Here is a 57,043-nt window from a genome sequence, read left to right as displayed (position 1 = left end):
CGGCAAGATCCGTCACTGGGGCGTGAGCAACTTCGACACCGACGACATGGAGGAACTCTTCGCGCTCGACGACGGCAACGCGTGCGCGACCGACCAGATTCTCTACAACGTCGCGCGTCGCGGGCCGGAATTCGACCTGCTGCCGTGGCTGCGCGAACGCGGTCTCCCGGCGATGGCGTACAGCCCCGTCGATCACGCACGGCTGCCGAAGAAAAGCGTGCTGAACGACATCGCGGCGGCGCGCGGCGTGTCGATGTTCCAGATTGCGCTCGCGTGGGTGCTTCAGCAGCCCGGCGTCTGCTCGATTCCGAAGGCGTCGAACGTGGCGCATGTGAAGGAGAACCGCGCGGCGGCGGATCTCGCGCTCACCCCGGACGAACTCGCGCAGATCGACAGCCACTTCAGGCCGCCGAAACACAAACAGCATCTGGAAATGCTCTGACGCGGCGGGTTCCCCGGCGCGGCCGAATGTCATGTAACGCACCGACGCGACGCTCGGCCGGGTGTCTGATGGACGTGTCCCGGCAGACGAGCGCTCGCCGCTTGCATGCGGACGTCAACGCCGCACGCGCGTGCGGCGACACCATCGGCTCGTCGTGCGGGCCGCAGCCAGGAGCGATCGATGTTGAACCGCCTCATCCGAGCAAGCGCGCATCAGAGCGGCACCGCGCTGTGCGCGGATTTCGATCGCGATACCGGCCGGCTGCGCGTCTTCGAGAACGGTGCGCTGCGCTTCGAATGGTTTCCGCCGCATTCGTGGTTCATGATCGCGTCGGCGGCGGGCTTCAGCAAATGGGGCTGCCACCCGGGCGAACCGGAACTCGAAGCGGTGCTGCGCGACGTGCTCTCGCGGAAGCCCTGGGTCGAAGGCGCCGCGAACCGATCCGGCGCGATGCGCGCGTAATAGGCAGAAAAGCGTGCAAAAACGCGTGCAGAAACGCTCAGAAACGGCGAGTGTCGTGGCGCGAGCATGAAACCCGCGTGACACCGATGTGAAAGCGTGCCCCGTTGCGGGCGCGCTTTTTTTACGACCGGTGACCTTCGCCCGGTCCGCGACGCGGTCCGGAAGAGCGTTCGCCCTCGCCATGCGGAGTGTCGTGGGTGCGCCGGTTGGTCGGCGGCTTGCCGGTGTCGGGCTGGATCGTCGAGATGGCGTGCTTGTAGACGACCTGCACGCCGGTCGGCGCGCGCAGGATCACGACGTGCCGGTCGAACGATTCGATGTAGCCGACGAGCCGGATTCCGTTGACGAGAAAGACCGCCACACGCACTTTTTCCTCGCGTGCGGCAGTGAGCAGGTCATATTGAGGTTCGTCGGGTTTCTGAACCATTGCGTTCACCTGATATTTGGATGTGTTGTTGTCGATCTCGATGCCGGCGAACGTGTCCGGCTCGCTGCCAACGACAGCGTAGCCGACCTCGGTTCTTTCGCGCGGGCCGTTTCCATCAGGGTATCTCAATGCTGCCCGCGCGGCTCGCGCTCCTCGCTCGAATTTGACGTTCGATTCGAGGTCCGCCGCAACGTTCGCTTTTGTCTTCGGTTTCTTTGTGCAGCTCGCGTGCCGCCGTTGTCGCGCGCCATCCTGAGGAGCGCGATGTGATTCTGACGGCGTCGCGTCGGTTTCGCTCCAATAGTTTCACCGACACAAATCCATGTCCAGCACGGCCCGCACGCAGCGCATTCGTGTGAGGGATCGGCTGCGTCGCCGGCCCGCGCGACGACGTCCACTTTTTCCGGATGCTTCGATCTGCGAAACTGGCGCGGCTCGCCTCGCCCGTTCGACGCTGCACGCCGGGCACGCGGCAAAAAAAACGCTCGCGGGAGCGAGCGCTTTGATCGTCGATGGCGGGGCGATCAGGCCGTGGCCGGCCCGCCGACGCCGCGTCCGGTTCGCATGTACAGCGCGACCGACAGTGCGACGGCCAGCGCCGCCGCCACGGCGGCGAACAGGAACACCGAGCCATAGCCGAACTCGCCCGCGATGTAGCCCGCAAGCGGCCCGGTCAGTCCGAGCGACAAGTCGAGGAACACCGAATACGCCGAGAGCGCCGCGCCACGGCTCGTGGGCGGAACGAGCCCGACCGCCTCGACGCCCAGCGCCGGGAACACGAGCGCGAAGCCGAAGCCGGTGAGCGCGGCGCCCGCGAGCGCGAAGGTCGGATCGGCGGAGAGCCACAGCATCAGCAAGCCCGCGCATTCGAACGCGAACGAGACGATCGCGACGCGAAAGCCGCCGTAGGTCTTGATCGTGTTCGCGAACAGGAGGCGCGCGCCGACGAACATCGTGCCGAACACCGTGAGCGAGAGCGCCGCGTTCGGCCAGTTGTGCGCGGCGTAGAAGAGGGTGATGAACGTCGCGATCGAACCGAAGCCCGCCGAGCCGAGCGCGAGACCGAGTCCGTGCGGCAGCACGCGGAAGAAGACGCTGCGGTACGACATGCGCTCGCCGTGCACGACCGGAACGGGCGCCATGCGCGTCGCGAGCCAGTAGCCGAGCGCGCCGAGCGCGATCACGAGAAAGCCGAGCGACGCGAAGCCGATTGAATGGTCGAGGAACACGCCGAGCGGCGCGCCGATCGCAAGCGCGCCATAGGTGGCGATGCCGTTCCAGGAAATGACCTTCGCGTTGTTCGATACCCCGACGCGCCCGATGCCCCACGTGATCGACCCAGTGCCGACCCAGCTTTCACCGAAACCGAGCACGAGCCGCCCGAGGATCAGCAACACGAGGCTGACCGCGTGCCACTGCGCCGCCAGCGCCGAGCCCAGCAGCAACACGCCGCTCGCCGCGCACGCCATGAGGCCGTAGAGCACCGTCTTCTTCGGCCCGAGCGTATCGGCGGTGCGGCCGGCAAGCGGACGCGAGGCGAGCGTCGCGAAGTACTGGACGCTGATCGCCGCGCCCGCCATCACCGAGCCGAAGCCGAGGTCCGTGTGCACGAAACCGGGCAGCACCGCGAGCGGGATGCCGATGGTCAGGTAGCACAGGAAGGTGAAGACGACGACGGACACGATGCGTCCGGTAATGGCGAGGTCGCTGGGACGCGTGGTGGAAGAATGGGTGGACATTGGGGTAACTGCGGGTTGAATTCGGCCGGGAGTCGTGATTCTCCCATATGTTGCAGTGCAGCGTCCGCCAAGTTTTGTAACCAGACGGATCAAATCCCGCCTTTGCGCGCTATCGGCGCGCGCCGCAAACCCTTGATCCAAAAGGCTTCCCGATAATATTGGGACAGGAATATGTCGTTCATCCTGGGCCGGCTATGGGTTGTCGTTTTTGTCGATGATAGTTTTCCGACCATCGCACAGGCTGCGCGAGCCCCGCGCAACCAGCATCGAGCCCAGAGACCCACAATGAGCCAGCCGATTCGCTTCTACCACCGCAACGCGATCCGCGAAGTGAGCGACGCATCGACGACCCGCACGGTCCTTCAATACTTGCGCGAGGACGCGCGCTGCACCGGCACCAAGGAAGGCTGCGCGGAAGGCGACTGCGGCGCGTGCACCGTCGTGATCGGCGAGGCGGATTCCAACGGCGGCGTCGCGTTCAAGGCGGTGAACGCGTGCATTCAGTTTCTGCCGACGCTCGACGGCAAAGCGCTCTTCACCGTCGAAGACCTGCGTCAGCCGGATGGCTCGCTACATCCGGTGCAGCAGTCGCTCGTCGATTGCCACGGGTCGCAGTGCGGTTTCTGCACGCCGGGCTTCGTGATGTCGATGTGGGCGCTCTACGAAAAGCACGGTCATGCGACGAGTCCGTGCGCCGCGAAGTCGGCGCCGTCGCGCGAGGAAATCAACAACGCGCTGACCGGCAACCTGTGCCGCTGCACGGGATACAAGCCGATCGTCGACGCCGCCGAAAAGATGTTCGACGCACCCGCGCCGCTCGCACCGGTCGACGTGACGGCGCTCGCGCAGAAGCTCGCCGGCATCCGGCGCGACGACACCTTCCACTACGAGCACGCCGGCCGCCGCTTCGACGCGCCGCGCACGATCGAGGCGCTCGCGCAACTCAAGGCCGAGCGGCCGGAAGCGCGCATCCTGGCGGGCAGCACGGACGTCGGCCTGTGGGTGACGAAGCAACTGCGCGATCTCGGCGACATCGTCTACGTCGGGCAGATCGAGACGTTGCAGCGCTGCGAGACGAACGACCCGTGGATCGAGATCGGCGCGGGCGTGACCGTCGAGCGCGCGTATGCGGAACTCGCGAAGCAGTATCCCGAACTCGCCGAGATGTGGCAGCGCTTCGCCTCCCTGCCGATCCGCAATGCCGGGACGATCGGCGGCAACGTCGCGAACGGCTCGCCGATCGGCGATTCGATGCCCGGCCTGATCGCGCTCGGCGCGCGCGTCGTGCTTTTCGGCGCGAACGGCGAGCGCGAGATGCCGCTCGAAGACCTCTACCTCGCGTATCAGAAGAAGGACATGGCGGAGCACGAATTCGTCGCCGGCCTGAAGGTGCCGACGCGCAGCGGCGCGCGCGCGAAGCTGCAGTTCCGCACCTACAAGCTCTCCAAGCGCTTCGACTCCGACATTTCCGCCGTGTGCGCCGCGTTCTCGTTCATCGCCGATGGCGACACGATCCGCGAGCCGCGCATCGCGTTCGGTGGCATGGCCGCGACGCCCAAGCGCGCGAGCCACGCCGAAAGCGTCCTCGCCGGCGCGCAATGGCACGAAGCCACCGCCCAGGCCGCGATGGTCGCGCTGGGCCGCGATTACGCGCCGCTCACCGACATGCGCGCGAGCAGCCACTACCGGTTCGATACGGCGAAGAGCCTGATCTACCGGTTCTGGCTCGAGACGCGTCCGCATGATCCGCTGCCGAAGCACGCGCTCGATGTGCGCGCCATTCAACTGGTCGAAGTGCAGTAAGAGGAAACCGACAACATGAACCAGCAAGCCGAAGCCTTCCTCACCGACGCCCAGTCGCTCGCCGACGACATCGACGCGTTCAAGCAAGTCCACGTTTCGCGCCCGCACGAATCGGCGCATCTGCATGTCAGCGGGCGCGCGAGCTACACCGACGACATTCCGCTCGTCGCCGGCACGCTGCACGCCGCGCTCGGCATGAGCCCGAAGGCGCACGCGAAAATCGTGTCGATGAACTTCGACGCCGTGCGCGCGACGCCGGGCGTCGTCGCCGTCTTCACCGCCGAGGACATTCCGGGCGTCAACGACTGTGGCCCGATCATCCACGACGATCCGGTGCTCGCCGACGGCATCGTGCAGTTCGTCGGCCAGCCGATGTTCATCGTGGTCGCGACGTCGCACGATGCGGCGCGGCTCGCCGCCCGCCGTGCGCAGATCGAATTCGAGGATTTGCCCGCCGTGCTGACCGCGCAGGAAGCGCGCAAGGCCGAATCGTATGTGCTGAAGCCGCTCAAGCTCGCGCGCGGCGACGCACCCGGGCGCATGGCGCGCGCGGCGCACCACGAGCGCGGCGAGATGCTGCTCGGCGGCCAGGAACAGTTCTATCTGGAAGGACAGATCGCCTACGCCGTGCCGAAGGACGACGACGGCATGCATGTCTTCTGCTCGACGCAGCATCCGAGCGAGATGCAACATCTCGTCGCGCACGTGCTGAAGGTGCCGTCGCACAACGTGCTGGTCGAATGCCGCCGGATGGGCGGCGGCTTCGGCGGCAAGGAATCGCAGTCGGGCATCTTCGCGTGCTGCGCCGCGCTCGCCGCATGGAAGCTGCTGTGCCCGGTCAAGCTGCGCCCGGACCGCGACGACGACATGATGATCACCGGCAAGCGCCACGACTTCCATTACCACTTCGAAGTCGGTTATCGCGACGACGGCGTGATCGACGGCGTGTCGGTCGACATGACTTCGCGCTGCGGCTTTTCCGCAGACCTCTCGGGCCCGGTGATGACGCGCGCCGTCTGTCACTTCGACAACGCGTACTGGCTGCCCGACGTCCATATCGAAGGCTATTGCGGCAAGACCAATACGCAGTCGAATACCGCGTTTCGCGGCTTCGGCGGACCGCAGGGCGCGTTCGCGATCGAGTACATCATCGACAACGTCGCGCGTTCGCTCGGCATGGATTCGCTCGACGTGCGCCTGAACAACCTCTACGGCAAGACCGACAACAACCGCACGCCCTACGGCCAGACGGTCGAGGACAACGTGCTGCCGGAATTGCTCGGCGAACTGGCCGAGACGAGCGACTACCGGCGTCGTCGTGAAGCCGTGCGCGAATTCAACGCGAAGAACGAGATCCTGAAGAAGGGGCTTGCGCTCACGCCGGTCAAGTTCGGCATCGCGTTCAACGTGACGCACTTCAACCAGGCGGGCGCGCTCGTCCATATCTACACCGACGGTTCGATTCTCGTGAACCACGGCGGCACCGAGATGGGGCAGGGGCTCAACACCAAGGTCGCGCAGGTCGTCGCGCACGAACTCGGCATCGACTTCGGGCGCGTGCGCGTGACGGCCACCGACACGAGCAAGGTCGCGAATACGTCGGCCACCGCGGCATCGACCGGAACCGATCTGAACGGCAAGGCCGCGCAGGACGCCGCGCGCCAGTTGCGCGAGCGGCTCGCGAAGTTCGCCGCCGAGAAGTTCGGCGGGAGCGAGGTGGCGGCATCGAGCGTGCGCTTTGCGAACGACCGCGTGATCGTCGGCGACGATGCGATTCCGTTCGAGGAGGTCATCGCGAAGGCGTATCTCGCGCGCGTTCAGCTGTGGTCCGACGGCTTCTACGCGACGCCCAAGCTCCATTGGGATCAGGCGGCGCTGCAAGGCCGGCCGTTCTCCTATTACTCGTATGGCGCGGCGGTGTCGGAAGTCGTGATCGACACGCTCACGGGCGAGATGCGCGTGCTGCGCGCGGACGCGTTGCACGACGTCGGCGATTCGCTGAATCCGGCGCTCGACAAGGGTCAGGTGGAAGGCGCATTCGTGCAGGGCATGGGCTGGCTCACGACCGAGGAGTTGTGGTGGAACGCGGGCGGCAAGCTGATGACGCACGCGCCGTCGACGTACAAGATTCCGACCGTCAACGACACGCCTGCCGATTTCCGCGTGAATCTCTTCAAGAACCGCAACGTGGAGGACAGCATCCACAAGTCGAAGGCGGTCGGCGAGCCGCCGCTGCTGTTGCCGTTCTCGGTGTTCTTCGCGATCCGCGACGCGGTGGCGGCCGTCGGCGGCAACAAGGTGAATCCGGCGATGAACGCGCCGGCCACGGCCGAGGAGATCCTGAAGGCGGTGAATGCGGTGAGGAGCGCGCGGTCATGATGCACGTCGTGTTGTTTGGCGCGGGCCACGTGGGACACGCGCTCGTGAAGGTGCTCGGGACGCTGCCGTGCGTCGTGCAGTGGGTCGACGCGCGCGACGAGCTCTTTCCCGACGAAGTGCCCGCCAACGTGCAGATCGAACCGACCGACCTGGCCGAAGCGATCGTCGATGAAGCGCCGGCGGGCGCGTACTTTCTCGTGATGACGCACGATCATTCGCTCGACTTCGCGTTGACTCAACGCATCATGCGGCGCGAGGACTTTGCGTACTTCGGGCTGATCGGGTCGAAGACGAAGCGGGTGAAGTTCGAGCGGCGGCTGGTGGAGCGGGGGGTGTCCGGGCATCGGCTCGCGGAAATCACTTGTCCGATCGGGGTCGAGGGAATCGTCGACAAGGCGCCGGCTTCGATCGCGCTGGCGGTCGCGGCGCAGTTGCTGCGGGTGAGTTGCGCGAAGCGGCAGGCGGTCGGGACGATGAGCGTCAGCGCGTAGGCCCTTGAGCCGTCGCGCACTCGTCACGATATTCGTGTTGGAAAATTATATCCAATTGGATATAATCGGGCGAATGAAGCCGATTCGATTTCTTGGAGACGCGCTCAAGTGTTTGCGCGACTTTCCCCAAGGACGCGAGGCACGACGCCGGATTCCAGCTAGACAAAGTGCAGCGCGGGCAGCAACCCGACGACTTCAAGCCCATGCCGTCCATCGGCCGGGGCGTAGAAGAATTGCGCCTATGGGACGACTCGGGCACGTACCGCGTCGTCTACACGGCGCGCCTCGCTGACGCGGTTTATGTATTGCATGCCTTTCAGAAGAAAACTCAGGCCACGTCAAAACGCGACATCGATCTGGCAGCAGCCAGGTTCAACGAATTGATGAGGGGTTTGAAATGACGAAGGCTACAACCGGACCGCATACCTACGCCAGCGTCTGGGATGCGCTCGCCGATACGCCCGAACAGGCCGCCAATCTCCAGGCTCGCGCGGAACTCATGCAGCAGGTCGCGGCCGTCGTGAGCGATGGAGGCTGGACGCAGGAGGAGGCCGCGCGTCGTTGCGGCGTGACTCAGCCGCGTATCAACGACTTGTTGCGCGGACGCGTGTCGCGCTTCTCTCTCGACGCACTCGTCAACATTGCGACGGCACTCGGCCGGCGCGTTCACATCGAGTTGCTGGCGGCCTGAACACCGGCCGCTCCCGCCCGCTTCCCCGTCAACCCATCCGAAACCTGCGCCATCAACGCGCGCAGCCACACGACATCGGTCGGTTGCTCCGGCTGCGGCAGCGAAAGCTGATAGCACTTGATCCGCGGAAACGGCACCGGCGACTCCAGCACCGCCAGCGGCAGCATCGCCGCGTAGTGCAACGCGAACCGCCGCGGCGCGGTAAAAATCAGGTCCGACTGCAACAGCACCTGCGGCACGAGCCCGAAGTACGGAATCGTCGCGACGATGCGTCGCCGGATGCCCGCGCGCTCCAGCCCGATATCGATCGGATGGCGCTTCGCGCCGCTATACGGCGTCGGCGCCAAGTGGGCCGCGAGTGCGTAACGCTCGGCCGTCAGCGGCTCGCGCGCGAGCGGATGGTCGGCGCGCATCAGGCAGACGAATACATCGGTGAAAAGATCCTGGCGCTCGAAACGCGGCTCCGGCTTCGTCCAGTTCGCGACGACGAGATCGATCTCGCCCGCGTCCAGCGCGCGCTCGTGATCGCGCATCGGACTGAGCGATTCGATCTCCAGCCGCGCGTGCGGCGCCGCCTCCCGGAACGCGCCGACCAGCGTCGGCATGAAGAAATCGTTGAGATAGTCGGGCGCGGAGATGCGGAACGTGCGCCGCGAACTGGCGGCGTCGAAGTCGCCATGCGGCGTCGCAATGAACTCGACTTCGCGCAGCGCGCGCTGCGCCGGCGCGAGCAGCGACTCGCCATATTCGGTCGGCACCATGCCCTGCTTGCCGCGCACGAGGATCGGATCGTTCAGGATTTCGCGCAGACGCCTGAGCGCGGTGCTGATCGCCGGCTGCGTCTGGTTCAGCCGCTGCGCCGTCTGCGTCACGCTGCGTTCGAGCAGCAGCGTGCGCAGCACGCGGATGAGCCAGATGTCGAGTGAATCGGCGATGTCGTTCATGGGCGCGGATTGAATACGATACGGACGGCGGCGGGCCGCCAACGGAGAGTCGGGAAACGCCCAAGTTAAGCCGTTCCGGCGCGCGACGCCATAGCAGGCCCGCTATGCGCGGCATAGCGGCGTGGCTTTGCGGCACGTCGGGCGTCGAACGGGCGCTCGCTACCCGAAATCGGTGTCCGTCGGCGCCATCGGCAGGCTGCTGATGCGGCGAACCTCCATCCCGTCGAGCCAGTTCGGCGACCGCGCGACGTAGAGCATCATCGGCAGCGTGTCCTCGCCCCAGAACAACTGGTCGTTGACGACGAAGGTCGGCACGCCGAACACGCCGAGCGACACCGCCAGATCGTTGTTCGCCCGCAGTTTCGCCTTGATGTCCTCCTGCTCGATCAGCGTCTCGCCGTCCGGCATACCGACTTGCTGGCACAGATCGCGAAAGCCTTCGGGCGTCGACGGATCGCGGCCGTCGCGCCAGATGAAGCGAAAGATGTCGCGCACGCACGCGATGTCGCTGCCCGCCGCGACGGCAAGGCGCAGCGGTTTGCTCGGATCGAACGGATGCTTGGGCGGCATCCGGAACGGAATGCCCAGTTGCTCGGCGCGAAAGAGCGCGTGCCGGTAGGTGAAGACGCGTTTCGACGGAATCGTCGCCGCGTGAGGCTGGCCCCACCGGTCGAGCAGTTTGTACAGTTCGACCGGCGTGACCTCGAAGGGCATCGCCGGCCATTTGTCGTGCTGTTCGAGCAGCAGATACGAAAACGGCGAGATAAAATCGAAGAAAAAGTACGGCTGGCCGTGACGGGGGGTGTTCGAGGCGCTCATGATTGTTCTCCCTGACCTGATGCTTGCTGCGCGCTGTGACTCGATCCAATTGTGTATTCGGCTGCGTCGGATCCTGACTCCGCCCGACTTGCACTCATCTTAAGTGCTGCGTCACGCGATGTCTGCCCGCGACGCGACATCGCGCGCATCCGGCGTGCCGCGTGCGCGAGCCGCCTCCTGTCCCGCGGACGAGCGTTCGCCGCGAGCCGCCTGCGCGTCGCGCGCGAGCGCCTGATCCTGCGTCAGCCGATGCCGCACGAAGCCGATATGCTCGCGCAGCACGTAGAACTGGTCGGCGAACGCGAGCGGCATCTTCATGCGATTGACGGCGTTCTCGATCGCGTCGACCCGGTCGATCAGCGCCTCGCGCTCCTCGTGTCCGGGGTCGCCCATCGCCTCGCGCTCGATCGCAATCAGCGCGCCATACCAGCGGTAGATGCGCGATTTCACGCGCCACCGGTAGAGTCCCGGCACGAGCCGCAGGCCCGGAATCAGCACGACGATGATCGGCACCAGCAGCACGATCACGCGATCCGCGAGACTCGCGACCCAGAACGGCAGCGTGCGGTACAGGAAACTCTTGCCCGACTTGTAGTAGCGCTCGGCGTCGTCGCTGATCCGGTATTCGTGGACGAGCGGCGCCGGGAACTCGTTCGCGCGCTGCATCAGGTTCGCGCGGCCGTGGACCTCGCGCGCGGCTTCGATCAGCAAATCGGAGAGCGCCGGATGCAGCCCGTCGCGGGCGACGAGCTCGGCGGTCGGCGCGACCATGTGGATTGGCTTGGGCGGCAGATTTTTCGCGAAATCGAACGCGCCCATCGGCAGCTCGATCACGTTCAGGTACGGAAAGCGCCGCGAGTAGGCATCGGCCTGCGAAAAGTCGAAGAAGCGCACGCCGGGCATGCGAAAGAGGCGGCCCATCGTCGGCGGCTGCGCGGAGTCGCCCGTGAGGAAGACGGCGTCGACATCGCCTTTGACGAGCGCCGCCGCCGCCTCGTTGCCCGCGAGCGGCAGCAGTTCGGTGTCGTCGCCCGGCTCGATGCCGTTCGCCTTCAGGAGCGTGAGCGCGAGCGCCCGCGTGCCGCTGCCTTCGGCGCTGATCGCGAGGCGCTTGCCCTTCAGTTCCGACAGACGCGAGATGGCCGGGCCGTGATAGAACACGGCAAGCGGCACGTAAGCGACGCTGCCAAGCGACATCAGGTTGTCATGCGCCGCGCCCGGCGTGCTGACGCCGCCTTGCACGAAGCCGACGTCGACCTTTTGCTTCGGGTCGTCGAGACGGCGCAGGTTGTCGAGCGAGCCTTGCGTTTCCAGCACGTTGAGCGTGACGCCATTGCGAGCGAGGATCGTCTTGTATTTCTGCGCGCTGTTCCAGAACGAGCTGCCTTTCGTGCCGGCGGCGATCGTCAGCGTGCTCGGCGGCGCGGGCTGGATCAGGCGCACGGCCAGATAGATCGCGGCCGCGCTCACGAGGAGGATCGGCACGAACGTCAGCGCGAGGTCGCGCCACGAAATGGCAACGAAGCGCGCGACGATGCGTGGCGGCGTGAGACGCGCATTGCGTGTCGCGCGGCGGTCCTTGTCGGGGCCGGTCCCGGGTCCTGGGTTGGGCTCTGGAGGCTGGTTCATCGCTTGGTCGGTGGTCGGGAGGCGGAAAGCGGGTGCAGGTTCGTCTTCCCGTCGTCGGTGATTCGGCGGCAAGTGCTTCGTTCGGATTGCAATCTCGCCGAAGATGGGGCGACGTGACACCTCGCTGCGCAAGAAAACAGCGCGTGGTAAACGTCGTCGCGCGGCACCGGCTGCCCTTTCCCGACGATGGTACATGAGATCGAATCCGCACCGGACCGCCGCGACGGGCGGGAGCGGGCGGCGACCAGGCGGGTCGGCATGAAGCCGGCATGAAGCTGGCATGAAGCGCGCATGTCACGGCGCGGGTTGCGCGGCGGCGTCGCTGTCGCTTAAAAGCTTTGCGCTTCTGTGCGTGCTGGATTAAATTGACGTTCGCCGCCGTGCACCTGCACACGCGTGCGCTTGACCCGCAATGTGGGTCGATGCATACGCCGCGCGTCAGAATGGAAGGCGGCGAGCTGATCAGCAGTCCGGCAGCCGCCGCGCAGCACCCCAAATATGAGCCGCCGGGCCACGCCCGCAACCGGCCGAGCATTCGATTGATTCGCCAGCCTCTCGCAGCACCGTGTTGCCACATCCGCCGGCTCGCCGGCCGTCATGCATGCGCGCGGGCCGCGCCATGTCCGCGGCCATCGCGTTCCGCATGATGTCGTAGCAAGCCGCCAGAAAGATGCGGTCCCATCCGAAGTAGCAAGTGTGCGAAGTAGCAACTGTGCGAAGTCAATAAGCGAAGCAAAAGGAGAAATCATGAAAGCTGTCGATATGTTGAAGGCGCTGGGCGTGGTGGTATGCGTGGCCGTGGCCTCGAGCGCGTATGCCCAGTCGAGCGATGCCATGGCGACCACCGACTCGGCGGCCTCCGCCAAGGCCCAGAAGAGCGCGACCAAGAAGACCGACCGCAAGCTGGGCAACGACGTACGCAGGGCGTTGGCGAAGGCGCAGGGGTTTGACGTGTCGAACGTGTTCGTGAAAGCGCGCGGCGGTGCAGTGGTCCTGACCGGCACCGTGCCGGACGGCAGCCAGATCTCCCAGGCCGAGGAAGTCGCGAAGGGCGTGGCCGGCGTGAAATCCGTGTCGAACAAGATCACGCTCGGCGTGCAGGGCGGAGGGGGCTGAAGCCGAGCAAGACGTGGGGCGTCGTCGTGCGTAGCGCGGCGTCGCCGGGGCTCATGGCCTGACGGGTTCCGGCGCTTCGCGCGCCGGAACCCGTTTTCGTTTGGCGTCGCCAAGTTGGTGTCGAAAGCCGGGCGCCGTCTCGACATCGAGACGCTTTCCCGGGGCGAGACAAACGCGCGGATGCGCATGTTTCCTCGTCCGGCGTGAGAAAGCGCCGCGCGCGTGTCTTCCGTTCTGGACGGCTGAAGGGTCCGGCTGTGCCCGGCCGCCAGCGGTGGAGGGCGAAGGCACGGAATCGTCCTGGAACTTGCATCGGCAGTAAAGCGTTTTTGCGTCCGCGAAAACGCCATGCCGGGCCGCTCGCCCGGTCACATAAACATCATGACGGAGACTGAGAATGACAAGAATTCCGAGGCTTCCATGGATGACGGCTTTCGCCGCCCTGAGCGCGGTCGCGCTCGCTGCGTGCGGCAGCAGCGACGACAACAACAGCGCCCCCGCGAACAACACGCTGCCGAACTTCGTCGCGGGATCGGTGAAGACGCAGTCCTACGACGGCAATACCGACGACCTGCTGACCGCCGGCCTCGGCAAGACAGGGCTCGCGTCCGCGACGCCGCCGACGATCGCGAGTCCCGCGCAGCCGACCGCCGCCGAATTGCGGCGCCTGGCGATCTATTCGAACTACCGCGCGCTCGTCGACATGTCGGCGAACGGCGGCTACGGCCGTTTCTGGGGGCCGAACGTCGACCTGAACGGCAACGACACGCTCGGCGAAGGCAAGATCGCCGGCAAGGAATACCTCGCGTTCGCCGACGACGGCAGCGGCACGAAAAACGTGAGCCTGCTCGTGCAGATTCCGGCGAGCTTCAACCCGGACCATCCGTGCATCGTTACGGCGACGTCGTCCGGCTCGCGCGGCGTGTACGGCGCGATCTCGGCGGCGGGCGAATGGGGCCTGAAGCGCGGCTGCGCGGTCGCCTACACCGACAAGGGCAGCGGCAACGGCGCGCACGAACTCGCGACGAACATCGTCACGCTGATCGACGGCACGCTCGCGGGCGCCAACGCGGCCGGCAAGTCGAGCGTGTTCACGGCGAACCTCGGTTCGACTTCGGCCGCGACGTTCAACACGAACTTTGCGAACCGCTACGCGTTCAAGCACGCGCATTCGCAGCAGAATCCCGAGAAGGACTGGGGCAACAACACGCTGCAGGCGATCCAGTTCGCGTATTGGGCGCTCAACGATTCCTACGGCACGCTCGACGGCACGACGCGCCAGGTCCGTTACGGCCGTGGCAGCATCACGACGATCGCGGCCTCGGTGAGCAACGGCGGCGGCGCGTCGCTCGCGGCCGCGGAGCAGGATACCGATGGCTGGATCACGGCGGTCGTCGTCGGCGAGCCGCAGATCAACCTGAACCTGCCGTCGCAGGTGTCGGTGAGGCAGGGCGGCGTCGCGGTCGGCGCGTTCGGCTCGCCGCTCGCCGATTACACGACGCTCGCGAACCTGCTCCAGCCGTGCGCCGCGCTCGCGACCGCGGCGGCCGGCTCGCCGTATCTCACGGCGCTGCCGTTCGCGACGACCAACGCGATCCGCACGGCGCGTTGCGCGTCGCTCGCGGCGAGCGGGCTCGTCGCGGGAGGCGATACGCGCAGTCAGGCGAACGACGCGCTCGACAAGCTCCATCAGGCGGGCTATCAGTCCGATTCCGACACGCTGCAGGCGCCGATGTGGGATTCGCAGGCGGTGCCGGCGGTCGCGGTCACCTACGCGAACGCCTACATGCAGGCGAGCGTCGCGGACAACCTGTGCAACTTCAGCTTCGGCACGACCAACCCGCTGACGGGCGCGGCCGGCCTCACGCCGCTGGTCTCGCCGATGCTCACCGTGTTCGGCAACGGCAACGGCGTGCCGCCGACCAACGGCGTCAATCTCGTGTACAACGCGGGAACGTCAGGCGCGGCGGATCATCGGCTGGCAACCGCCGACGCGAGCTTTGCGGGCGCGGTCTGCATGCGCACGCTCTGGACGACGGGCAATCCGACGATGGCGGCGAACGTGAACGCGCTCCGCGTGAAGGCGAACCTGCGCGGCAAGCCCGCGATCATCGTGCAGGGACGCGCCGACGCGCTCGTGCCGGTCAACCATGCGTCGCGGCCGTATCTCGGCGCGAATCAGGTCGCGGAAGGCAAGTCGAGCCAGCTCGCGCTGTACGAGATCACGAACGGCCAGCATTTCGATGCGTTCCTGAGCGTCGCGGGCTTCGATACGCGATTCGTGCCGGTGCACTACTACAACATTCAGGCGCTGAACCTGATGTGGAATCATCTGAAGAACGGCGCGGCGCTGCCGCCGTCGCAGGTGGTGCGCGCGACGTCGCGCGGAGGCACGCCGGGTTCGGCGCCCGCGCTGACGACGGCGAATCTGCCGGAGATTTCGGCGAATCCGGGCGCGGATGCGATCACGGTGGCGGGCGGTGCGGTGAACGTGCCGAATTGATCGGCGGTTGAGTCGAGATCGGATGAGAGCCGTTCGCCTTTTACGGGGCGAACGGCTTTTTTGCATTCCGACTGGCGGGCGCATCGCCTCTGGCGCGACGCGCCCGCCGTGCTCGCGCAGTCATGCGCGGTCAACGCGGGAAAGGTTTTTCGGAACGGTTCGGGCGGTGGCGCCGCGCTCACTGCATCGGCGACGATGCCTGCGCCGGGGCGGATGCAGCGACCGCATCGGATGCATGGATTGCCGTCGCGGCGGCGGCGGGCGCCTGCACGACGATCGGCGTCGGCGTGAGTTCGGGCGAGTTGAGAATCAGCGATGGCGCGAGCGCCTCGCTCCTGATCGTTTCGCCGGCGATCGGCGAACTGCGCGGAACCGTGTAGAGATAGTGGTTCATCAGCGTGAAAAAGCGGTCGTAGAACTTGCCCGCCGGGACCGTTTCGCTGGAGATCTTGACCATCGCGTCGCTGTTCGAGCGGATCGGCAGCGACAGCGAGCCGAGCACGCTTAAGCCCACGCTCGCGGACGTGTCGCTTTTCTTGAGCGCGTAGCCGTCCTGCACGGCGTTCACGTAGGCGATGCTGGTGTTGGTCGTGTTCTCGCCGGGCGTGCACACGACATGGAACGACACGACGACGTGCGTCTCCGGAGTCGGCTGGAAGTTCTTGTTGGCGTCGACGGTGTCGGGCTGGACCATCGTGGTCAGGAAGCCTTGGGAAAGCAGCGCGCGGCGCGCGGCTTCGCAGGCTTCTTTCGTCGGCGCCTCGAAAGTGCGCGCGTATGGGCTCGGGCCGGTGCTGAACAACTCCTGCTGGTAGCTGGGCGTCGGCGTGGCCTTGCCGCCGCAGGCGGCGAGAGCGAAGAGCGGGAGGCCGAGGAAGAGGAATCGGATGCGCATGGGAAGGAAGGCGAGTGACGTCGGCGGGGTAGATTGTAGTGCCGGCGCAGAGGCGGACGTAAAAGCGACGCGGGCTTTCGTTGTCGCGCATTTCGTCTCTCGACAATTCCCTTCTTGAAATTGCCACAACCGGTCCATATAATTGGCACTCACCGCACGAGAGTGCTAACAAGTTTGCCGTCCGGTGGCTCCAAGCCTACTGGTACGGGTTTTCCCGCGTTTCTTCAGTCTCAATTAAGAGAGGAGTGTGTATGAACCTTCGTCCTTTGCACGATCGCGTCATCGTCAAACGTCTGGATCAGGAAACCAAGACTGCCTCGGGCCTCATCATCCCCGACGCCGCAGCCGAAAAGCCGGATCAAGGCGAAATCCTGGCCGTCGGCCCGGGCAAGCGCGATGACAAGGGTACGCAGAACGCCCTCGACGTCAAAGTGGGCGACCGCGTGCTGTTCGGTAAGTACGCTGGCCAGACCGTCAAGGTCGACGGGCAGGAACTGCTCGTGATGCGCGAAGAAGACATCATGGCCGTTCTGGTCAAGTAATCATCCATTTGTACGTTCGGTCCGGAGCGCCGGCGATCGATCCCGGATCTCGCCGCGAAAGGTGCAAAAGCCCGCTCCCCGCCGACAAAACCGAAACGAATCAAGGAGTTTGGATATGGCAGCTAAAGAAGTCGTATTTGGCGATTCCGCTCGCGCCAAGATGGTCGAAGGCGTGAACATCCTCGCGAACGCGGTCAAGGTCACGCTGGGTCCGAAGGGCCGCAACGTCGTTCTGGAACGCAGCTTCGGCGGCCCGACGGTCACGAAGGATGGTGTTTCGGTCGCGAAGGAAATCGAACTGAAGGACAAGCTCCAGAACATGGGCGCGCAAATGGTCAAGGAAGTGGCTTCCAAGACCAGCGACAACGCCGGCGACGGCACGACCACGGCTACGGTTCTGGCCCAGTCGATCGTTCGCGAAGGCATGAAGTACGTTGCATCGGGCATGAACCCGATGGACCTGAAGCGCGGCATCGACAAGGCCGTCACGGCCGCCATCGAAGAACTGCGCAAGATCAGCAAGCCGTGCACGACCAACAAGGAAATCGCGCAAGTCGGCGCGATCTCGGCGAACAGCGATTCGTCGATCGGCGACCGCATCGCCGAAGCCATGGACAAGGTCGGCAAGGAAGGCGTGATCACGGTTGAAGACGGCAAGTCGCTGGAAGACGAGCTGGACGTCGTGGAAGGCATGCAGTTCGACCGCGGCTACCTGTCGCCGTACTTCATCAACAACCCGGACAAGCAAGTCGCGCTGCTCGAAAACCCGTTCGTGCTGCTGCACGACAAGAAGGTGTCGAACATCCGTGACCTGCTGCCGGTACTGGAACAAGTCGCGAAGGCTGGCCGTCCGCTGCTCATCATCGCTGAAGACGTCGAAGGCGAAGCGCTCGCAACGCTCGTCGTCAACAACATCCGCGGCATCCTGAAGACTGTCGCCGTCAAGGCTCCGGGCTTCGGCGACCGTCGCAAGGCGATGCTCGAAGACATCGCCATCCTGACGGGTGGTCAAGTGATCGCCGAAGAAACCGGCCTCACGCTCGAAAAGGCAACGCTGGCCGAACTGGGCCAGGCGAAGCGCATCGAAGTGGGCAAGGAAAACACGACGATCATCGACGGCGCAGGCGAAGCCGCTTCGATCGAAGCGCGCGTGAAGCAAGTGCGCACGCAGATCGAAGAAGCCACGTCGGACTACGACCGTGAAAAGCTGCAAGAGCGCGTGGCGAAGCTGGCCGGCGGCGTGGCAGTGATCAAGGTCGGCGCTGCGACCGAAGTCGAAATGAAGGAAAAGAAGGCACGTGTCGAAGACGCACTGCACGCAACGCGCGCAGCGGTGGAAGAAGGCATCGTGGCTGGCGGCGGCGTCGCGCTGATCCGCGCTCGCAAGGCCATCGAAGGCCTGAAGGGCGCGAACGCCGACCAGGACGCAGGCATCAAGATCGTGCTGCGCGCGATGGAAGAGCCGCTGCGTCAGATCGTCACGAACGGCGGCGAAGAAGCCAGCGTCGTGGTGGCAGCGGTTGCAGCCGGCCAGGGCAACTACGGCTACAACGCAGCAACGGGCGAGTACGTCGATCTGGTCGACGCAGGTGTGGTCGATCCGACGAAGGTGACGCGCACGGCGCTGCAAAACGCGGCATCGGTCGCTGGCCTGCTGTTGACTACCGACGCAGCTGTCTGCGAACTGCCGAAGGAAGATTCGCCGATGGCTGGCGGCATGCCCGGCGGCATGGGCGGAATGGGCATGGACATGTAAGAACGGCTCGCGCCGGTCTGCATCCCGGGCGCGGGTTTCGAAGGAAATCCGCGTCGGTGCCAAAATGAAAAACCCGCAAGGTCGAAAGGCCTTGCGGGTTTTTTTGTGCGCGTCAGGATTATTTCGACTGCGCCCGCATTTGCTCGGCGACCGCCTTGTAATCGTAGGTCGGATAGAACTCGGTCGTGTAGCCGCCCCACGCGGTATTCTCGATCGCGCGGTTCACTTCGCGCAGACGGTCGGCCGGCACGCGCAGCGTGACCACCTGTCCGATGCCCATCATCACGTACCACGACACCACCTGCACGCCCGGCGGCGGAAACGCCTTGAAGTAGCCTTGCTCCTTCAACTGTTCGTTGATTTTCGGCAAAGGCTTCGACTGGTCGTGCTTCAGGAAGATCGTGAGCAGAAAGGTGCCGTCGCCGGCGGGCGCGGCGTTCGGCGGCGGCGTCGCATCCGTTTGCGCCGACACCGACGCAGGCAGCGCGGCGCACAGCATCGCGGCAAGGCTCACCACTCCAATCCACCTGCGCATTGGCTTCTCCTCGCGTAGGAATCGAAACGTCACTTGTGATGCGGCTTGAGACGCGCGAGCAGATGCAGCGCGTTCGGCTGCGCGGCGCCCTGGGCCGTGTTGTCGAACACGCACCACACCTGCGCGCCTTTTTTCGCGCGCTGTTGCAGCGTGTGCGCGAGATCGTCGAGGTAGGTGTAGTCGTAGGACGATTTATACAGATCCGGCGACCCGTGCAGCCGCACATAGACGAGCGACGCGTCCGCGCGATGCCTGATCTCGCATTCGTCGGGGATCGGGTCGGCGTCCACATAGGCGATGTGTTTCGACTTCAGCAGCGCGGCCACTTGGGTCGTGAACCACGTCGGATGGCGCGCCTCGCACGCCACCGGCACCTGCGTGCGCTCGCGCAGCGCGGTGAAAAACGTTTCGGCAACATTCGCATCGAACGCGAGGCTCGGCGGCAGTTGCACGAGCCAGCAACCGAGCTTGTCGCCGAGCTTGCCCGTCGTGTCGAGAAACTCGTCGAGGAGCGCCTCGCAGCCGACGAGCCGCGCATCGTGCGTGATCGCCTTGGCGAGCTTCACGGAAAAGCGAAACGACGACGGCACGCTCTGCGCCCAGTTTTCGTAAGTCTGGGCGCGATGCGGCTTGTAGAAGCTGGAATTGATCTCGACGCAGGTGAGCACGTGCGCGTAGCGTTCGAGATGCGTGCCCTCGGCAGGGAAGTGCGAGCCGACGGCGCTCGTCAGGCCCCAGCCGGCGCAGCCGACGCGGATCGCGCCGTGATGGATTGCCTTGTGAAGGTGGGGCAGTCGATACGGCATGCGCTCTCAACGCCTCGTCGTAGTAGGTTTAGTGACGCGCTGCACCCGGCGCGGCTGGCGGCGGCTCGTCCGCGACGGCATCGGGCGGCGTCGCGCCGTCGGTGTCGTCCATCTCGTTCGAGCGCGCCCAGAAAAAGCGGTCCGGCAAATACGCGCCCATGCCTGGGCGGAACGCGGCGCGCGTCGCCTGGAACAGGTACTCCTGCGCCTCGCGCGCGGCTTCGGCCGGTTCCTGGCCGTTCGCGAGCAGCGCGGCGATGGCCGAGCCGAGCGTATCCGTCAGACCCATCATGCGATTCGGGCTGCGGTCCCACGTGTCCTGCCGCACCTGGCCTTCCTCGCTGTAGAGCGTGTTGACGTGCCGATGCGTGCCCGTCTCCGTCGCGAGGATATATTCGCAGCCCTGCGCGAGCAAATGCGAGATCGCGGCGTCGAGGCTCGGCGCTTCGGCGTCGCCGTCAGGCTGGGCGAGCTGCAACAACGTGGTGTGATCGGCGACTAGCATGGTCGTCTGCGGCACGAGCAGGTCGGCGAGCGATTCGCGCAGTTCGTCGGCGGAAAGGACGTGTTCATCGTCGAGCGTGAAGTCGGGAGCCAGGATCAGCGGGATGTCGTCGTAGTCCGCGACCACCTCGGCGATCGCGCTCACGACTTCTGCCCGTGTCGCCGCGCCGATCTTGAACGCGGCAATCGGCATGTCTTCCAGCAACATGCGCGCCTGGGTCGCGACCGTGTCCGGATCGAGGCCGGTGACTTCGTCGGTCGTGGCCGAATCGCGCACCGTGTAGCCCGTCAGCACGGACACGCCGTGACAGCCCATGCTCGCGAGCGTCAGCAGGTCCGCTTGCAGACCGAAGCCGCCGGTCGGGTCGGAGAGGCCGAACGTGAGAACGATCGGAGGCGTGTCGCTGGGCATGACGAAAGCAGGCATGGAAGATCGAAAAGGCGTAAAAAAGCGGCTGGAAGCAACACGGGCAAACGTGGGATAAAGCGCCGCACCGGCTAGCGAACGAGTCTTAAACTACGTGCCCGGACGGCCAGACCAAGACGGTGTAATTGCTTCGATTATGCGGCCTAATCGCACTGGAGGGGCGCGAGAGGGCGTTCTTTGCCTACATTTTGCGGAAGATTCGCGCGGGGGCCCGCTCGATCGTCGCGGCTTTTGGTGACGGCGCGGCGGGACGGGTGCGCGGTATGATTTCGCGCTGTCGCCACGGCAGGGCGAAGCGGTCCCGAAGACCGGGAAACGCCCGGCCGGAAAGCCTGTTGCTAGGCATCGGGGCGGCAACACGGTACCATCATGTCCTTAAATTTCAACCGACTATTCGACTCGGCATAAGCATGGAATACAGAAGCTGGATGTGCCTGATCTGCGGCTGGATCTACGACGAAGAAGCGGGCCTGCCCGAAGAAGGCATTGCGCCCGGCACGCGCTGGGAAGACGTTCCGATCAACTGGACCTGTCCCGAGTGCGGAGCCCGTAAGGAAGACTTCGAGATGGTCCAGATCTGAGCCGGCATCGCGCGCCGGCACCGATGCCGCGCCGCATGACGTCACCGTCATGCGGCGCGCGTCGTTTGGGCGTGCGTTTTTGTCGGGCCTGTTTTTGTCGGGCCTTTTTGTTGCGACGAAGGAAACGCCGCCCGCCACGCGAAAAGCAAACGATCGAACCCCATTCGCGTGATTTAGGCTTACGCTTGAGTGTCGGCCCGATGTCGGAACATTGGGCCGAAGGGCCGGCGGCCCGTTCGATGTCCGGTTGAGCCCGGGTCGGGGCCGCCCCGGCTGGCCTGTTCGGTCCGGCTCAGCCATGATGCAGTTCAACCCGCGTGCGGCCGAGGGCCGCGAAACGGCACGTGAGCGCTTCCATGACCATTCGACTCGACCTGCCCGATTTGTCCGTTGCGTTTGAAGCCTTGCCCAATCCGCGCGGCGGGTCGGTGCGCAGCGCCGAAATGGCGCTTGCCGACGCGTTGCATGCGTTCCAGCGCCAGGGCGATTCGGCCGCGGCGCTCAAGCGCGCGATCAACGCGCTGCACGCCGCGGGCTGGCTGCCGGCGCAGCGCTTCACGGAGACGCTGGCGCTCGTCGCGCCGCTCGGCGACGACAGCGACGCCAACCGCACACGCATCGTCGATACGCTGCGCGTGTTCGGCGCGGCAGTCGAGAGGCGCAACTTGCGCGAGCTTGCGTGCTCGACCGTTCTCTTCGACCACTACCGCGCGCTGCACGCGCTCTTCGCCGCGCACACGCGCGTGGCCCCGGTTTCCTTCGACGATCTCGCGCTCGCCGGCCGCGCGATCCCGCCCGCGACGCTGCGCCCGATCGCGCCCGAGCGCCTCGCGCGGGTGCGGGCGCATTACGAAGAGGCGCTGCTCGCGCTGCTGCGCACGCCGTCCGACAACGGCGACGACGCGTTCGCCCGGCTCGACGCGTGTCTCTCCGATCTCGCGAGCCCCGATCCCTACGATTTCTGGCGCCTTGCCGTGGCAACCGTGCGCGCGCTGCGCGAGCGCGCGCACATCACGCCGACCAACGCGCCGACCGACGCCCCCGCCGCCGACGCCCGCCGGCTCTACGCGCGCTTCAATCTGGTGCTGGCGGATCAGGCGCATGCGTCGTCGTATGCGCCGAAGTCGCTGGTGCGCGCGACGCTCGCGTTGCTCTGGCGCGACTTCGCGCTCTTCGGCGCGCGCCCCGAAGATGCGGCCCACGTCGACGTCCTGCGCGACTACGGCCTCACGGTGGCGTGGCATATCGCCGCGACGCAGGCTTCCGAAACGGTATGGGAGCAGGGCGCGGCGGAGGCGGCCGAAGCCGCGACCCGCGATGCCGTCACGCGCGACCTCGGCGTGCTGCGCGTGAACGCGGCCGCCTACGAAGACTTTTTGCAGAGCGCGGAAGTGTCGATCGACGGACTGGTCGAGCGGGGCGGCGCGGCGCGCGAAACCGGCAGCGTCGATACGGATGCCGCGCTGCATGCCGCCGACGCAGCGTACCGGCTGGGCGCGGCGGCGTGTTCGCTCGGGCTCGGGCACGTCGCGCTGCTCGCGGATACGCTCGGGCTCGCGTGGCGGCGCATCGCGTATGAATTCCAGACCCACACGCTCGATGCCGCTATCCCCGAGCGCGCCGCCGAAACGCTGCGCTCGATGCTGCATCAGGCGGCGGCGGGCATTGCGCCGGCCGAGGGGCGCGGCTCGGTGCTGTCGCTGATCGCGATGATCGAGCGGCAGACGGCGGTCACACGCTAGGTCCGTTGCGCGCGCTTTTGACGACGTCGTAGCGCGCGAGCGTCGTCTTGCGCGCCGTGTCGTGATCGACGATGGGCAGCGGGTAATCCGCGCCGAGCGCGATTGTCGCGGCCTTGAGCGCGTCGGGTTTCGCGCGCCACGGCGCGTGAATGTCCTTGTCGGAGAGCGCCGCCACTTCCGGCACATAGTGGCGAATGAACTTGCCTTGCGGATCGAACTTCTCCGACTGCGTCACCGGATTGAAGATGCGGAAGTACGGTTGCGCGTCGCAGCCGCTCGATGCCGCCCACTGCCAGCCGCCATTGTTCGACGACAGTTCGAAATCGTTGAGCAGCGCCTCGAAGTACGCCTCGCCGCGCCGCCAGTCGATGCCGAGGTCCTTCGTCAGAAAACTCGCGACCACCATCCGCAGACGGTTGTGCATGTAGCCCGACTGGTTGATCTGGCGCATCGCGGCATCGACGAGCGGATAGCCCGTCCGGCCTTCGCACCACGCCACAAAGTCGGCATCGGCGGCGTCGCCGGTTTCCCATCGGATGCGGTCGTATTCCGGCTTGAACGCGCGATGATCGCCCGGCACGCCGACCTGCGGGAAATGGTGCAGCACGGAAAAATAAAAGTCCCGCCAGATCAGTTCCGACAGCCACGTTTCGGCGCCGCGGTCGCCGTGACGCTGCGCATCGTGCGCGCTGCGGGCGAGCGCGCGGATCGAGATCGTGCCGTGCCGCAGATGCACGCCGAGATAGCTCGGCCCCTTCACCGCCGGGAAGTCGCGCGTGCGGTGATAGTCGGGCATGCGGTCGTGGAAGTCGTCGAAAAGACTCAGCGCGCCGCTCGTACCCGCCGGCAGCGCCAGCGCGTGCGTGGCGCTGAAGCCGAGCGCATCGAGTAAAGGGATCGCGTGCTTCACACTCGAAGGCGGTTTCGCCAACGCCGAAAACGCGTCTTCCGACGCATAGGGCTTGAGCGCATCCGGCGTGAGTGTCGCGAGCCAGTTGCGCTTGTACGGCGTAAACACCGTGTACGGCTTGCCGGCGCCCGTCAGGACGTCGTCGTGATCGAAGATCGTCTGGTCCTTGAACGTGAAGAACGCGACGCCCGCGCCCGCCAGCTTTTCCGCGACCGCGGCGTCTCGCGCCTTCGCCGACGGCTCGTAGTCGCGGTTGGCGAAGACCGCCTGCACGCCGCATTCGCGGGCGAGCGAGGCAATCTCGTGAAGCGGCGCGCCATGACGCACGATCAGCGCGCCGCCCGCGTCGCGCAAGGCGTGGTCCAGTTCGACGGCGCTCGCGTGAATGAACGGCACGCGGCGATCGGTTTTCGGCAACGGCGCGAGGATTTCGCGGTCGAAAACGAAGGCGCACAGCACCCGGCGGCACCGCGTAAGCGCGTGATAGAGTGCAGCATGGTCTGCCACGCGCAGGTCACGCCGAAACCACACCAGCCCCAGATCAAAGTCGGCCATCACGTAGCGCCTTTGGTAAAATTCTGAATTATGTCCAAGACTTCCGATCGCATCAATTTGACGAATCAGTTCCTGATCGCCATGCCCAGCATGGCCGATCCGACGTTCTCGGGAACGGTAGTCTACCTTTGCGATCACAGCGAACGCGGTGCGCTCGGCCTTGTGATCAACCGGCCGACCGACATCGACCTGCAGTCGCTCTTCAATCGCATCGACCTCAAGCTCGAAATCGAGCCGCTCGTGCATTTGCCCGTCTATTTCGGCGGACCGGTGCAGACCGAACGCGGCTTTGTCCTGCACGAACCGGGCGAGGGCGAGCCGTACACCTCGTCGATGAGCGTGCCCGGCGGCCTCGCGATGACCACCTCGAAAGACGTGCTCGAAGCCGTCGCGAGCGGCAAGGGCCCCGACCGCTTTCTCCTCACGCTCGGCCACGCCGGCTGGGGCGCGGGGCAGCTCGAAGAGGAAATCTCGAAGAACGGCTGGCTCACTGTGGAAGCCGATTCACGCATCATTTTCGACGTACCCGCGGAAGATCGCCTCGAAGCGGCGCTGTCGCTGCTCGGCGTGTCGCGCTCGATGCTTTCCGGCGAAGCAGGCCACGCCTGATGGGCCACGCATGAACCGGGCCGCGACTCTGCTCGCCTTCGATTACGGCGAGAAGCGTATCGGCGTGGCGGTTGGCAATACGTTGACGCGGCAGGCCCGCGCGCTCGTCGTCCTCGAAAACCGCAATCGCGATTATCGTTTCGAAACGGTCGGCAAGCTGATCGACGAATGGAAGCCGGATGCGGTCGTGGTCGGCCTGCCGCTCCATCCGGACGGCACGCCTCACGACATGACGCAGCAGGCGAAGCGCTTCGGCAATCAGGTAAACGGGCGCTTCAGCGTGCCGGTCAGCTGGGTCGACGAACGCTATTCCTCCGTCGATGCGAAAGCGCAACTGAAGGCGGGCGGCGTGCGCCCCAACGCCCGCGGCCGCTTCGACGACATCGATGCCGAAGCCGCCCGCGTCATCCTCCAACAATTTCTAGACGGACTGTCCGACGATCATGAGTCCCATTGACGCCGAAGCGCTCTATCGCGCGTTGCTCGACCAGATTCGCGCGGCTCACGGCGAGTCGCTGAAAGCAGCCGATGGCGCGGTGCTCTGCGGCATCTACAGCGGCGGCGCCTGGCTTGCCGGGCGGCTCGCGCAGGATTTGGGCGCGAAGGAATTCGGCGTCGTGAACGTGTCGCTGCATCGCGACGACTACGCCAAGAAGGGCCTGCACAGCCAGGCGAGCCCCACCTCGCTCCCGTTCGAAGTCGACAACCGCCGGATCGTGCTGATCGACGATGTGCTCTCCACCGGGCGCACCGCGCGCGCGGCCGTCAACGAACTTTACGACTACGGCCGTCCGGCTTCGGTCGATCTCGCCGTGCTCGCCGATCGCGGCGGGCGTGAACTGCCGATCGCGGCGCGCTTCGTCGGCGGCGTGGTGGACGTGTCGGCCGACGTGGACCTCGTGCTCGCCAAACGCGACGACGGCACCTTCGCCTTCACGACCGAAGCGCGCGCGAGCCACGCATAGCGCGCAGCAACACCCTCGACTCAATCGAAATAACCCGTCAGGACTGACATGAACACCGCCACTCAGGGTTCTGCCGAAAGCAGCACGCCGGACAACGCGTCCGCGCGCGCCTCCGACACGTTCAGATACGGCTTTCTCAAAGGCAATCCGCAGCTCACGAAGAATGGCGAGCTGAAACACCTGCTGACCATCGAAGGGCTACCGCGCTCGATCGTCACGCATATTCTCGATACCGCCGAGCAGTTCGTGAGCGTCACCGACCGCGAAGTGAAGAAGGTGCCGCTGTTGCGCGGCAAGTCGGTGTTCAACCTCTTCTTCGAGAACTCGACGCGCACCCGCACCACCTTCGAGATCGCCGCCAAGCGGTTGTCGGCGGACGTGCTGAACCTGAACATCAATGCGTCGTCGACGAGCAAGGGCGAGTCGCTGCTCGATACGATCAACAATCTCTCCGCGATGCACGCCGACATGTTCGTCGTGCGCCACGCGTCGAGCGGCGCGCCGTATCTGATCGCCGAGCATTGCGCGCCGCACGTCCACGTGATCAACGCCGGCGACGGCCGTCATGCGCACCCGACGCAAGGGTTGCTCGACATGTACACGATCCGCCATTACAAGCGCGACTTCACGAAGCTGCGCGTGGCGATCGTCGGCGACATTTTGCATTCGCGCGTCGCGCGCTCGGACATTCATGCGCTCACCACGCTCGGCGTGCCGGAAGTGCGCGCGATCGGGCCGCGCACGCTTTTGCCGGGCAACCTCGAACAGATGGGCGTGCACGTCTATCACAATCTCGACGAAGGCCTGAAGGGCGTCGACGTGATCATCATGCTGCGCCTGCAAAACGAGCGCATGAGCGGCGCGCTGCTGCCGTCCGCGCAGGAATATTTCAAGAGCTGGGGCCTGACGCCCGAGCGACTTGCGCTCGCCGCGCCCGATGCGATCGTGATGCATCCGGGGCCAATGAACCGCGGCGTCGAAATCGATTCGCAAGTGGCCGACGGACCGCAGTCGGTGATCCTGAATCAGGTGACGTTCGGCATCGCGGTGCGCATGGCGGTGATGGGCATTGTGGCCGGAAATAGCGACTAAAGAACACGACATGAAGATCCAGATTCAGGGCGGCACGCTCATCGATCCCGCGGCCGGCACCGAGCGGCAAGCGGACGTTTTTATCGCGGCGGGACGGATCGTCGGGATCGGCGAGGCGCCCGCCGACTTCAGCGCCGCGAAGACCATCGACGCGAAGGGTCTCGCCATCGCGCCCGGTTTCGTCGACCTCTCGGCGCGGCTGCGCGAGCCGGGTTTCGAGCACAAGGCGACGCTCGAATCCGAAATGGCGGCGGCCATCGCGGGCGGCGTGACGAGCCTCGTGTGCCCGCCCGACACCGACCCGGTGCTTGACGAGCCCGGTCTAGTCGAAATGCTCAAGTTCCGCGCGCAGAAGCTGCATCAGGCGCACGTGTATCCGCTCGGCGCGCTGACCGTCGGCCTGAAAGGGCAGGCGATCACGGAAATGGTCGAGTTGACGGAAGCCGGCTGCATCGGCTTCTCGCAGGCCGACAATCCCATCGTCGATACCCGCACGCTCCTGCGCGCGCTGCAATATGCGACCACTTACGGCTATACCGTGTGGCTGCGTCCGCAGGACGCGTACATGGCAAGCGGCGGCGTCGCGGCGAGCGGCGCGGTGGCCTCGCGGCTCGGCCTCTCGGGCGTGCCGGTGTCGGCGGAAACCATCGCGCTGCACACCATTTTCGAGCTGATGCGCGTCACGGGCGCGCGCGTGCATCTGTCGCATCTGTCGTCCGCGGCGGGCGTCGAACTCGTGCGCGGCGCGAAGGCCGAAGGGCTCGCGGTGTCGTGCGACGTCACGATCAACCACGTTCACCTGACTGACATCGACATCGGCTATTTCGACTCGCAATATCGCCTCGATCCGCCGCTGCGCTCGCAGCGCGATCGCGAAGCGATCCGCGCGGGTCTCGCCGATGGCACGATCGACGCGATCTGCTCCGACCACACGCCGCTCGACGACGACGAAAAACTGCTGCCGTTCGCCGAAGCCACGCCCGGTTCGACGGGCCTGGAACTGCTGCTTTCGCTGACGGTGAAGTGGGCGCGCGAGGCGAACCTGCCTTTGGCGAAGGCCCTCGCGCGCATTTCGTCCGCGCCCGCCAACGTGCTCAAGCTCCCGGCGGGACGCATCGCGATGGGCGCGCTCGCCGATCTGTGCGTCTTCGATCCGTCGGCGGATTGGCTCGTCGATCCGCGCAAGCTGAAGAGCCAGGGACGCAACTCGCCGTTTCTCGGCTACGAACTGCCGGCCCGCGTGCGCGCGACGATCGTCGCGGGGCACATCGCCTTCGAGACGCGCTGACGATGCGTCTCGTCGGCGCGAAGCTGCGTCTCGTCGTTCACCTGCTGCACGGCATGTGGATCGTCGCGACGCGCTTTCCGCGCGCCTCCGCCGAGGCACGGCGCGAGATGAACCGCGCGTGGTCGCTGAAAATGCTACGGCTCGCGGGCATGCGGCTCGTCGTCCATAACGACGAGGCGCGCCTCGACGCCGGCGTGCTGGTGGTCGGCAATCACATCTCGTGGATCGACATCTACGTGATCAACGCGTGGCGGCCGACGCCGTTCGTCTCGAAGGCGGAGATTCGCAACTGGCCGGTGGTCGGCTGGCTGGCGCAGCAGCTCGGCACGGTGTTCATCCAGCGCGAGAAGCGCAGCGACGCGAAGCGCATCATGCACGAACTCGCGAATCGCCTGATGGCGGGCGAGATGATGTGCGTGTTCCCGGAAGGCACGACGTCGAGCGGCGAGAAGCTGCTGCCGTTTCACGCGAACCTGTTTCAGGCGGCGGTGTCGGCGTCGTGTCCGGTGCAGCCGGTCTGCCTCATGTACGAGGACGCGCGCGGCCGGCAATCGACGGCGCCCGCCTATATCGACGACATGACGCTCGGCGATTCGCTCGACCTGCTGCTGCGCGGCGCGCCGCTGACCGCGCATCTTTACGTGTGCGAGGCGCTCGCGCCGGGCGCGAACAGGCGTCTTCTGGCAAGCGAGGCGCAGGCGGCGATCGAAGTGGCGTTGCACCGCATGCGCGGCGAGGCGCCGGCGCAGGTTGTCGCGCCGGCTTCGGTCGATACCGATGATGGCACGCTGCCGTCGCAGCGGACCGCCTGATCGTCAGCCTTTCATCGCGCAACTGACCTGTGTCACGACGCGCTCGGCCGGATCGGCGGCAAGCCGCACCGCCGACAGCTTGTTTCCCCACACGCATCCTGAATCGAGGCACAGCACGTCGTCGCGGACCATCAGGCCGAGCGCGGCCCAGTGGCCGAACACGACCGTCACGTCCTGCGTCCGGCGCCCCGGAACGTCGAACCACGGCATGTAGCCGGGCGGCGCGGCGTCGGGGCCGGCGTTGTTCGCGAATTCCATCGCGCCTTCTGCGGTGCAAAAGCGGATGCGCGACAGCGCGTTGTACGTCACGCGCAGCCGGTCCGCGCCGGTGAGCGAATCGTCCCAGCGATGCGGCTCGTTGCCGTACAGCGACGCGAGCGTCTCCTTCCACTTCGGCCCACGCAGCGCCTGTTCCAGCTCGCGTGCGAGTTCCAGCGTCTTCGTGACGTCCCACTGCGGCAACACGCCCGCGTGAACCATCAGCACGCCATGCTCGAAGTGCGCGAGCGGCTTGTGGCGCACCCAGTCGATGAGATCGTCCGCGTCTTTCGCGGCGAGGATCTCGTCGAGCGTGTCGCCTTTCTTCGGCTTGCGCAGGCCGGCCGCGACCGCGAGCAGGTTCAGGTCGTGGTTGCCGAGGACGACGGTCGCGCGGCTGCCGAGCGCGATCACGTCGCGCAGGGTATTGAGCGATTCCGGGCCGCGGTTGATCAGGTCGCCAGCGAACCAGAGCGGGGTGTCGGGGCCGGGGGCCGCTTTTCGAAGCAAACGTTGGAATGGCTTGCAGCAACCTTGAAGATCGCCGAAGACGACTGGGGCGGGTCGCGCAGAGCCAGCGCTGGCGTTCAGTGTGTCGTCCATAGAATTAAGATCGGGGCGGGCGTTGCCGGCAGGAATGCGGATACGCAGATGGAGAGCATTATGAACGGCGGCGGATACCTGCGGCATATGCGGAATTTGACCCCCGCCCGCCGGAGTGACACGCTGCAACCGCTTGCAAGCAAAAGCCTGTAGCTGTATCAAGTTGTTAGTCGTGTCGTTTTTGCACACTGTGGCCTTATAATTAGCGGCTTATCAATTGCCGCGGAGAGCAACGGCCACCGGTCTTACGGCATTCGTCTTCGACAGCAACGTTCGCGCAGATCGCGTAATTTTTTCATAAATTCGAGGGTGCTTTCGGCCGTATCATGCGCTGGGGGCGTTAAAAAGGGCTCATATGATTCTCGTTACGGGCGGCGCCGGCTTCATCGGTGCCAATTTTGTTCTGGATTGGCTCAAGGGCTCGGATGAACCCGTTTTGAACGTCGACAAGCTGACGTATGCGGGTAACCTCGAAACGCTGAAGTCGCTGGCCGGCAATCCGAAGCACATCTTCGCCCGTGCGGACATCTGTGACCGCGTTGCCATCGATTTACTGCTCGCCGAACACAAGCCGCGCGCGATTCTCCACTTTGCTGCGGAAAGTCACGTCGATCGGTCCATTCACGGTCCGGCCGACTTCGTGCAGACGAATGTCGTCGGTACCTTTACGCTGCTCGAAGCTACCCGTACCTATTGGGATGCTCTGCCGGACCGTCAGAAAGCCGCGTTCCGTTTCCTCGCGGTGTCCACCGACGAAGTGTTCGGCTCGCTCGGTCCCAACGATCCGCAGTTCTCGGAAGCGACGCCGTATGCTCCAAATAGTCCTTACTCCGCGTCAAAGGCGGCATCGGATCATCTCGTGCGCGCTTATCATCATACATATGGCTTGCCCACGCTTACGACCAACTGCTCGAACAACTACGGCCCGTATCACTTCCCCGAGAAGCTGATTCCGCTCGTGATCACCCGCGCACTCGCAGGCGAGCCGCTGCCCGTGTACGGCGACGGCAAGAACGTCCGCGATTGGTTATATGTCGGGGATCACTGTGCGGCCATCCGTCGCGTGCTCGAAGCCGGCAAGGTCGGCGAGACCTACAATATCGGCGGCTGGAACGAAAAGGCGAATATCGATGTCGTCAACACGCTCTGCGAACTGCTCGAAGAACTTCAACCTAAGGCGTCCGGGGCCTATCGCGATCAAATCACCTTCGTAAAAGACCGCCCGGGACACGACCAGCGTTACGCCATCGATGCGCGCAAGCTCGAGCGCGAGCTTGGCTGGAAACCCGCGGAAACCTTCGAAACGGGTCTGCGCAAGACGGCGGCGTGGTATCTCGCGAACCGCGAGTGGTGGGAGCACGTTACCTCTGGCGAATATCGCAGGGTGGAGTCGCTCGGGAATGAATGAATCTTCCAGGCTTTCGCCTAGCATTCTCGTCATCGGCGCGGGAGGGCAGGTTGGAAGTGAGCTTCGACGCAGCCTGGCCGTGCTGGGACGCGTGACTGCGCTCACCCGCGAACAGTGCGACCTATGTGTGACGGAGCAAGTTAGGACTGTTGTGCGCAGTATCAAGCCCGATGTGATCGTCAACGCGGGTGGTTATACCGCGGTGGATCAGGCCGAAACCGAGGTGGCGCTTGCACGGGCGGTCAACGCTGACGCGCCGCGCGTGCTGGCGGAGGAAGCCGCCAGCCTGAACGCGTTGCTCGTGCATTATTCGACGGACTATGTGTTCGACGGCAGCAAGAACGCGCCCTACACGGAAGGTGACACTCCAAATCCGGTGTCCGAATACGGTGCGAGTAAGATTGCGGGCGAGCGGGCGGTGATGGAGTCGTGCGAAAAGCATTACATCTTTCGCACAAGCTGGCTGTATGGGGCGAACGGTGGCAATTTCATCAAGGCCATCATGCGCGCGGCGCAAACGCGCGATGCGTTGACGGTCGTCAATGATCAGGTCGGTGCCCCGACGGCTGCGGAACTGGTCGCGGACGTTGCGGCGCATTCGGTGCGGGCTTATCTGCGAAGCGACATGCCCATGCGTTCGGGCGTCTATCATCTGTGCGCCTCGGGGGAGGCCAGTTGGTATGAATACGCGCGCTTCATTGTCCAGTTGATGTATGAAGCAGGCGTTCCAGTACGGGTCGCTCATGAAGGGATCTCACCCGTGACGTCGGCGGAATATGGCCAGGCGGCACCTCGGCCGGCCAATTCGCGGCTGGACACATCGCTGCTTCGCAGTTCGCTCGGCATCGAGTTGCCGGATTGGCAAGAGGGCGTTCGTCGTTTCGTGAACCGATTTATCGACGCGAGAAACGTCTTCGTCGATCAGGCGCCGCGCAACATTTGATTGAGAGAAATGCCATGAATCGAAAAGGTATCATCCTCGCCGGCGGCTCCGGGACACGGCTCTATCCCATTACGCGCGCAGTCTCGAAACAATTGTTACCAGTGTACGACAAGCCGATGATCTACTATCCGCTGTGCACGCTCATGCTGGCCGGCATCCGCGACATTCTGATCATCTCCACGCCCCAGGACACGCCTCGCTTCATCGAAATGCTGGGCGATGGCAAGCGGTGGGGTGTCAATATCCAATACGCCGAGCAGCCAAGCCCCGATGGCATCGCGCAGGCGTTTCTGATTGGACGCGACTTCATCGGCAACGATCCGTCGACGTTGATTCTTGGCGATAACATTTTTCACGGCCACGATCTGCAAGTTCAGGTGCAGCGGGCAGCCGCTCGCGAGACGGGCGCGTCCGTGTTCGCGTATCACGTGCAGGACCCCGAGCGCTATGGGGTCGTGGAATTCGACGACAAGTTCCGCGCACTGTCGCTAGAGGAAAAGCCGAAAGTGCCCAAGTCGAACTATGCAGTGACGGGCCTTTATTTCTACGACAACGACGTCTGCGATATCGCTGGCGAGATCAAGCCATCGGCACGCGGCGAGCTCGAAATCACCGATGTCAATTTGGCTTATATGGCGAAGCAGACGTTGAACGTGGAGATCATGGGGCGCGGATACGCATGGCTCGATACCGGGACGCACGATTCTCTACAGGAAGCGGCGGTATTCATTGCTACGCTTCAAAAACGGCAAGGCTTGATGGTCGCCTGCCCAGAGGAGATCGCCTTCCGGAATCGGTGGATTTCCGCGGATGAGCTAGGGAAGCTTGCGTCCGAGCTTTCCAAAAACGGATACGGCCAATATCTCCAACGCGTTTTCAAGGAGTCGGTTGCATGAATTTGAAAGCCATTCCCACGGCAATTCCCGAAGTGCTCATTCTGGAGCCGAAAAGCTTTGGCGACGAGCGTGGCTTCTTTTACGAGAGCTTCAATGCGAGGCAGTTCGGCGAAGTGACCGGCGTGCAAGCCGAATTCGTGCAGGACAATCACTCGCGCTCGGCGAAGAACGTCCTGCGGGGCCTGCATTACCAGATTCAGCAGCCGCAAGGTAAACTCGTGCGCGTCATTATTGGCAGCGTTTTCGATGTCGCCGTAGACTTGCGCCGTTCGTCGGCGACTTTCGGAAAGTGGGTTGGTGTCGAATTGACGGCGGATAACAAGCGGCAGCTTTGGGTGCCGCCGGGATTCGGGCATGGCTTTGTGGTGACGTCGGAGTCTGCGGAATTTCTCTATAAGACGACCGATTACTACGCACCCGAATTCGAGCGATCGATTCGCTGGGACGATCGGGATATTGGAATCGGCTGGCCCACCGGGATTCAGCCTATTCTTTCCAAGAAAGACGAAGCGGCATATTCACTCGCTAAAGCTGAATTATTTGATTAAACAGAATCCTCAGGAGAAGTACGTGGCTATTCAATTGTTCGTGCCGAATTTCCGTGTTGATGAGTGTCTCGAAGAAATCCGCGAATGTCTCGTCAAGGGTTGGACGGGGCTGGGTTTCAAGACGAACCAGTTCGAAGAGGCATGGAAGAGCTACACAGGCTTGAAGCACGCTCATTATCTGAGTTCGAACACTGTCGGCTTGCATCTGGCGCTGGAACTTTTCAAGACCAAGTTCGACTGGGAAGACGGTGACGAAGTCATTACGACGCCGCTTACTTTCGTGTCGTCGAACCACGCAATCCTATACGCAAAACTGACGCCGGTGTTTGCCGACGTCGACGACTCGCTCTGTCTCGACCCAGACAGCGTCGCTTCCCGAATTACCGACAAGACGCGAGCCATCGTATTTGTTGGCGTCGGCGGTAATGTCGGCCAGTATGAGAAGGTGTTAAAGATTTGTCGGGAGCGCGGCATCAAGGTGGTGTTGGACGCTGCGCACATGTCCGGCTCGCGTTTCCACGGACGTCATGTCGGTCACGATGCGGATGTGACGGTGTTCAGTTTCCAGGCCGTGAAAAATCTGCCGACGGCCGACTCTGGCATGATCTGCTTCCAGGACGAAGAAGACGACGTGCGCGTGCGCAAGATGAGCTGGCTCGGCATCAACAAGGACACTTACGCCCGCACCGCAACGCAAGGCGCATACAAGTGGATGTACGACGTCGAGGAAGTCGGCTACAAGTATCACGGCAACTCGATCATGGCAGCGATCGGCCTCGTGCAACTGAAGTATCTTGACAATGACAACTCATACCGCCGTCAGTTGGCGAGCTGGTATGAAGAACTACTGTGGGGCCAGGACAACATCAAGCTCGTGAAGATTACGAAGGGTTGCGAGTCGTCGCGTCACTTGTTCCAGATTCGTGTGAAGAACCGCGACGAACTGATGCTCGCGTTGAACGAGCACGAGGTATATCCGGGCGTCCACTATCGTGACAATACGGAATACCGCATGTATGCGAGCGGAAAGGGCCAGTGCCCGAACGCGCATCAGGCGAGCACCGAAATCCTGTCATTGCCAATGCACATGGGCGTCTCACGCAAGGACGTCGAACTGATCGCTTCCCTGGTTCGTCAGTACGCCGCGAAATGAAGCTAGCTCACGCGCCGTATTCCTTTGGCGCTGTGCGCCTGCGCCTCCTCGCGGACGACGACCTCCGCGAGACGCTTGTCTGGCGCAATCGAGATGGCGTTCGCCAGCAATTCAAGAGTTCCGCGCCCCTCGAATGGGATGCGCATCATCAATGGTTCGTGCGTTATAGCGAGAAGGCAGACGACCTGGCGTTCATAGTGGAGCGCGTGGACTCAGGGGCGAAGGTCGGGCAGGTCGCTATCTACGCGATCGACGATGATAAGCGCGCAGCGGAAATCGGGCGCTTCGTCGTGGCGTCGGAGTTTCAGGGCCAAGGCTTGATGCGTGAGGCGATTGACGCTCTGATGCGATTCGCTGCCACCCAGCTCGCGCTGCGTTCGGTATATCTTGATGTCATCGAGACCAACGCACGTGCCCGGCGTCTGTATGAGTCGCTCGGCTTTGCGGTTGCGCGAAGCACCGACGGCTTAATAAGAATGGAACGGAGTATTGATGATTACCTATAACAGCGCGAACTCGCGTCCTTCTTTGGGCGAGTTCGTGAGCGCGGCGAAGCTCTGGCGCGTCTGGCTCCACATGGGAGTGCAGGACGTCAAGAGCCGCTTCCGCAATTCTGTGCTGGGACCCACCTGGATCCTGATCAACCTTGCCGCCGTGATCGCGGCGGTAGGGCTGATTTACGGTCGGCTGTTTCATCAACCGATGAACGAGTTTCTGCCGTTCCTGACGATCGGTCTCGTGATCTGGTCGTTCATCACGTCCTCGCTCGTCGAAGGTGCATCGGCGTTTATTGTCGCCGAAGGCTATATCAAGCAGTTCCCCTTTCCGAAGATTATTTACCTCTACCGCGCAATGGTGCCTTACGTCATAGTATTTTCGATCGGCCTGGTGATCTTCTTCGTTTGCATGGCGCTTTACCGGCGGCAGATCGGGTGGGGCGCGCTCTGGGTGATGCCTGGCTTCGCGCTCTTCCTGCTGATCAATTTCTTCCATCTCGTGATCGTCGCTCATGTGGGTGTTCGCTTTCGGGATCTGCCTCACTTGCTCGGTAGTCTGATTCAGATTGCGTTTTATTTGACACCGGTAATTTTCACGGTGGCGATGCTCAAAGACCGTGGTCTCGCTTTCATCTACATGTTTAATCCGCTGTACTACCTTATCGAAATCATCCGGTACCCGTTGCTCAATAGCGCACCGCCTCCGCTCGAAGTGGTGTGCGTTTCGCTCGGCTATTGTGTCGTCATGGGCATCGTCGCCGTTCTGGTCGTGAGAAAGATGTCACAACGCATTGTGTACGTGCTATGACGCAAGATTTGAAGATCAGCCTGCGCGACGTCGGCGTGAGGTTCGACGTTGGCGCGCGACACGAGAGCCTGAGAACCACGGTGGTCAACGCGCTGCGGCGCCGCCGCCAAGGCGAAAAGCAGGAACGCCGTGTCGTGCATGCGTTGAAGGGCATCACGCTCGACATCGACCATGGCGAACGCGTCGGGCTCATCGGACTGAACGGAGCGGGCAAGAGCACAATCCTGAAGGTGATGGCGGGAATCTACCCGCCGACGTCCGGCGAAGCGCGCATCAACGGACACGTTTCGGCAATGTTCGAACTCGCGACCGGCTTCGAAATGACGCAGACCGGTTGGGACAACATTCGCATACGGGGCATGCTCCTAGGACTTTCGCCTGCAGAGGTCGAGGAACGTATTCATCAGATCGCGGAGTTTTCGGAGCTCGGCGAGTTTCTCGATTATCCGGTCAAGACTTATTCGGCGGGTATGTTCATTCGTCTCGCCTTTTCGGTCTCGACCGCGATTAATCCCGAGATTCTTCTGCTCGACGAGGTCATGGGCGCGGGCGACGTGCAATTCGCCAACAAGGCGAAGCAGCGCATGCATGAGTTTATGGAGCAAGGAAAGATTCTGGTGTTTTCGAGCCACAGTCTCGATATGCTCGAATCGTTCTGTGAACGTGTCATCTGGTTGCGCAAGGGCGAGATCGTCCTCGATGGGGCGGCAAAGGACGTGCTCAATGAGTACCGGCGCACCGCCGGTCAGTAACGCGAGTCGCGCGGCTACCCCGTGGCGGCGCTCACGCCATACTCCCTAGCAGCGACAACTACCATGATCGTCGATACGCTTACCCAGGACACGAAATGGCTACCAGGCGCCGGTGCGTCGGTGCGGGATGCGGTGGCCCCGGACGTGTCGCTTTTGCTCGTTGTTTCCTGCAGCGACTTGGCTATCGTCTCTCGCGCAATAGAATCCGCGCTCGCCCAGTCAGAGTTGTCGCTCGAGGTAATCGTCGTCGACGATAGCGGCGACACGGCTACCGCATCCTGGATCGATGACGTGTGCACCCGCGACGGACGCCTGTCCGTGTTGCGTCATCAAAGCCGGATCGGCATTCCCGCAATCGGCTGGGTCGAGGCCTGGAGACGAGCGCGCGGCGGTTTTTTCGTACTCGCACGAGAGGAAGATGAGTTCGACCGTGGCGCGCTTGCACATCTGCTCGAAGCACAGAAGAAGGCTCAGGCGGGCTGCGAGAATGCGATTGTCTATGGCTTTGTCGAGACTCAGATTCGAGATTTGGTGACCGGCGAGCCGATTGCCGAGTTTTCCACCGATCGCGGCAAGCCCGCGATCATGCTACGCGTATCCAACTTTGTTGGGCGCAACACGGCGCTGATTCCTCGCGCCGCATTCGATCTGGTCGGCTGCACCGACCCGCATGTCTTGCTTGCCCAGGTTTCCGAGTGGGACCTCTGGCGGCGGCTCGCGAACTATTTCCAATTTCAGCCCGTCGACGTTGCGATTGGCGTACGCCATCCTTCCTCGGCCCCTAGCGAATTGCTCGAAGTCGACCGCTGGGCGATCGAAGAGTGGATGCGTACGGAACGCGATCACGCGCTGAAACGCGAGAGCATCGCCAACTATGACGTGGTCGCCGCGTTCACGGAGCATGGCTGGCCGACACGTGCTGCGTGCGCGTTCGCGGCTCAGGCACTCGGTTTTCCGGCGGAGGAAGAGCTCGCGGAGACTATGGCCGCCGCGCCACCCGATGACCAGGGCTACATCCTCGTGGTGACAGTGCAGTACGACGCGTCGGTCGCGCTGTACTTCGACATGTTGCCCGAACCCTTGAGCCGGCGAGTGCTCGTAGTTCCGAATGAACCGGACCGCTATCTCAACGCGCTTGGACGCGCTACCGCCCTCGTGGTCGTTCGCGCCGTTCGCGTATATCAGTCCTGGATCGACGCGGCGCGAACGCTCGATGTTCCCGCCTATTACTTCTTGGATGACAACATGTCCGTACTCGCCGAGAAAGGCGAGGCGATGATGCATACCGAAGACTTCAGCAAGCGCGGGCTGAAGGAATCGCTACGGCCGTTTGCCGGGGCGTTGCTCAGTAGCAACGCGCTCGTCGACTATTTCCGCCGCAACGAGTTGCACACGCAACTGAGCCTCTTTCCCGTCGCATGCGCGCGGCAGGATGAAGAGCAAGCGCGTGCGGCCCATGGTAAGAAGCATGACGCGGATGAAATCGTCGTTGCTTTCATGGGCGGCTTCTGGCGTTCGAAGGGTTTGTGGGACGTCCTCATTCCCGCCTTGTCGCGCTTTGCCAGCGAAGGCCGCAAGATTCACTTCGTCGCGCCCGGGTTGCGCAGTAACGATGACGGGCTAGATAAGCTTCCTCCATCGCTGCGTGTGACGCTGCTCCCCTGGAGCGCCGGCTATCTTCATGTCGTGCAGAGGTTCGCACGATTTGCTCCGGACTTCATGCTGCTTGCACCGGGCGAAACCGCGAACAATCAGTACAAGACGCTCCATCCGGTTTTGACCGCGCGCCTGCTCAACGCGGTGGCCGTGTTGCCGCGAATCCCGCCATACCTCGAAATCGAGGATCGCGCGAACGCGCTCGTCGTCGAGAACCCCTTCGACATCGATGCGTGGCATGCGACGCTGCGCGGCGCTGTGGACGAGCGTTTCGATAGAGAAGCCATCCTGGCGCGCAACCGCACATTCTGCGCGGAGGCGTTCTCGGGCAACGTGAATCGCGACGTCCTGCTTGGCATACTGCGCGCGAACGGCGGCGCGCCATCCTGGGCGAGGCAGTATCATCGACTTACGGCGTTGCTGACGACACAAGGAAGCGGAACGACCGGTGTGCAGCACGAAGTCGACGAGGCTTTGCGACGCAACGCCGAGGAACTGCTTGCACTGCGACGCAACCGTCGCTTTTCGTGGCGTCACCGGATTCTTGCACGTCCAAACGACCTCTGGGCTCATTGCGCGCCAGCGTTTCTTCCGCTTCAGCGCGATGCGGTGAAGTACGGCTGGAAGCGGCGCGACAACAAACTCGAGTACAGCGACAGCCTGCATGATAAGGCCTATCACGACTACGAATTGACGCTCCCCGACACGACGCTGGGCGGCGTATCGCTCGCGATCGCGACCGACGGGCCTAAGCAGGCCAAATTCAAGATTCAGTTGATTTCACCTTCGGGCAAGCTCGCTGCCAGCGCGATCCGTGAACTCCGGCGCATCGATCTGAATCAGCCGGTTTCATTCCACTTCCCTGCGGTTCAGATCCAAGGAGGGCAGGTCTGGCGCTTACGTCTGAGTTGCGCCTCGACCACGCCGGTATATGTGTTCGAACTGACCAATCGCACGCATTTTCAGATGCTGTATGGTGCGCCGTCGCCGTTCATCGAATTGCTGGAGCCTAGCGGCAAGATCCCAGTGAGCGCCGCGCCCGTCAGCAACGACGCCGCTGGGATCGGAGAAGAACGTGCCCCGACCATCAAGGTCAAGATGATAGTCGAAGGGGACATACCGACGAATCAGATCATCGGCCGTCTCATTACGGAAGCGCTCGGCGAACTCGGCAGTGTCGAAAAGATCCTGGTGACGGATTTCACTCCGATGTCGGTGCTCGATGGCGGACTTGTGCTGCTCAGCCGGATCGCGAGTCCCGCCGCGGAGCCAATGCTGCAGTGGATGGCGCTGCATGGCATTCCCTATCTCTACTACATTGACGACAATTTCTGGGAATTGAAGGGCGATTCACCCGTCGCCCAGTTTTATCAATTTCAGCCCGTGCGCTGGACGTTGAGCCGTGCGATCAAAGGAGCAAAGGCCGTCATCGTGAATTCGGCACTACTTGGGGAATACATCAAGAAGATGTTCCCGCGTACGGAGATCGTGCATCTAAACGCGCCGTTCGATTTCTCGCTCGTCGAGAACACAGCAGCATTCGACAAAGGGCCGGGCGAAGTGCGCATCGGCTTTGCGGGAAGCATCACGCGCGCGCCGGACTTTGTCGAGATCCTCCCGGCGTTCCAGCGCCTGCTTGATTGCCACGCGCATGTGTCGCTCACGTTCTTCGGATATTGCCCGCCGGAACTGCGTGGTAGAGATCGGGTCTCGTTTGTTGAACCGGTGGTCGACTATGCGGAGTTCATTGCATTGAAGGCTTCGCAGGCACTCGATATTGGCATCGCCCCGATGACCGCTTCGACGGCAAACCTCTATAAGACCAACAACAAGTATCGTGAATACGGCGGACTCAAGATCGCGGGCGTGTACACGAACTCGTCTCCATACAAGGAAACGGTGATCGACGGCAAGACGGGCCTGCTCGTCGAACACACGACCGAGGCTTGGTTTAACGCGCTGGAACGGTTGGTAACCGACACGGACTTACGCGAGAGCATCGCCGAAGCGGCCTATGAGGACGTACGTTTGCGTTATGCGCAGAGCGTGGTCGCCACGCAATGGCGAACCATGCTCTGCGAATTTTCGAGCAAATACGGAACTGGCGATCCCATCCAGATGCCAGACGCTCGCACGCTTGCCATGATCCGTACGCGACAACGGCTGGGTCGCATCCGATTGCGTGCGATCGTCGGTATCGGGCGGGTCAAGACGATGATCGCCTCCCGCGTCACTCGCGTGAGAAGGAACGCCTGATGACGTTCACGAGGCGGCGAGCAGAGCCGGACGACGCGATTTGCGATTTGCGCATGGCTGCGGTCATCGTGACTTACAATCCCGCACCGGAGGCGTTCGCCGGAGTCCTCGCGGCGCTGCGACCGCAAGTCGAACGCGTTGTGATCGTCGATAACGGCTCGGCGAGTGCTATCGCGGATGCGTTGCAGGAAGTTGCGCTGCGCCGTGACTGCACCTTCGTGCGTCTCGCACGAAATGTCGGCATCGCGGCAGCGCAAAATCGCGGCGTCGAAACAATCGCACGCGAGTCAAAGTCGACGTCGGTGTGCAACTACATCCTGTTCCTCGATCACGACAGCATCGCGGCGAGTGACATGGTGCAACGTCTGCTCGACTCCGACTTGCGATTGCGTGCGCGTGGTCACGCTGTGGGAGCGCTCGGGCCGGTGATCGTGGACAAGCGCACGGGAACGAGCGGGCGGTTCATCTGTTCCAGACGCGGCGGATGGCTTTACCGCGAGACCTGTCAAGCTGGACGGGACGAGATGCCGGTCGACTTTCTGATTTCGTCGGGAACGCTCGTGCGCGCGGATGTCCTCGCTGATATCGGGGGCATGAACGACGATCTGTTCATCGATCATGTCGACACCGAGTGGTGCTTGCGTGCGCTCAATCGCGGCTATCAGTTATTCGCTGTGCCCGGCGCGAGGCTCACGCATTCGCTCGGTGACGAAGTCGTGAAAGTCTGGATGGGACGCCCTCGTGAGGTGTTCGTCCACTCGCCGCTGCGGGACTACTACATGTGCCGAAATACCATTCTGTTACTGCGAGAAGTGCCGATGTCTTGGGCATGGCGAGCCTTTCTGTTCCTGCGACTCCTTGGCTCGATGGCGTTCTTCGGATTGTGTGTACCCCCGCGTGGCACTCGCTTGCTTCGTATGCGGCAGGGCGTTCGGGATGGATGGGCCGGACGCCGCGGTGAGGCGACGCTCTAAGCGGAAAATTCGCTGCGCGAGGTCCGGCCGCGCGCGGCGAACCCTCTTGCTTTTCAGGTGAGCGCAAAAAATGGCCTGAATCCGGGACTCAGAAAGCCGCCCAATCTATCTTCCACAAACTCGTAGGCCCACACCGGGCCGTCGCATTCTCGGGCGAAGATACGCAGTCGATAGACACTGTCGGCCGTTTTCCAGCCACTGCCAAGATCGAACGAGACTGGCGCATACGGTGAGGCATCCGCGAGTTGGCATTCCTGATGCGCGACTATGTTCCCCCGGCTATCCACCAACTCGATGCCGACCGTTCCTCCCATTCCGAGCGCCGCCATGCTCACGCCGATCAGCACCTTGCGGAAGTCGGCGTCGATACTTCCGGTCGTGTACTCGCGATAGGCGACACGCCGCAAATCGTGCGACAGGGTCAGTCGAGCACCTTCATGCAGACCCTTCTGTTCTGAAAACTGGCGGAGCGGCTGAAAGTCCTCCGAAACAAGAGACCACAGGTTCTCTCTCGCGCGCAGACGATGTCGCACGCGGGCCAGCAGGCCCGATTGACTGCGCGAATAGTGATTGGCAAATTCGATGGCCCGCGCCCGGTTGTCGAAAGCCTGAGCGCTCAACGCAGGGTCGACTACTGGAACGCGCAAACTGGAAATAGACGCGTCGAAACTACCGTTCATCATGGTGACTGCACGCTTCAGACCCGTGTGACGCATCGCAATGAGCCGCTTGCTGCGTAGTGACTGGTGACTAGACTCTTTCACTACTTTGGCGATGAGTTCGGCGTAGTGGGCTGACAGTGCGCCGATCTCGTAGCGCGTCTCGGCGATTCGGCGTCCCTCCGCGCCCATGCGCGACGCGAGCGCGCGATCAGTCGCGAGCACGCGGATCCTTTCGGCTAGCCCCTCCGCATCGTTTCGGTCGACGAGGAAGCCGGTCTCACCGTCGTTGATCAACTGCTCGGGCCCGCCGCAACGGGTCGAGACTACGGCGCGTCCGCGGCTCATCGCCTCGATCGTGACGAACGAAAACGACTCGAGTTGACTTGCAACGACGACGCCCGTCGCGCCGTCATACACCGACTTGACGTCGAGCGTCTTGTCATGCAGGAAGACCGTATCGTCGAGCCTCTTGGTCCAGATGAGATCGCGCAGGTGATCGTGATAGTTTTCCGCGCCGTGCCCGTAGACGTGGAACTCAAAATTGCGCAGACCGCGCTCGCGCGCGATGCGAGCCGCTTCGATGAACATCGGCACGTTCTTGTTGACGTCGAGCGTGCACAGCATCACGAACTTGTTCGGCGCTCCCGCCGAGGCGTCGGCGAACGGCAAAGGTGCCCACGGCTCGAACAAGGTGCCGTTCGGAACGACCTCGATCGCGTCGCGCGGTACGCCGTAAAAATCGACGTAAAAGTCCGCTACGATCTGGGACGGGCATATTACCCGGCTGGCCGAAAGCAATTGCGCAGGATCCTCGAACGCCCAAAGCTGCGAGTTCAGCCGTGACAGCAGACGTTGGCTGATCAGCCCGTGGGAATGGATGATGACCGGAATTTCGAGACTCGCCGCTGCATAGACCGCCGGCGAGATGACGTTGGTGTTGACGACGACCGCATCAATCTCCAGCTCCTTGCACAGTGTCGAGAAGCGGCGTTGTTCGAGTTGCTTTCGTTCTTCGCGCTCGCGCATCCCTCCCGTGTCGCCGACTGACGGAAGATAGGGATCGTATTCCAATTTGATCGCGGGCAAGCGTGCCTGGACGATCTGGTCGAACATCGGTCCGCCGGCGCTCGGAAAGATGACGATGGGTGCGATCGACGACGGAAGGTTGCTGACGAAGTTGACGAGCGAGCGCTCTGCACCGGCGGGCGCCGCCGAGTGTGATACGAAGGCGACTTTCAAGGCTGGAGCGTTCATCGTTGGAACTCGCGCGTATTCGCGGTGTTTCGAATCAGTGTCCAGAACTGGTCCAGCACACGTTCGGTGGAGAAGTGATCGGTCACATGCGCGAGCGCTTGGCGCGCGACTGACGCGCGTGCGTCTTCATTGTCGAGCAGCCCTCGGATCGCGTCTTTCCATTCGTCCGCGCGGTCTTCCACCATGATTCCGGTCTTGTCGTGAGCGATGTGTGAGACGTAGGGTTCGACTTTGCTGAAAACTCCGGCCGCGCCGACGGCTGCGATCTCCAGATATTTGTTCGGGCATTTCGAGGCCTCAGTGCGCGTCTCGCCTAACGGCGCGATAAGAATGTCCGGCGCACGCCGACACACGATTTCCGCATAGCGCTTGTAGCTGAAAACGTAGGGCTGGAATTGCACTTTTCCGGCGGGCAGCGATCGGAGTTCCTCGGGCACTGCGTTCGACATGACGAAAACTTCCACGTCATCGCGCTCTTCCACTAGCTCGCGTAAGGCGCGAAACGCGCTCGTATCTTGCCGCGCCGATCCGACGTAGCCGACGATCTTTTTCTTGCGAGGTTCACGCGGCTGCCGCTGAAAAAGAGACAGGTCGATATTGGTCGGCATTACCACGAGATTGGGTGCGTAGGGCGCGAGATCTTCCGCGAGCACCTTGTTGTAGGTCAGGCAGACGTCGGCGCGTTCGAGACAGAACATGAAGTTCTCGAACATCGGTGCCCCTGGCTTGAAGAGGCCTTCGTATTCCTTCCACTCGCTGCCGATACTGAACCAGTTGTCGTCCAGCATATAGATGGTTGGAATGCCGTTCGCCTTGCAGAATTCCATCAGGGCGCATCCAGCCTGGGTCTTCACGCGACTGAAGATAACGAGGTCGCTGTTGAGCATATCCGCTGATGTCGCGGCCGTATCGAGGCTCGTGCGCCAGGTGATGAGATTGTCGCGTTCGAGCAGTTGGAAGAAGTTGAAGAAGCAGAGCTGATTGTGGGCCGGTTCGTTTGGCCCGCCAAGGACGGTAAGGCGCAGCGGCGTCATAGGCGACTCGCGCGCATCTGGCAAGCACGCGTTTTCCAGGCCCGCGATCGACGCAAAACGACGCAATTGACGGTTGAGTCGCTCGAGGTCGGCGTCCGCGATGCTGAGCGCAAAGCTTGCCACGTCCGCCCAGTCTACTTCGATACCGCCGGCGGGCGAGTGCACCGTACCTGCTCCGCGCATGACACGGCGTGCCATCATGTCGCCGCTCACGCCGACATCGGCGGTCAACGGATAGACGTGCCAGGACCAACGGCTCTGCGGAGAAGCTACGTCGATCGAGCGAATTTCGTGGCGCCGACTCAGTCGCAAACTGAAATCCCACCAGAAGCCGCGCTGCAACAGCGGTGACGTCGAGAAGCCCCCCAGCTCCTGGAACACGCTGCGGCGCACGAGCGTTGCCTCCATCGGAACGATGTCCGCGAGTTCGATCCATCCAGACGGGTAGCCGTTCGGCTCGAAACCTTCGCAACTCCAAAGCCACGATTCGACGGGATGCTCGCCGGTCGCAAAATGGGCGACGCGGCCCGCGACAGCGGGCTCGCCGTCCTTGATATTCATCGCAAGGCGCGAAAGCGAATGCGTCCAATCGAGAATCGGCGTGCCAGGCCACAGGAAGGCGACGTAGTCGCCCCGTGCTTCCTGCGCGCCGCGATTGAATAGGCACGCTGGCATCGATTGCGCGGGTTCGGTGATGAACACGCTTGGCGCACTCGCCGGCAGGTCCGACGCATCGATAGTCTGGTTCCAGTGTGCACCATCTGCGACGAAAATTACCTCGAGTCGAACGCCGTCGATCGCGAACGCTTCCGAAAGCTGTGATACCAGGTGGGCGAGCGGAGGCTGGACTTGCAGGTAATCGCCAATGACGGGAATGATTGCACTGATGGTCTTCTTGGTCACGAAGGTGCTGCCTTGATGATCAAACGGATGGCTTCGACGCGCGGAACGCGACCTGAAAACGAACAATTCGTCTGCGGTGTTGTCCGCGCTTTTTAGGACGGCGATTTTACCTTAACCGACGCGGTAACACTGCGTGGTAGAACTACCGATCGAGCATGGGTGCGTTGCCTTTTTTCTTGACTTGCGCTTGACACCCGGTCCGGTCGAGGTGGTTTGTACACATTCAGCCAACATAGAGGGTAAATTTTGTATCACCACCATTTATACATCAGGTTGTAACCCGAGAATGCATTCTGAACTTTAAGTCGTTCGTCCTCGCTCAGCGCGACTTCGCCCCGCACCGGTCTCGCCATCGCCTGACCGTAATTCGCGGAATGAGTGGCGTCCGTAGTGTCGAAATCGAAAAAGGTCTTGCCAAAACCACTTCGGCCGATCGAGTAGCCAAGAAAGTGCTCGGTCGCCTGGAATTCGCTTTCGTCGGCGTCGAGAATTTTTTCAAAATCGACGAAATGCATCGCACCGGACTTCGCAAGTTGCGACTCGGACGCGCGCCAGTAATAGTTGAAGACAAACGAAAGTAGCTCATCGAATGTCGTTGCACGGCCCTGCTTCGCGAAAACCTTGCCCATCGAGGCGACCACATTGACTGGATCCCTCACAACGCAGACGACTTTGGCCGTAGGAAAGAAGTCACGCAATTGATCCAAGTAGATCGTGATCTCGGGGTCCTTGAGAATCAACTGACTCCCTTCGATATGCGCGAAGTGGCTATGTGCAAGTCGGATAAACCCGTCGATCGATCGCGAAAACACGTCGGCCAAATCTGCTTTCGATTTGGCAAACGCTTTGAATCTTTGTGCGTCGGAATAGTTGAGAATGTCGTGATAAAGGCGAATCAACTGCGTTATATAGGTACATTCCGGGAGCATAGGAAAAGCTGACTTTCCTTCTGTAAGAAGATTGCAGAAAACGGTAGTGCCGCTCCGTGGGGCGCCGACGCAAAACGTCAGGCCGTAGGGGTAGTTAAGCATTCAGTGCCTTCTAGAAATTCATGTGGGACTCGCTTCGCCCGTCGGAGGTGCCGCTCGCAAAAAACCCGGGACCGGCCGGCGCGGCCGCGTATGTGCTCAGGATCGTCGGGTCTGCCATCCCGCCTGCGTTCCATGCCCACACTAGACGCACAATTATGACAAAATTCGACGAAAAACTGCTTTTGATCTGTCTGCCGAACAAGGAGAATTATGAGGCCGGTTCGACGAGGCAATATATATTTGCCTTTCGGCACGCATGTGCGGCAATCGATCCATTATCGGCAGATCAGCGGCTCTGGCAGCATAGTTGCTTAGGTTTGAAGCGAGCCAGCCGAAGAATTTCCACCAAAATGCCTTCCGTCGACATTACAAAATGTATCAGACGGTTCAATCGCTTACGCACTTATGCTATCTTGTCGAAGCATTTTTCGCGCTTCCTGACTATGCTGTCGCGTTTCGTTGACGAATGCGGCGGCGCGTTCTACTCGTAAGACCGCGCAATCCTGCTCCGGTAGCCGGTCCAATCCGGCCGTTCCGGTCAACCTGTTTACGTGCTACGTTTCACGGAACGTTTATGTCGAACACCGAAGCTTTTTCCCCGGCGAACATCAGATCAGGGACGTTGCCGGGCGATCCGGATACACCGGGGCAAGACATTAAAACCGGGTCCGCTGAGGGGCGAGAGAAACCGCCGCAGCCAGTTGTCCAGGACGAACTGAAGCTTTCGGATTTTCTGACTGAACTCGACGTTAGCGTCAACCTGCTCTTCGATGTCAATTGGTACCTGGAGAACAATCCCGGCGTTGCCGAAGCGAAGGTGCATCCGCTCGGGCATTACATCTCGTTCGGCGCGCGCGAACTGCGTAGCCCCACTCCGTTGTTCGACCCGCGCTATTACGTGTGTCAAAAGCCGGAGGTCATCGACGAGGAGAGCCACCCGCTGGAAGACTACCTGCGCTATGGCGGGTTTCAAGGTCTCGATCCGAACGAATTCTTCGACGGCCGCTGGTATCTGAGCGAATACGAAGACGCCAGAACGTCGGGGCTCAATCCGCTTCTGCACTACATCAAGTCGGGCGAACGAGCGGGCCATTGGCCCAGCGCGCTGTTTGATCCCGAGGCGCACAAGCGCGAGAATCCCGATGTCGACTGGAATCGGGTCAGCCCGCTTGCGCATTTCCTGGCACGGCGAGGGCCAAGCACCGGAACACAAGTCGTCAAGCAGCACTTTCGCGTCACGGCTGCACTCAGGCGCTTTCTTGGTAACGTGCGGCCCGACCTGGAAGGAACGCCTTGCTCGGTCGAGTTGCGAGTTCAGTCGCTCGAAGAATTCGTGCAGACGTCCGCGAGTCAGGCCGACGGTAACGAAGTACTTGCGCGTCCGACGAGCACTGTGCAGGGCCTCGGAAGCTCGGTCGCGTTTCCGGGCGCCCCTCTGGTCGCAAAACTGAACGATGTCATCGCTGTGGCGGGCACGCGCTATGTCGTGACCAATCTGAACACGGCCATTCACGACGAGGAGGCGCATTTTGCCGACCAGCCCGACGTGGCGGTCAAGTGGGCCCATACACGGCGCCTGCCGCGTCGTCGCGTCGTGCTCGAGTGCAAGGCGCGGCAGGGCGCGTGGGTGGAGAGCGGAATCCATCTGATGCTGGAATCTGCGAATAACTACTTCCACTTCCTCGTCGAAGCGTTACCGCGCCTCATCTTGGCGGAAATCGCAAACGTTCCGCCCTCGGTTCCCTTGCTCGTGCAAGACGATCTGCACCCGAACATCCGCGCGCTGATCGACCTCGCCAACATTTCGCGTCGGCCCGTGCTTTATCTCGAACCCGGCACCCTGTACAGCGTGAAGTACCTGTATATGGCCTCCGAGACCGCATCAATTCCCGATGCGTATTTTGGCGGCGAAGCGGCGTCTCAATCAGCGATCGATGTCGAACGCATACGCGCGGCGGTACGTCGGTGCGACGGCCGATTCCCCCGGAGTTCGAAGAGCGGCAATCGCAAGATATTCATCGGTCGAGGCGGCGCGAGGCGCGTATTGACGAACCAGCAGCAGATCGAAGGCCGCCTGGTTGAACTCGGATTCGAGATTGTGCGCGTAGACGACCTCGATGTGGAAACGCAGATCCGCCTGTTCCGGCAAGCGTCGGTGGTCATCGCGCCAACTGGAGCGCACCTGACCAACATGCTGTGGTGTGCGCCCGGCACGCGAGTCATAGTCCTTTCGTCGGATCACACCAGTCTTCAGCTCTACTTGTGGGAACTGCTCGGCCGGGTTTCCGGCGTCAGTGTTTCCTTTGTGCGCGGACCGCGTGCATACAAGTTGAACGGCAGGTACGGCGTACATGACGATTACGCCGTGGATGTCGAAGCAGTGGCCGCTGCCGCTCTGACCGAAACGCCTCAACGATAAGGACTTCCCGTGCTTGCTCCTGATCATCCATCGCTCGACAACGAAATTTCGGTCATGGATTTGCCGAAGATCACTGATCCGCGCGGCAATCTCACGTTCATCGAAGGCAACCGGCATGTGCCGTTCGATGTTCAGCGTGTCTACTACTTGTACGATGTCCCGAGCGGCGGTATGCGCGCCGGGCATGCGCATCATGAGTTGCAGCAGATCATCATCGCGGTGTCGGGCAGCTTCGATCTGGTCCTCGACAACGGTTTCGAAAGGCGCGTGCTGACATGCAACCGACCCTCGTCGGGCGTGCTGATCCGCTCGCTCGTCTGGCGTGAGCTGAATAATTTTTCGTCGGGTGCGGTGTGTCTCGTGCTTGCGTCGAAGCTGTACGACGAGAACGACTATATCCGCGACTACCAAACCTTCCTACGGGAAACCAGCAAGCGCTCGTCCAGATGATTCCCTTCTTTGACATGCATGCGGTGCAATCCACACTGCAGCAGCAGATAAGTGACGCGTTCGAACGCGTATCGCGTAGCGGCCATATGATTCTCGGCCCGGAGTCGACGGCGTTCGAAGAGGAGTTCGCGCATTACTGCGGTGCGCGCTTTTGCGTCGGGGTCGGCAACGGGCTGGACGCATTGGCGCTCACCCTGCGCGCATGGGGGATAGGTCCGGGAGATGAAGTACTGGTGCCCTCGCACACGTTCATAGCGACGTGGCTTGCGGTTTCAATGGTCGGGGCAACGCCAGTTCCCGTCGAAATTGACGAACACCATGTGCTGGACGCGAGGTGCCTGGCGGCGCGCATAACGCCGCGCAGCGCCGCGGTTATTCCAGTGCATCTCTACGGTCAGGCAGCAGCGATGGACGAGATTCGGGGGATCGCCGGAAAAGCCGGACTGCTCGTCCTCGAAGACGCCGCGCAAGCTCACGGTGCGAAGTATCGTCAAAGACGCTGCGGGTCGCTTGGGGATGCGGCCGCATTCAGCTTTTATCCCACCAAGAATCTCGGTGCGATGGGCGACGGCGGTGCGATCGTCACGGACGACGCCGCGCTTGCCGACAAGCTGATGGCGCTGCGCAACTATGGCTCGAAGGCGAAATACGTGCACGAGATACCGGGCACGAATTCGCGCCTCGACGAGTTACAGGCGGCCATTCTGCGTACCAAGCTTCCGTATCTCGATGACTGGAACGATCGCCGCCGTGCGATCGCGCAGCACTACACGGCCGGCTTGAAGGGGCTGGACGGCATCGAGACGCCGTTGATCGCGCCGCACAACGATCATGTTTTTCACCTATACGTAGTGCGCGCGAAAGAGCGCGAAAAACTGATTTCATTCCTCGCACACCGTGAGATCAAGACGGCTATTCATTACCCGCTGGCTCCGCACATGCAACGGGCGTTCAGCGAGTTGGGCATCCCGGCGAACGATTTGCCGCTTGCGCGTCGCGCCGCGGAAGAACTGCTGTCGCTCCCACTCTGGCCGCAGATGCGGATCGACGATGTCGATCGTGTAGTTGAAGCGTTGCGCGATTTCGCGCGCCGCTGAGGCCCTTGTTCGCCAGATGCGCAGACTCGAGTTAATCGTCACAGCCAACAGAGCTTCCGTATGTCAGACCCGCTTGTGACCGTCATCGTCCCGATCTTCAATCATGCTGCCTACGTACTGGAAACGCTGGGCAGCGTGTGCGCCCAGACTTACCAACAACTGCAGATCATCGTGATCGACGACGGCTCGACCGATGACGGCGCGTCCCTCGTGACACAAAACTTCGGCCCGCGCGTGCAACTTGTCGCTCAGCCTAACGGCGGACCGAGCGCTGCCGTCAATGCGGCTTTCCGGGTCACGGAAGGCGAGTACATCGCTTTTCTTGGTGGCGATGACGTCTGCGAGCCGCAGCGCATCGGGCATCAGCTCGAAGTCTTGCGAGCAACCTCGCACGACCTGGTTTTCGCAAAGCCTCAGATGATCGACATGGCAGGCGACCCCCTGCCTGATAGCGAGGTGCCGGTTCTTTACGTCGACCAGAAACCCGGTCCGGAGATGTATCGCCGTCTGTTTCTGCTCGGCAATTTCTTGTGCGGACCCAGCGCGATGATGCGCTCCCGGGTTTTGACCGAACTGGGGTTTTTCCACGAAGGACTCGTGGGCTTGCAAGATTTCGACTACTGGCTCAGGGCCTGCGGTCGAGGCATGAGCATCGGCGTCGACAGCGAGCGGGTCGTTCGTTACCGGCGTCATCCGGGCAATCTGTCGGGTACGCGCTCCGTTTCGGCATTGTCGGCGGAAACGGCATACGTATTGAGGCGCTCGCTCGACGATGCCTTGCCGCGCGTCGTTCGCGCCGCTTTCCCTCACGTCCTGCCGCCTCGCGTCGACGTTGACGCGCCACTGAGTATGTACGAAAAGAGCTTGCTGCTGCTCGCACACCCGTACAAGGAAGTGCAGGCGATGGGTCTTGGCTGCGCTTACGATATTGCCGAAAGAGGCGATTTGCGCGACCAAGGTGTTGGTCCCGATCTGAAAATGTTTCAATTTTTGTTGAATACGACCCGCGCCACGTAGTCCGCGTAATTCACGGACGCCAAGTGGCGCAATGTCCCGCATCAGGTTAAGGTTGCGTGGCAGAGGCTTTGAGCAGGTCAGCGTAACCCTATGAGCAATCTTCCATGCGTTCAAAGTTTTCCGTCGAATTGACCATGAAGCGGGTCGAGATTCAACCGGCCCTCTTTGCCGCTAAGCTTTCGCGTCTTACGCTTCAGAGCATACATTGCGATTTCACTGGCTCCGCTTGCGCCACGGTGAATGTTTGGCGCAACCATGCTATCGAGCCGATCCTCGAACTGGCTCGCCCATTCTTTTTCTGGGGCGGATGGAGCGCGAACACGCGTATCAGCGATTATGACGACACGCTGATGTTTTCCGGCCACGCTCAATGCGACGTCGAATTGCTCTGGCTCGACAGCAGTCGCTATCGTAAGGAAGGCGGCGCAAGCGGTGATTGGCTCGACTGGCTGGGCGGACGAGTAAGCGCACTGCGCGGATCGAGCACGGCGCCCATCGTAATCGCGACCTGGCTGGAGAGCGACGCCGAGCGCGAGAAAATGCACGCGCTAACCCAGCGACTTCCTGCCGTCCATTTCGCCGATTTGGCCGCGACTTGTACCGAAGCCGGCGTCAACCTGCTGGATCCGCGCACCGCCGCGATGGCGGGTACACCTGTCGGTAACGCTGCGCAGACGGTGCTCGCACGCAAGCTAGCGTGTCATTGGCTTGCTGCCGCGGTGCTACCGCCCGTCAAGGCGCTCGCGCTCGATCTCGATCACACGCTTTATGCGGGCGTCTTGGGAGAAGAGGGAGCGGAAGGCGTGATACTCACAGACGCACATGCGCGCTTGCAGACGTTCGCCAAGACGCTTAGCGAGCGCGGCATCTTCCTTGCGCTCGTTTCGCGTAACACGCGGCCAGATGTGGAAGGGCTTTTCCAGCTTCGCCGGGATTTTCCGCTCCAGTGGCAGCATTTCTCCGTGACTGAGATCTCATGGAACGACAAGGCGGAGGCGCTCGCACGAGTCGCAAAGGCGCTGCGTATCGCACCTGAAGCCGTACTGTTTGTCGACGATAATCCCGGCGAACTGGCCACCGTCGCGGGACGATTGCCCGGCGTGCACACGACGCATGCGCACGAGAATGCGGCGCTAACTGAGAACGCTGTACTCTACTATCCGGGCCTGTGGCGATGGAAGGTCGAGGCGGAAGACTCCAGACGTGTGAAAGATCTCAAGGCGAACATCGAACGTGAGACGTTGCTCGCAGAGGCGGCCGATCCCGCGGAGTACTTTCGCAGCCTTCAAGTTTCGCTCGCGTTTCGCCTTGATCCACGCGACCAGCTCGACCGGCTCGCAGATCTCTGTCAGAAGACCAATCAGTTCAACATGGCGCTGCAGCGCTTCAATCACGCGAAGCTGGCGGCGCTCATGGAACGGCCGGACGCCTGTGTCGCGAGCGTGCGGATGACGGACCGCCTCGCCGACAGCGGCGTAGTTGGCGTGATTGTCGCGCAACGGGCGGATGACAAGGTGATCATTGAAGAATTGTGCCTGAGTTGTCGCGCGATGGGCCGGCGCCTGGAGGATACGGCGATTCTGTCAGTCATTGGTTCGATGCCATTTGTCGCGCAGTGCGAGGAAATTGTGTTCCGTGTCAAGAACGGACCGCGCAATCAGCCGGCGCTCGCCTGGCTTGCGGCACTGCGTGGAGGCGCGTCGACCTTGTCCGATGGTTTGTACGCCCTGCCTGCGGATGTCGTGCGTCGGTTTGCACCGATCGATGGCGTGGAATTGCTCTACCCGGAACACGCGGACCGGTAATGCGAAATTCATCAATCGCTATAGGCAAAGTAACTATGGACCACGCACAAATCGAAGAACGGGTGGTTGCCGCGATCAGCACCGTGCTGAAGCGGCACTTCGAAACTGTCCAACAAATGACCCGTGAGCATGCGGCGGAGTGGGATTCGCTCAAGCACATGGAGATCATGTTCGTACTGGAGGACGAGTTCGGCACCGAGTTCAGCGAAGAGGAACTCGCAGATCTCGACAGTGCGTCTAAGATCGTCAGCGCCATCGAGGCGAAGCATGCGGCATGACATCAGTGTCGAGGGGCACGCGTTCCGGCTGCGTCCCATTGCGGATAGCGATGCGCAATTTGTCGTGGAGTTGCGCGCCGATCCCGCTTTGAATGCCTACTTGCACGCGGGCGCGCAGACGCGAGAGCAACAACTCGCCTGGCTGTCCTCGTATTACGAGCGCGCGGGTGATTATTACTTCGTGGTCGAGCGCAGAGATACCGATACGCGGGAAGGCGTCATCTCTCTGTATGACCTGGATGACGGCGCGCGCGCGGCGGAATGGGGCCGCTGGATCATTCGCCCGGGTTCCGTGGCGGCGGTGGAGAGCGCGTGGCTCATCTATCGGATAGGGCTGGAATCGCTCGGTCTCGACGCCGTATATTGCCGCACCGTCGCGGAGAACGCGAAAGTAGTATCGTTTCACGACTCGTGCGAAATCGCGGAACGCCGCGTGCTGCCTCGTCATTTCGAGATTGGTGGGCGCCGTGTCGATGCGGTCGAGCATCAGGTTACACGCGACACGTGGCCGCAGATCGGCGCTCGGCTGGAAACACTCGTGCGGATGGTCGCGAAGAGGATGTCTCGTGGCTGACCTTCCGACCGTTCCCGCAGGCTTCGATTTTCATCACGTCGGCTACGCGACGGCGTCAATGGCGAGAGAGCGGGAATTCTTCGAATTCGCGGGTTATCAGATCGAGGCCGATTCCTTCGAAGATCCGGTTCAAGGCATTGCGGGCTGTTTTCTGACAGGGCCGGGGCCGCGCATTGAGTTGCTCGAAAACCTGCCTGGTTCGCGTACCTTGACTCCCTGGCTCGACGCGGGCATCAAGATTTACCATTTCGCTTACTGCGTTGACGATATCGAGACGGCGCTGGCGTGGGCGCGCACGCATCGTGGGAAGGTGACCGTGCCGCCAGTCCCGGCGGTCGCATTCGGCGGTCGGAGTATCAGCTTTGTGATGTTCAGGACGGGGTTCATGTTTGAGTTCATCGACTCCGCGCTCGCATGCGCGAGGGGCAGCAACGAAACCGAGGGCGATATCTAATGAATCAGGAAGAACAGGACCGTTTGGAATCCATCTCTCAAGTGTCGCTGTATTCGGCCGGAGCCAACTCGGCGACCGTGCAATATTCGTTTAAGATCGCCGAGCGGTTTCTGACCGGAGAGACGTTGCTCGAGATGGGACCGGCGGAAGGCGTCATGACCGAACTGCTCGCGACGACGCGCAAGAAGCTGACGCTCGTGGAGGGATCGGGTCAATTCTGCGAGGATCTGCGTCGGCGTTTTCCGAAAGCCAACGTCGTACATTCGCTCTTCGAAGAGTTCGATTCGGCCGAGAAGTTCGACAATATCATTCTTGGTCACGTGCTGGAGCATGTGCAGGACCCGGTCGACATCCTCGCTCGAGCAAGGCACTGGCTCAAGCCAGACACTGGACGCCTGTTTGCCGCCGTACCGAATTCGCATTCCTTGCACCGCCAAGCAGCCGTGATCATGGGCATGCTTCCACAAGAGGACGCACTCAACGAGATGGACATCCATCACGGCCATCGGCGGGTGTTCGATCCTGCTTCGTTCCGCAACGCTTTTTATCAGGCGAAGCTGGAAATCGAGGTTTTTGGCGGCTATTGGATGAAGCCGGTGTCGAACAAGCAGATCGAGGAGCACTGGACGCCAGAGATGCTCGACGCGTTCATGAAATTGGGCGAACGTTATCCAGACATTGCGGGCGAAATCTATGTGGTCGCGCGCAATCGCAACACACGAGGATAGTGGCAGCACGCGTCGTCGCGGCGCCGATCTCCGCGACGACGCGTGCTGACGGAATGCCGACGTCAGCTTGTGCGGGCTACCGATCAAGGCAGCTTATCGGTCGATTAACGCTCTAAGCATGCCGATTTCATCGGCTAAGGAAAGCATGTCGGTTCTTAGCGACAGCACGGGCGAGGTTGGCGGCTCATAGGGATCGGAGACGCCCGTGAAATGGCTTATCGCGCCCGCGCGAACTTTGTGATAAAGACCCTTGGGATCGCGTGATTCACAAATAGCGATAGGCGCATCGACGAAAATCTCGAGGAAGCCTTTGCCGATGACGTCCTTCGCCATTTCGCGTCCAGTCCTGCTCGGAGAAATCACGGCGACGATCACGACGTCGACATGGGATAGAAAAAGCTTTGCAACGTGTGCCACGCGCCTGACGTTCTCCAAACGATCTTGCGAACTGTACGAAAGATCAGAATTTAATCCCGTGCGCAATTCGTCGCCGTCGAGAACAGCGCAACTCACGTGAGAGTCGGTCAGGCTCGCTGCCAGTGCACGCGCGATGGTCGATTTACCGGCGCCCGATAAGCCCGTTAGCCAGATAACCCGGGATGCTCGTTTCAAAACGACATTCATTGTTGCCTCTTTTGAATTCCGAGTGGGTGGTTTAGCGAGTCAAGGGCGGGCGTGAGCCCGGCGCAGCGCACCCTTGGGGCGCCTTGAATCGATAAGCTGGGGCATGGCTGGTTGCGGCAGAATGCTGCAACCAGCCATGCGGGACGAAGCGATGACGAATCAACTCTTTGAAGCCGCCTTGGGAATCAAGGCCCCGTGGTATGTGCAAGGTGTCGACTTTGATACTGCCAAACGGCAGCTCACAATTGCCGTGGACTTTGTTGCCGGCAGCCGTCTTCGGTTTGCGTGGCATACATGCTCCTTGAGCTACATCTTATGCCCGCACACGAAATTTATGACAGGCCCGCCGATTCGCCTACCCCGGGCTCGCCGGCGAGCACCCTGCGCATGACACGCAAATCAAGCGGCTGCGCCACCTTAATTTTTTCCAACACGAGTGCTATCTGGAAGTGCGGGTGCCGCGAGTGCGCTTGCCGGACGGCTCGGTACGGCTGGTC

53 protein-coding genes and 1 pseudogene (1 of these 54 cut by a window edge) are annotated in these 57,043 nt (G+C 62.5%); 39 read left to right on the top strand and 15 right to left on the bottom strand.

Features of this window, described 5'->3' with window-relative positions:
* A protein-coding gene (locus AWB66_RS17870; protein ID WP_087631518.1) for an aldo/keto reductase crosses the window boundary here: on the top strand, positions 1-442 show its 3' portion. The gene continues 404 nt to the left of window position 1, outside the view; 442 of the gene's 846 nt are visible here — the last part of the coding sequence; its start codon lies beyond the left edge, outside the window; the stop codon is at positions 440-442.
* A 180-nt stretch (positions 443-622) separates the two neighbouring features.
* A complete protein-coding gene (locus tag AWB66_RS17865; RefSeq protein ID WP_200819009.1) occupies positions 623-904 on the top strand; it encodes a hypothetical protein in 282 nt (93 codons plus the stop codon).
* Between the two features lie 121 nt (positions 905-1,025).
* Here the strand turns inward: AWB66_RS17865 and hfq are convergent, their stop codons facing one another.
* Positions 1,026-1,331, bottom strand: a complete 306-nt coding sequence (gene hfq, locus AWB66_RS17860; protein ID WP_087631638.1) for an RNA chaperone Hfq — start codon at positions 1,329-1,331, stop codon at positions 1,026-1,028.
* Between the two features lie 524 nt (positions 1,332-1,855).
* On the bottom strand, positions 1,856-3,070 hold the full coding sequence (locus tag AWB66_RS17855; protein ID WP_087631517.1) for an MFS transporter: 1,215 nt from the start codon (positions 3,068-3,070) through the stop codon (positions 1,856-1,858).
* Between the two features lie 285 nt (positions 3,071-3,355).
* On the opposite strand from AWB66_RS17855, the gene xdhA reads away from it, so the two are divergent.
* From xdhA to AWB66_RS17830, 5 genes are all read left to right on the top strand, one after another.
* Entirely contained in the window at positions 3,356-4,873 is a 1,518-nt protein-coding gene (xdhA, locus tag AWB66_RS17850) for a xanthine dehydrogenase small subunit (protein ID WP_087631516.1), read from the top strand.
* 15 nt (positions 4,874-4,888) lie between these two features.
* A complete protein-coding gene (gene xdhB, locus AWB66_RS17845; protein ID WP_087631515.1) occupies positions 4,889-7,252 on the top strand; it encodes a xanthine dehydrogenase molybdopterin binding subunit in 2,364 nt (787 codons plus the stop codon).
* Positions 7,249-7,743, top strand: coding sequence for a xanthine dehydrogenase accessory protein XdhC (gene xdhC, locus AWB66_RS17840; RefSeq protein ID WP_087631514.1), 495 nt, complete (start codon positions 7,249-7,251; stop codon positions 7,741-7,743). The genes xdhB and xdhC overlap by 4 nt, the downstream gene beginning before the upstream one ends.
* A gap of 92 nt (positions 7,744-7,835) precedes the next feature.
* Entirely contained in the window at positions 7,836-8,144 is a 309-nt protein-coding gene (locus tag AWB66_RS17835) for a type II toxin-antitoxin system RelE/ParE family toxin (RefSeq protein WP_327354768.1), read from the top strand.
* Positions 8,141-8,434, top strand: a complete 294-nt coding sequence (locus AWB66_RS17830; protein WP_087631513.1) for a helix-turn-helix domain-containing protein — start codon at positions 8,141-8,143, stop codon at positions 8,432-8,434. The genes AWB66_RS17835 and AWB66_RS17830 overlap by 4 nt, the downstream gene beginning before the upstream one ends.
* Here the strand turns inward: AWB66_RS17830 and AWB66_RS17825 are convergent.
* The 3 genes from AWB66_RS17825 to AWB66_RS17815 form a co-directional block, all read right to left on the bottom strand.
* Positions 8,410-9,378, bottom strand: a complete 969-nt coding sequence (locus AWB66_RS17825) for a LysR family transcriptional regulator (protein WP_087631512.1) — start codon at positions 9,376-9,378, stop codon at positions 8,410-8,412. The genes AWB66_RS17830 and AWB66_RS17825 overlap by 25 nt on opposite strands.
* Positions 9,379-9,537: 159 nt before the next feature.
* Positions 9,538-10,197 (bottom strand): 2-hydroxychromene-2-carboxylate isomerase, encoded by a 660-nt coding sequence (locus AWB66_RS17820; protein ID WP_087631511.1) that lies wholly within the window; start codon positions 10,195-10,197, stop codon positions 9,538-9,540.
* Between the two features lie 111 nt (positions 10,198-10,308).
* Entirely contained in the window at positions 10,309-11,826 is a 1,518-nt protein-coding gene (locus AWB66_RS17815; RefSeq protein ID WP_087631510.1) for a TAXI family TRAP transporter solute-binding subunit, read from the bottom strand.
* 747 nt (positions 11,827-12,573) lie between these two features.
* Here AWB66_RS17815 and AWB66_RS17810 point away from each other — a divergent pair.
* The gene (locus AWB66_RS17810) at positions 12,574-12,942 is read left to right on the top strand and encodes a BON domain-containing protein (protein ID WP_087631509.1); all 369 of its coding nucleotides are present in this window, start codon (positions 12,574-12,576) and stop codon (positions 12,940-12,942) included.
* A gap of 424 nt (positions 12,943-13,366) precedes the next feature.
* Positions 13,367-15,445 carry a D-(-)-3-hydroxybutyrate oligomer hydrolase gene (locus tag AWB66_RS17805; protein ID WP_407642292.1) on the top strand — a complete coding sequence of 693 codons (2,079 nt, stop codon included), beginning with the start codon at positions 13,367-13,369 and terminating at the stop codon, positions 15,443-15,445.
* 178 nt (positions 15,446-15,623) lie between these two features.
* Here the strand turns inward: AWB66_RS17805 and AWB66_RS17800 are convergent, their stop codons facing one another.
* The gene (locus AWB66_RS17800; RefSeq protein ID WP_087631507.1) at positions 15,624-16,340 is read right to left on the bottom strand and encodes a DUF2242 domain-containing protein; all 717 of its coding nucleotides are present in this window, start codon (positions 16,338-16,340) and stop codon (positions 15,624-15,626) included.
* A gap of 251 nt (positions 16,341-16,591) precedes the next feature.
* Here AWB66_RS17800 and AWB66_RS17795 point away from each other — a divergent pair, with 251 nt between their 5' ends.
* On the top strand, positions 16,592-16,882 hold the full coding sequence (locus AWB66_RS17795; RefSeq protein ID WP_025527889.1) for a co-chaperone GroES: 291 nt from the start codon (positions 16,592-16,594) through the stop codon (positions 16,880-16,882).
* A gap of 115 nt (positions 16,883-16,997) precedes the next feature.
* Complete coding sequence (groL, locus tag AWB66_RS17790; RefSeq protein WP_087631506.1) at positions 16,998-18,638, top strand: chaperonin GroEL; 1,641 nt, start codon at positions 16,998-17,000, stop codon at positions 18,636-18,638.
* Positions 18,639-18,756: 118 nt separating this feature from the next.
* Here groL and AWB66_RS17785 read toward each other — a convergent pair whose 3' ends face one another.
* From AWB66_RS17785 to thiD, 3 genes are read right to left on the bottom strand one after another with little or no spacing between them, the layout of a single operon-like run.
* Positions 18,757-19,173, bottom strand: coding sequence for a hypothetical protein (locus AWB66_RS17785; RefSeq protein ID WP_200819008.1), 417 nt, complete (start codon positions 19,171-19,173; stop codon positions 18,757-18,759).
* A 29-nt stretch (positions 19,174-19,202) separates the two neighbouring features.
* A complete protein-coding gene (locus tag AWB66_RS17780) occupies positions 19,203-19,979 on the bottom strand; it encodes a DUF72 domain-containing protein (protein ID WP_087631504.1) in 777 nt (258 codons plus the stop codon).
* A 28-nt stretch (positions 19,980-20,007) separates the two neighbouring features.
* The gene (gene thiD / locus AWB66_RS17775; protein ID WP_087631637.1) at positions 20,008-20,895 is read right to left on the bottom strand and encodes a bifunctional hydroxymethylpyrimidine kinase/phosphomethylpyrimidine kinase; all 888 of its coding nucleotides are present in this window, start codon (positions 20,893-20,895) and stop codon (positions 20,008-20,010) included.
* A 425-nt stretch (positions 20,896-21,320) separates the two neighbouring features.
* On the opposite strand from thiD, the gene AWB66_RS17770 reads away from it, so the two are divergent.
* Together AWB66_RS17770 and AWB66_RS17765 are read left to right on the top strand one after the other, a co-directional pair.
* Positions 21,321-21,491: a rubredoxin gene (locus AWB66_RS17770; protein ID WP_025527884.1), complete on the top strand. Its 171-nt coding sequence runs from the start codon at positions 21,321-21,323 to the stop codon at positions 21,489-21,491.
* Between the two features lie 356 nt (positions 21,492-21,847).
* Positions 21,848-23,233, top strand: coding sequence for a hypothetical protein (locus tag AWB66_RS17765; RefSeq protein ID WP_087631503.1), 1,386 nt, complete (start codon positions 21,848-21,850; stop codon positions 23,231-23,233).
* On the opposite strand, the gene AWB66_RS17760 is transcribed toward AWB66_RS17765, so the two are convergent.
* Positions 23,223-24,698: a cryptochrome/photolyase family protein gene (locus AWB66_RS17760; protein WP_087631502.1), complete on the bottom strand. Its 1,476-nt coding sequence runs from the start codon at positions 24,696-24,698 to the stop codon at positions 23,223-23,225. The two genes, AWB66_RS17765 and AWB66_RS17760, sit on opposite strands and share 11 nt — an antisense overlap.
* 30 nt (positions 24,699-24,728) lie before the next feature.
* Here AWB66_RS17760 and AWB66_RS17755 point away from each other — a divergent pair, with 30 nt between their 5' ends.
* The 6 genes from AWB66_RS17755 to AWB66_RS17730 are packed head-to-tail and all read left to right on the top strand — an operon-like array spanning position 24,729 to position 29,464.
* Positions 24,729-25,307, top strand: a complete 579-nt coding sequence (locus tag AWB66_RS17755; protein WP_087631501.1) for a YqgE/AlgH family protein — start codon at positions 24,729-24,731, stop codon at positions 25,305-25,307.
* Positions 25,308-25,317: 10 nt separating this feature from the next.
* On the top strand, positions 25,318-25,764 hold the full coding sequence (ruvX, locus tag AWB66_RS17750) for a Holliday junction resolvase RuvX (RefSeq protein WP_087631500.1): 447 nt from the start codon (positions 25,318-25,320) through the stop codon (positions 25,762-25,764).
* Positions 25,751-26,272, top strand: coding sequence for a bifunctional pyr operon transcriptional regulator/uracil phosphoribosyltransferase PyrR (gene pyrR / locus AWB66_RS17745; protein ID WP_087631499.1), 522 nt, complete (start codon positions 25,751-25,753; stop codon positions 26,270-26,272). The genes ruvX and pyrR overlap by 14 nt, the downstream gene beginning before the upstream one ends.
* 48 nt (positions 26,273-26,320) lie before the next feature.
* Positions 26,321-27,364: an aspartate carbamoyltransferase catalytic subunit gene (locus tag AWB66_RS17740; RefSeq protein WP_087631498.1), complete on the top strand. Its 1,044-nt coding sequence runs from the start codon at positions 26,321-26,323 to the stop codon at positions 27,362-27,364.
* A 10-nt stretch (positions 27,365-27,374) separates the two neighbouring features.
* Positions 27,375-28,652 carry a dihydroorotase gene (locus AWB66_RS17735; protein WP_087631497.1) on the top strand — a complete coding sequence of 426 codons (1,278 nt, stop codon included), beginning with the start codon at positions 27,375-27,377 and terminating at the stop codon, positions 28,650-28,652.
* A gap of 2 nt (positions 28,653-28,654) precedes the next feature.
* The gene (locus AWB66_RS17730; RefSeq protein ID WP_087631496.1) at positions 28,655-29,464 is read left to right on the top strand and encodes a lysophospholipid acyltransferase family protein; all 810 of its coding nucleotides are present in this window, start codon (positions 28,655-28,657) and stop codon (positions 29,462-29,464) included.
* Between the two features lie 3 nt (positions 29,465-29,467).
* Here the strand turns inward: AWB66_RS17730 and AWB66_RS17725 are convergent, their stop codons facing one another.
* Complete coding sequence (locus AWB66_RS17725) at positions 29,468-30,325, bottom strand: symmetrical bis(5'-nucleosyl)-tetraphosphatase (protein ID WP_087631495.1); 858 nt, start codon at positions 30,323-30,325, stop codon at positions 29,468-29,470.
* A gap of 355 nt (positions 30,326-30,680) precedes the next feature.
* Between AWB66_RS17725 and rfbB the strand changes: the two genes are divergently transcribed.
* The 10 genes from rfbB to AWB66_RS17675 all read left to right on the top strand — a co-directional run bounded on the left by rfbB (position 30,681) and on the right by AWB66_RS17675 (position 42,216).
* Positions 30,681-31,733 (top strand): dTDP-glucose 4,6-dehydratase, encoded by a 1,053-nt coding sequence (gene rfbB / locus AWB66_RS17720; RefSeq protein WP_087631494.1) that lies wholly within the window; start codon positions 30,681-30,683, stop codon positions 31,731-31,733.
* The gene (rfbD, locus tag AWB66_RS17715; RefSeq protein WP_087631493.1) at positions 31,726-32,676 is read left to right on the top strand and encodes a dTDP-4-dehydrorhamnose reductase; all 951 of its coding nucleotides are present in this window, start codon (positions 31,726-31,728) and stop codon (positions 32,674-32,676) included. The genes rfbB and rfbD overlap by 8 nt, the downstream gene beginning before the upstream one ends.
* Before the next feature lie 14 nt (positions 32,677-32,690).
* Positions 32,691-33,572 carry a glucose-1-phosphate thymidylyltransferase RfbA gene (gene rfbA, locus AWB66_RS17710; RefSeq protein WP_087631492.1) on the top strand — a complete coding sequence of 294 codons (882 nt, stop codon included), beginning with the start codon at positions 32,691-32,693 and terminating at the stop codon, positions 33,570-33,572.
* Positions 33,569-34,120, top strand: coding sequence for a dTDP-4-dehydrorhamnose 3,5-epimerase (rfbC, locus tag AWB66_RS17705; RefSeq protein ID WP_087631491.1), 552 nt, complete (start codon positions 33,569-33,571; stop codon positions 34,118-34,120). The genes rfbA and rfbC overlap by 4 nt, the downstream gene beginning before the upstream one ends.
* On the top strand, positions 34,029-35,273 hold the full coding sequence (locus AWB66_RS17700) for a DegT/DnrJ/EryC1/StrS family aminotransferase (protein WP_200819007.1): 1,245 nt from the start codon (positions 34,029-34,031) through the stop codon (positions 35,271-35,273). Before rfbC ends, AWB66_RS17700 begins: the two co-directional genes overlap by 92 nt.
* Positions 35,270-35,779 carry a GNAT family N-acetyltransferase gene (locus AWB66_RS17695; RefSeq protein ID WP_087631489.1) on the top strand — a complete coding sequence of 170 codons (510 nt, stop codon included), beginning with the start codon at positions 35,270-35,272 and terminating at the stop codon, positions 35,777-35,779. Before AWB66_RS17700 ends, AWB66_RS17695 begins: the two co-directional genes overlap by 4 nt.
* Positions 35,766-36,578: an ABC transporter permease gene (locus AWB66_RS17690; protein WP_087631488.1), complete on the top strand. Its 813-nt coding sequence runs from the start codon at positions 35,766-35,768 to the stop codon at positions 36,576-36,578. Before AWB66_RS17695 ends, AWB66_RS17690 begins: the two co-directional genes overlap by 14 nt.
* Before the next feature lie 8 nt (positions 36,579-36,586).
* Positions 36,587-37,330 carry an ABC transporter ATP-binding protein gene (locus AWB66_RS17685; RefSeq protein WP_200819006.1) on the top strand — a complete coding sequence of 248 codons (744 nt, stop codon included), beginning with the start codon at positions 36,587-36,589 and terminating at the stop codon, positions 37,328-37,330.
* Positions 37,331-37,393: 63 nt separating this feature from the next.
* Positions 37,394-41,242 carry a glycosyltransferase gene (locus tag AWB66_RS17680; RefSeq protein ID WP_087631486.1) on the top strand — a complete coding sequence of 1,283 codons (3,849 nt, stop codon included), beginning with the start codon at positions 37,394-37,396 and terminating at the stop codon, positions 41,240-41,242.
* A complete protein-coding gene (locus AWB66_RS17675; protein ID WP_159462917.1) occupies positions 41,242-42,216 on the top strand; it encodes a glycosyltransferase family 2 protein in 975 nt (324 codons plus the stop codon). Before AWB66_RS17680 ends, AWB66_RS17675 begins: the two co-directional genes overlap by 1 nt.
* A gap of 53 nt (positions 42,217-42,269) precedes the next feature.
* Here AWB66_RS17675 and AWB66_RS17670 read toward each other — a convergent pair whose 3' ends face one another.
* From AWB66_RS17670 to AWB66_RS17660, 3 genes are all read right to left on the bottom strand, one after another.
* Positions 42,270-44,132: a glycosyltransferase family 4 protein gene (locus AWB66_RS17670; RefSeq protein ID WP_087631484.1), complete on the bottom strand. Its 1,863-nt coding sequence runs from the start codon at positions 44,130-44,132 to the stop codon at positions 42,270-42,272.
* Entirely contained in the window at positions 44,129-46,069 is a 1,941-nt protein-coding gene (locus AWB66_RS17665) for a glycosyltransferase (RefSeq protein ID WP_125469743.1), read from the bottom strand. Before AWB66_RS17665 ends, AWB66_RS17670 begins: the two co-directional genes overlap by 4 nt.
* A gap of 251 nt (positions 46,070-46,320) precedes the next feature.
* The gene (locus AWB66_RS17660; protein WP_087631482.1) at positions 46,321-47,100 is read right to left on the bottom strand and encodes a sulfotransferase family protein; all 780 of its coding nucleotides are present in this window, start codon (positions 47,098-47,100) and stop codon (positions 46,321-46,323) included.
* Positions 47,101-47,674: 574 nt separating this feature from the next.
* Here AWB66_RS17660 and AWB66_RS17655 point away from each other — a divergent pair.
* From AWB66_RS17655 to AWB66_RS17615, 9 genes are all read left to right on the top strand, one after another.
* The gene (locus tag AWB66_RS17655; protein WP_159462916.1) at positions 47,675-49,519 is read left to right on the top strand and encodes a glycosyltransferase family 61 protein; all 1,845 of its coding nucleotides are present in this window, start codon (positions 47,675-47,677) and stop codon (positions 49,517-49,519) included.
* Between the two features lie 9 nt (positions 49,520-49,528).
* Positions 49,529-49,969: a sugar 3,4-ketoisomerase gene (locus AWB66_RS17650; RefSeq protein WP_235021153.1), complete on the top strand. Its 441-nt coding sequence runs from the start codon at positions 49,529-49,531 to the stop codon at positions 49,967-49,969.
* Positions 49,966-51,066, top strand: a complete 1,101-nt coding sequence (locus tag AWB66_RS17645; protein ID WP_087631479.1) for a DegT/DnrJ/EryC1/StrS family aminotransferase — start codon at positions 49,966-49,968, stop codon at positions 51,064-51,066. The genes AWB66_RS17650 and AWB66_RS17645 overlap by 4 nt, the downstream gene beginning before the upstream one ends.
* Before the next feature lie 60 nt (positions 51,067-51,126).
* Positions 51,127-52,083 carry a glycosyltransferase family 2 protein gene (locus AWB66_RS17640; RefSeq protein ID WP_087631478.1) on the top strand — a complete coding sequence of 319 codons (957 nt, stop codon included), beginning with the start codon at positions 51,127-51,129 and terminating at the stop codon, positions 52,081-52,083.
* Positions 52,084-52,187: 104 nt separating this feature from the next.
* Positions 52,188-53,888, top strand: a complete 1,701-nt coding sequence (locus AWB66_RS17635; RefSeq protein WP_200819005.1) for an HAD-IIIC family phosphatase — start codon at positions 52,188-52,190, stop codon at positions 53,886-53,888.
* A 35-nt stretch (positions 53,889-53,923) separates the two neighbouring features.
* A complete protein-coding gene (locus AWB66_RS17630) occupies positions 53,924-54,166 on the top strand; it encodes an acyl carrier protein (RefSeq protein WP_087631477.1) in 243 nt (80 codons plus the stop codon).
* The gene (locus AWB66_RS17625; RefSeq protein WP_087631476.1) at positions 54,156-54,740 is read left to right on the top strand and encodes a GNAT family N-acetyltransferase; all 585 of its coding nucleotides are present in this window, start codon (positions 54,156-54,158) and stop codon (positions 54,738-54,740) included. Before AWB66_RS17630 ends, AWB66_RS17625 begins: the two co-directional genes overlap by 11 nt.
* A complete protein-coding gene (locus AWB66_RS17620) occupies positions 54,733-55,194 on the top strand; it encodes a VOC family protein (RefSeq protein WP_200819004.1) in 462 nt (153 codons plus the stop codon). The genes AWB66_RS17625 and AWB66_RS17620 overlap by 8 nt, the downstream gene beginning before the upstream one ends.
* Positions 55,194-55,922 (top strand): class I SAM-dependent methyltransferase, encoded by a 729-nt coding sequence (locus tag AWB66_RS17615; RefSeq protein WP_087631474.1) that lies wholly within the window; start codon positions 55,194-55,196, stop codon positions 55,920-55,922. The genes AWB66_RS17620 and AWB66_RS17615 overlap by 1 nt, the downstream gene beginning before the upstream one ends.
* Positions 55,923-56,015: 93 nt before the next feature.
* Here AWB66_RS17615 and cysC read toward each other — a convergent pair whose 3' ends face one another.
* The gene (gene cysC, locus AWB66_RS17610; RefSeq protein WP_087631473.1) at positions 56,016-56,546 is read right to left on the bottom strand and encodes an adenylyl-sulfate kinase; all 531 of its coding nucleotides are present in this window, start codon (positions 56,544-56,546) and stop codon (positions 56,016-56,018) included.
* A gap of 151 nt (positions 56,547-56,697) precedes the next feature.
* Between cysC and AWB66_RS17605 the strand changes: the two are divergent.
* Positions 56,698-57,043 (top strand): annotated as a pseudogene (locus tag AWB66_RS17605) (hypothetical protein); the annotation flags it as partial.

It is taken from the genome of Caballeronia telluris (genome assembly GCF_001544495.1).
GTDB lineage: Bacteria > Pseudomonadota > Gammaproteobacteria > Burkholderiales > Burkholderiaceae > Caballeronia > Caballeronia telluris.
This window is presented reverse-complemented; position numbering and strand designations above follow the sequence as displayed.

Coding starts and splice junctions, on each gene's coding strand:
- AWB66_RS17865 (WP_200819009.1), top strand. CDS start 623: ATGTTGAACCGCCTCATCCGAGCAAGCGCGCATCAGAGCGGCACCGCG.
- hfq (WP_087631638.1), bottom strand. CDS start 1,331: ATGGTTCAGAAACCCGACGAACCTCAATATGACCTGCTCACTGCCGCA.
- AWB66_RS17855 (WP_087631517.1), bottom strand. CDS start 3,070: ATGTCCACCCATTCTTCCACCACGCGTCCCAGCGACCTCGCCATTACC.
- xdhA (WP_087631516.1), top strand. CDS start 3,356: ATGAGCCAGCCGATTCGCTTCTACCACCGCAACGCGATCCGCGAAGTG.
- xdhB (WP_087631515.1), top strand. CDS start 4,889: ATGAACCAGCAAGCCGAAGCCTTCCTCACCGACGCCCAGTCGCTCGCC.
- xdhC (WP_087631514.1), top strand. CDS start 7,249: ATGATGCACGTCGTGTTGTTTGGCGCGGGCCACGTGGGACACGCGCTC.
- AWB66_RS17830 (WP_087631513.1), top strand. CDS start 8,141: ATGACGAAGGCTACAACCGGACCGCATACCTACGCCAGCGTCTGGGAT.
- AWB66_RS17825 (WP_087631512.1), bottom strand. CDS start 9,378: ATGAACGACATCGCCGATTCACTCGACATCTGGCTCATCCGCGTGCTG.
- AWB66_RS17820 (WP_087631511.1), bottom strand. CDS start 10,197: ATGAGCGCCTCGAACACCCCCCGTCACGGCCAGCCGTACTTTTTCTTC.
- AWB66_RS17815 (WP_087631510.1), bottom strand. CDS start 11,826: ATGAACCAGCCTCCAGAGCCCAACCCAGGACCCGGGACCGGCCCCGAC.
- AWB66_RS17810 (WP_087631509.1), top strand. CDS start 12,574: ATGAAAGCTGTCGATATGTTGAAGGCGCTGGGCGTGGTGGTATGCGTG.
- AWB66_RS17805 (WP_407642292.1), top strand. CDS start 13,367: ATGACGGCTTTCGCCGCCCTGAGCGCGGTCGCGCTCGCTGCGTGCGGC.
- AWB66_RS17800 (WP_087631507.1), bottom strand. CDS start 16,340: ATGCGCATCCGATTCCTCTTCCTCGGCCTCCCGCTCTTCGCTCTCGCC.
- AWB66_RS17795 (WP_025527889.1), top strand. CDS start 16,592: ATGAACCTTCGTCCTTTGCACGATCGCGTCATCGTCAAACGTCTGGAT.
- groL (WP_087631506.1), top strand. CDS start 16,998: ATGGCAGCTAAAGAAGTCGTATTTGGCGATTCCGCTCGCGCCAAGATG.
- AWB66_RS17785 (WP_200819008.1), bottom strand. CDS start 19,173: ATGCGCAGGTGGATTGGAGTGGTGAGCCTTGCCGCGATGCTGTGCGCC.
- AWB66_RS17780 (WP_087631504.1), bottom strand. CDS start 19,979: ATGCCGTATCGACTGCCCCACCTTCACAAGGCAATCCATCACGGCGCG.
- thiD (WP_087631637.1), bottom strand. CDS start 20,895: ATGCCCAGCGACACGCCTCCGATCGTTCTCACGTTCGGCCTCTCCGAC.
- AWB66_RS17770 (WP_025527884.1), top strand. CDS start 21,321: ATGGAATACAGAAGCTGGATGTGCCTGATCTGCGGCTGGATCTACGAC.
- AWB66_RS17765 (WP_087631503.1), top strand. CDS start 21,848: ATGACCATTCGACTCGACCTGCCCGATTTGTCCGTTGCGTTTGAAGCC.
- AWB66_RS17760 (WP_087631502.1), bottom strand. CDS start 24,698: ATGGCCGACTTTGATCTGGGGCTGGTGTGGTTTCGGCGTGACCTGCGC.
- AWB66_RS17755 (WP_087631501.1), top strand. CDS start 24,729: ATGTCCAAGACTTCCGATCGCATCAATTTGACGAATCAGTTCCTGATC.
- ruvX (WP_087631500.1), top strand. CDS start 25,318: ATGAACCGGGCCGCGACTCTGCTCGCCTTCGATTACGGCGAGAAGCGT.
- pyrR (WP_087631499.1), top strand. CDS start 25,751: ATGAGTCCCATTGACGCCGAAGCGCTCTATCGCGCGTTGCTCGACCAG.
- AWB66_RS17740 (WP_087631498.1), top strand. CDS start 26,321: ATGAACACCGCCACTCAGGGTTCTGCCGAAAGCAGCACGCCGGACAAC.
- AWB66_RS17735 (WP_087631497.1), top strand. CDS start 27,375: ATGAAGATCCAGATTCAGGGCGGCACGCTCATCGATCCCGCGGCCGGC.
- AWB66_RS17730 (WP_087631496.1), top strand. CDS start 28,655: ATGCGTCTCGTCGGCGCGAAGCTGCGTCTCGTCGTTCACCTGCTGCAC.
- AWB66_RS17725 (WP_087631495.1), bottom strand. CDS start 30,325: ATGGACGACACACTGAACGCCAGCGCTGGCTCTGCGCGACCCGCCCCA.
- rfbB (WP_087631494.1), top strand. CDS start 30,681: ATGATTCTCGTTACGGGCGGCGCCGGCTTCATCGGTGCCAATTTTGTT.
- rfbD (WP_087631493.1), top strand. CDS start 31,726: ATGAATGAATCTTCCAGGCTTTCGCCTAGCATTCTCGTCATCGGCGCG.
- rfbA (WP_087631492.1), top strand. CDS start 32,691: ATGAATCGAAAAGGTATCATCCTCGCCGGCGGCTCCGGGACACGGCTC.
- rfbC (WP_087631491.1), top strand. CDS start 33,569: ATGAATTTGAAAGCCATTCCCACGGCAATTCCCGAAGTGCTCATTCTG.
- AWB66_RS17695 (WP_087631489.1), top strand. CDS start 35,270: ATGAAGCTAGCTCACGCGCCGTATTCCTTTGGCGCTGTGCGCCTGCGC.
- AWB66_RS17690 (WP_087631488.1), top strand. CDS start 35,766: ATGATTACCTATAACAGCGCGAACTCGCGTCCTTCTTTGGGCGAGTTC.
- AWB66_RS17680 (WP_087631486.1), top strand. CDS start 37,394: ATGATCGTCGATACGCTTACCCAGGACACGAAATGGCTACCAGGCGCC.
- AWB66_RS17675 (WP_159462917.1), top strand. CDS start 41,242: ATGACGTTCACGAGGCGGCGAGCAGAGCCGGACGACGCGATTTGCGAT.
- AWB66_RS17670 (WP_087631484.1), bottom strand. CDS start 44,132: ATGAACGCTCCAGCCTTGAAAGTCGCCTTCGTATCACACTCGGCGGCG.
- AWB66_RS17660 (WP_087631482.1), bottom strand. CDS start 47,100: ATGCTTAACTACCCCTACGGCCTGACGTTTTGCGTCGGCGCCCCACGG.
- AWB66_RS17655 (WP_159462916.1), top strand. CDS start 47,675: ATGTCGAACACCGAAGCTTTTTCCCCGGCGAACATCAGATCAGGGACG.
- AWB66_RS17645 (WP_087631479.1), top strand. CDS start 49,966: ATGATTCCCTTCTTTGACATGCATGCGGTGCAATCCACACTGCAGCAG.
- AWB66_RS17640 (WP_087631478.1), top strand. CDS start 51,127: ATGTCAGACCCGCTTGTGACCGTCATCGTCCCGATCTTCAATCATGCT.
- AWB66_RS17635 (WP_200819005.1), top strand. CDS start 52,188: ATGCGTTCAAAGTTTTCCGTCGAATTGACCATGAAGCGGGTCGAGATT.
- AWB66_RS17630 (WP_087631477.1), top strand. CDS start 53,924: ATGGACCACGCACAAATCGAAGAACGGGTGGTTGCCGCGATCAGCACC.
- AWB66_RS17625 (WP_087631476.1), top strand. CDS start 54,156: ATGCGGCATGACATCAGTGTCGAGGGGCACGCGTTCCGGCTGCGTCCC.
- AWB66_RS17615 (WP_087631474.1), top strand. CDS start 55,194: ATGAATCAGGAAGAACAGGACCGTTTGGAATCCATCTCTCAAGTGTCG.
- cysC (WP_087631473.1), bottom strand. CDS start 56,546: ATGAATGTCGTTTTGAAACGAGCATCCCGGGTTATCTGGCTAACGGGC.